Annotated in this window: 54 protein-coding genes, 1 tRNA gene and 1 riboswitch (1 of these 56 only partly in view); of the genes, 26 read left to right on the top strand and 29 right to left on the bottom strand. The window is 34.5% G+C overall.

Going from position 1 to position 57,671, the window contains the following annotated elements:
- The 7 genes from Q0838_RS00765 to Q0838_RS00735 form a co-directional block, all read right to left on the bottom strand.
- Positions 1 to 312 carry the 5' portion of a 2Fe-2S iron-sulfur cluster-binding protein gene (locus Q0838_RS00765; protein WP_298950202.1) on the bottom strand. Its footprint begins 12 nt before the window's first position, so the window shows 312 of its 324 coding nt (coding positions 1–312); it begins with the start codon at positions 310 to 312; the stop codon falls past the left edge of the window.
- Entirely contained in the window at positions 313 to 1,380 is a 1,068-nt protein-coding gene (locus tag Q0838_RS00760; RefSeq protein WP_298950224.1) for an NAD(P)/FAD-dependent oxidoreductase, read from the bottom strand.
- A gap of 147 nt (positions 1,381 to 1,527) precedes the next feature.
- A complete protein-coding gene (locus Q0838_RS00755) occupies positions 1,528 to 2,763 on the bottom strand; it encodes a GTP-binding protein (RefSeq protein WP_298950201.1) in 1,236 nt (411 codons plus the stop codon).
- An 11-nt stretch (positions 2,764 to 2,774) separates the two neighbouring features.
- Positions 2,775 to 3,674 (bottom strand): sulfate adenylyltransferase subunit CysD, encoded by a 900-nt coding sequence (gene cysD / locus Q0838_RS00750; RefSeq protein ID WP_298950222.1) that lies wholly within the window; start codon positions 3,672 to 3,674, stop codon positions 2,775 to 2,777.
- Complete coding sequence (locus tag Q0838_RS00745) at positions 3,670 to 4,296, bottom strand: phosphoadenosine phosphosulfate reductase family protein (protein ID WP_298950200.1); 627 nt, start codon at positions 4,294 to 4,296, stop codon at positions 3,670 to 3,672. The genes cysD and Q0838_RS00745 overlap by 5 nt, the downstream gene beginning before the upstream one ends.
- Positions 4,259 to 4,558: a DUF2061 domain-containing protein gene (locus Q0838_RS00740; RefSeq protein WP_298950199.1), complete on the bottom strand. Its 300-nt coding sequence runs from the start codon at positions 4,556 to 4,558 to the stop codon at positions 4,259 to 4,261. Before Q0838_RS00740 ends, Q0838_RS00745 begins: the two co-directional genes overlap by 38 nt.
- 399 nt (positions 4,559 to 4,957) lie before the next feature.
- Positions 4,958 to 5,365 carry an Rrf2 family transcriptional regulator gene (locus Q0838_RS00735; RefSeq protein ID WP_298950198.1) on the bottom strand — a complete coding sequence of 136 codons (408 nt, stop codon included), beginning with the start codon at positions 5,363 to 5,365 and terminating at the stop codon, positions 4,958 to 4,960.
- 103 nt (positions 5,366 to 5,468) lie between these two features.
- On the opposite strand from Q0838_RS00735, the gene Q0838_RS00730 reads away from it, so the two are divergent.
- Positions 5,469 to 6,704 carry a tail fiber domain-containing protein gene (locus Q0838_RS00730; protein WP_298950196.1) on the top strand — a complete coding sequence of 412 codons (1,236 nt, stop codon included), beginning with the start codon at positions 5,469 to 5,471 and terminating at the stop codon, positions 6,702 to 6,704.
- Positions 6,705 to 7,099: 395 nt separating this feature from the next.
- Positions 7,100 to 8,305, top strand: coding sequence for a GAF domain-containing sensor histidine kinase (locus Q0838_RS00725; protein ID WP_298950194.1), 1,206 nt, complete (start codon positions 7,100 to 7,102; stop codon positions 8,303 to 8,305).
- A gap of 261 nt (positions 8,306 to 8,566) precedes the next feature.
- On the opposite strand, the gene Q0838_RS00720 is transcribed toward Q0838_RS00725, so the two are convergent.
- The 5 genes from Q0838_RS00720 to Q0838_RS00700 all read right to left on the bottom strand — a co-directional run bounded on the left by Q0838_RS00720 (position 8,567) and on the right by Q0838_RS00700 (position 16,704).
- Positions 8,567 to 11,311, bottom strand: a complete 2,745-nt coding sequence (locus tag Q0838_RS00720) for a T9SS type B sorting domain-containing protein (RefSeq protein ID WP_298950193.1) — start codon at positions 11,309 to 11,311, stop codon at positions 8,567 to 8,569.
- 87 nt (positions 11,312 to 11,398) lie between these two features.
- Positions 11,399 to 12,484, bottom strand: a complete 1,086-nt coding sequence (locus Q0838_RS00715) for an aspartate kinase (protein ID WP_298950192.1) — start codon at positions 12,482 to 12,484, stop codon at positions 11,399 to 11,401.
- 21 nt (positions 12,485 to 12,505) lie between these two features.
- Positions 12,506 to 13,516, bottom strand: coding sequence for an alpha/beta fold hydrolase (locus Q0838_RS00710; protein WP_298950191.1), 1,011 nt, complete (start codon positions 13,514 to 13,516; stop codon positions 12,506 to 12,508).
- Positions 13,517 to 14,806, bottom strand: a complete 1,290-nt coding sequence (locus tag Q0838_RS00705; protein WP_298950190.1) for an O-acetylhomoserine aminocarboxypropyltransferase/cysteine synthase family protein — start codon at positions 14,804 to 14,806, stop codon at positions 13,517 to 13,519. It lies immediately after the preceding gene.
- Positions 14,807 to 14,935: 129 nt separating this feature from the next.
- A riboswitch (SAM riboswitch) is annotated at positions 14,936 to 15,056 on the bottom strand.
- Positions 15,057 to 15,147: 91 nt separating this feature from the next.
- Positions 15,148 to 16,704, bottom strand: a complete 1,557-nt coding sequence (locus Q0838_RS00700; protein WP_298950188.1) for a hypothetical protein — start codon at positions 16,702 to 16,704, stop codon at positions 15,148 to 15,150.
- Positions 16,705 to 16,923: 219 nt separating this feature from the next.
- Between Q0838_RS00700 and Q0838_RS00695 the strand changes: the two genes are divergently transcribed.
- A complete protein-coding gene (locus Q0838_RS00695; protein WP_298950185.1) occupies positions 16,924 to 17,982 on the top strand; it encodes an isocitrate/isopropylmalate family dehydrogenase in 1,059 nt (352 codons plus the stop codon).
- Positions 17,983 to 18,229: 247 nt separating this feature from the next.
- Here Q0838_RS00695 and ilvA read toward each other — a convergent pair whose 3' ends face one another.
- The 5 genes from ilvA to ilvD form a co-directional block, all read right to left on the bottom strand.
- Positions 18,230 to 19,489 carry a threonine ammonia-lyase IlvA gene (ilvA, locus tag Q0838_RS00690; protein WP_298950183.1) on the bottom strand — a complete coding sequence of 420 codons (1,260 nt, stop codon included), beginning with the start codon at positions 19,487 to 19,489 and terminating at the stop codon, positions 18,230 to 18,232.
- Positions 19,490 to 19,663: 174 nt separating this feature from the next.
- Positions 19,664 to 21,133: a ketol-acid reductoisomerase gene (gene ilvC / locus Q0838_RS00685; RefSeq protein WP_298950180.1), complete on the bottom strand. Its 1,470-nt coding sequence runs from the start codon at positions 21,131 to 21,133 to the stop codon at positions 19,664 to 19,666.
- Positions 21,134 to 21,143: 10 nt separating this feature from the next.
- A complete protein-coding gene (ilvN, locus tag Q0838_RS00680) occupies positions 21,144 to 21,674 on the bottom strand; it encodes an acetolactate synthase small subunit (RefSeq protein ID WP_298950177.1) in 531 nt (176 codons plus the stop codon).
- Positions 21,675 to 21,847: 173 nt separating this feature from the next.
- Positions 21,848 to 23,581, bottom strand: coding sequence for a biosynthetic-type acetolactate synthase large subunit (ilvB, locus tag Q0838_RS00675; RefSeq protein WP_298950174.1), 1,734 nt, complete (start codon positions 23,579 to 23,581; stop codon positions 21,848 to 21,850).
- A gap of 66 nt (positions 23,582 to 23,647) precedes the next feature.
- The gene (gene ilvD / locus Q0838_RS00670) at positions 23,648 to 25,324 is read right to left on the bottom strand and encodes a dihydroxy-acid dehydratase (protein ID WP_298950172.1); all 1,677 of its coding nucleotides are present in this window, start codon (positions 25,322 to 25,324) and stop codon (positions 23,648 to 23,650) included.
- A gap of 543 nt (positions 25,325 to 25,867) precedes the next feature.
- Here ilvD and metK point away from each other — a divergent pair.
- Positions 25,868 to 27,124 carry a methionine adenosyltransferase gene (gene metK, locus Q0838_RS00665; protein WP_298950170.1) on the top strand — a complete coding sequence of 419 codons (1,257 nt, stop codon included), beginning with the start codon at positions 25,868 to 25,870 and terminating at the stop codon, positions 27,122 to 27,124.
- A 156-nt stretch (positions 27,125 to 27,280) separates the two neighbouring features.
- On the opposite strand, the gene Q0838_RS00660 is transcribed toward metK, so the two are convergent.
- From Q0838_RS00660 to Q0838_RS00640, 5 genes are all read right to left on the bottom strand, one after another.
- Positions 27,281 to 29,809, bottom strand: a complete 2,529-nt coding sequence (locus Q0838_RS00660) for a DUF5686 family protein (protein WP_298950168.1) — start codon at positions 29,807 to 29,809, stop codon at positions 27,281 to 27,283.
- Positions 29,810 to 30,015: 206 nt separating this feature from the next.
- Positions 30,016 to 32,676, bottom strand: coding sequence for a carboxypeptidase-like regulatory domain-containing protein (locus tag Q0838_RS00655; protein WP_298950166.1), 2,661 nt, complete (start codon positions 32,674 to 32,676; stop codon positions 30,016 to 30,018).
- Positions 32,677 to 32,681: 5 nt separating this feature from the next.
- Positions 32,682 to 33,383, bottom strand: coding sequence for a GLPGLI family protein (locus tag Q0838_RS00650; RefSeq protein WP_298950164.1), 702 nt, complete (start codon positions 33,381 to 33,383; stop codon positions 32,682 to 32,684).
- 73 nt (positions 33,384 to 33,456) lie between these two features.
- A complete protein-coding gene (locus Q0838_RS00645) occupies positions 33,457 to 33,699 on the bottom strand; it encodes a hypothetical protein (RefSeq protein WP_298950163.1) in 243 nt (80 codons plus the stop codon).
- A 127-nt stretch (positions 33,700 to 33,826) separates the two neighbouring features.
- Positions 33,827 to 34,807, bottom strand: coding sequence for a pyruvate dehydrogenase complex E1 component subunit beta (locus Q0838_RS00640; RefSeq protein ID WP_298950161.1), 981 nt, complete (start codon positions 34,805 to 34,807; stop codon positions 33,827 to 33,829).
- Positions 34,808 to 35,100: 293 nt separating this feature from the next.
- Here Q0838_RS00640 and Q0838_RS00635 point away from each other — a divergent pair, with 293 nt between their 5' ends.
- The 11 genes from Q0838_RS00635 to Q0838_RS00585 all read left to right on the top strand — a co-directional run bounded on the left by Q0838_RS00635 (position 35,101) and on the right by Q0838_RS00585 (position 44,511).
- On the top strand, positions 35,101 to 35,847 hold the full coding sequence (locus Q0838_RS00635) for an electron transfer flavoprotein subunit beta/FixA family protein (protein ID WP_298950160.1): 747 nt from the start codon (positions 35,101 to 35,103) through the stop codon (positions 35,845 to 35,847).
- A gap of 138 nt (positions 35,848 to 35,985) precedes the next feature.
- Positions 35,986 to 36,954, top strand: a complete 969-nt coding sequence (locus Q0838_RS00630; RefSeq protein ID WP_298950158.1) for an electron transfer flavoprotein subunit alpha/FixB family protein — start codon at positions 35,986 to 35,988, stop codon at positions 36,952 to 36,954.
- A gap of 104 nt (positions 36,955 to 37,058) precedes the next feature.
- Positions 37,059 to 37,670, top strand: a complete 612-nt coding sequence (locus Q0838_RS00625) for a bifunctional nuclease family protein (protein WP_298950156.1) — start codon at positions 37,059 to 37,061, stop codon at positions 37,668 to 37,670.
- Between the two features lie 13 nt (positions 37,671 to 37,683).
- Positions 37,684 to 39,423, top strand: a complete 1,740-nt coding sequence (locus tag Q0838_RS00620; RefSeq protein WP_298950154.1) for a nucleoside transporter C-terminal domain-containing protein — start codon at positions 37,684 to 37,686, stop codon at positions 39,421 to 39,423.
- Between the two features lie 81 nt (positions 39,424 to 39,504).
- Positions 39,505 to 39,906: a thymidylate synthase gene (locus tag Q0838_RS00615; RefSeq protein WP_298950152.1), complete on the top strand. Its 402-nt coding sequence runs from the start codon at positions 39,505 to 39,507 to the stop codon at positions 39,904 to 39,906.
- A gap of 107 nt (positions 39,907 to 40,013) precedes the next feature.
- On the top strand, positions 40,014 to 40,838 hold the full coding sequence (locus Q0838_RS00610) for a thymidylate synthase (RefSeq protein WP_298950149.1): 825 nt from the start codon (positions 40,014 to 40,016) through the stop codon (positions 40,836 to 40,838).
- Positions 40,839 to 40,847: 9 nt separating this feature from the next.
- A complete protein-coding gene (locus Q0838_RS00605; RefSeq protein ID WP_298950146.1) occupies positions 40,848 to 41,507 on the top strand; it encodes a hypothetical protein in 660 nt (219 codons plus the stop codon).
- Between the two features lie 176 nt (positions 41,508 to 41,683).
- Positions 41,684 to 41,977 (top strand): hypothetical protein, encoded by a 294-nt coding sequence (locus Q0838_RS00600; RefSeq protein WP_298950144.1) that lies wholly within the window; start codon positions 41,684 to 41,686, stop codon positions 41,975 to 41,977.
- A gap of 125 nt (positions 41,978 to 42,102) precedes the next feature.
- On the top strand, positions 42,103 to 43,269 hold the full coding sequence (gene egtB, locus Q0838_RS00595; RefSeq protein ID WP_298950141.1) for an ergothioneine biosynthesis protein EgtB: 1,167 nt from the start codon (positions 42,103 to 42,105) through the stop codon (positions 43,267 to 43,269).
- Positions 43,266 to 44,228, top strand: a complete 963-nt coding sequence (locus tag Q0838_RS00590; protein ID WP_298950137.1) for an L-histidine N(alpha)-methyltransferase — start codon at positions 43,266 to 43,268, stop codon at positions 44,226 to 44,228. Before egtB ends, Q0838_RS00590 begins: the two co-directional genes overlap by 4 nt.
- Before the next feature lies 1 nt (position 44,229).
- Complete coding sequence (locus tag Q0838_RS00585) at positions 44,230 to 44,511, top strand: DUF427 domain-containing protein (protein ID WP_298950135.1); 282 nt, start codon at positions 44,230 to 44,232, stop codon at positions 44,509 to 44,511.
- 77 nt (positions 44,512 to 44,588) lie between these two features.
- On the opposite strand, the gene Q0838_RS00580 is transcribed toward Q0838_RS00585, so the two are convergent.
- A complete protein-coding gene (locus Q0838_RS00580; RefSeq protein ID WP_298950133.1) occupies positions 44,589 to 45,101 on the bottom strand; it encodes a hypothetical protein in 513 nt (170 codons plus the stop codon).
- Positions 45,102 to 45,404: 303 nt separating this feature from the next.
- Between Q0838_RS00580 and rplM the strand changes: the two genes are divergently transcribed.
- The 5 genes from rplM to Q0838_RS00555 all read left to right on the top strand — a co-directional run bounded on the left by rplM (position 45,405) and on the right by Q0838_RS00555 (position 49,286).
- Positions 45,405 to 45,860 carry a 50S ribosomal protein L13 gene (rplM, locus tag Q0838_RS00575; protein WP_104513857.1) on the top strand — a complete coding sequence of 152 codons (456 nt, stop codon included), beginning with the start codon at positions 45,405 to 45,407 and terminating at the stop codon, positions 45,858 to 45,860.
- A gap of 1 nt (position 45,861) precedes the next feature.
- On the top strand, positions 45,862 to 46,248 hold the full coding sequence (rpsI, locus tag Q0838_RS00570; protein WP_298950122.1) for a 30S ribosomal protein S9: 387 nt from the start codon (positions 45,862 to 45,864) through the stop codon (positions 46,246 to 46,248).
- A gap of 184 nt (positions 46,249 to 46,432) precedes the next feature.
- Positions 46,433 to 47,233, top strand: a complete 801-nt coding sequence (gene rpsB, locus Q0838_RS00565; RefSeq protein WP_298950120.1) for a 30S ribosomal protein S2 — start codon at positions 46,433 to 46,435, stop codon at positions 47,231 to 47,233.
- A 38-nt stretch (positions 47,234 to 47,271) separates the two neighbouring features.
- Entirely contained in the window at positions 47,272 to 48,237 is a 966-nt protein-coding gene (gene tsf / locus Q0838_RS00560; RefSeq protein WP_298950118.1) for a translation elongation factor Ts, read from the top strand.
- A 143-nt stretch (positions 48,238 to 48,380) separates the two neighbouring features.
- A complete protein-coding gene (locus tag Q0838_RS00555; RefSeq protein ID WP_298950117.1) occupies positions 48,381 to 49,286 on the top strand; it encodes a hypothetical protein in 906 nt (301 codons plus the stop codon).
- A gap of 3 nt (positions 49,287 to 49,289) precedes the next feature.
- Here the strand turns inward: Q0838_RS00555 and Q0838_RS00550 are convergent, their stop codons facing one another.
- Positions 49,290 to 49,799 carry a rhodanese-like domain-containing protein gene (locus tag Q0838_RS00550; protein WP_298950116.1) on the bottom strand — a complete coding sequence of 170 codons (510 nt, stop codon included), beginning with the start codon at positions 49,797 to 49,799 and terminating at the stop codon, positions 49,290 to 49,292.
- Positions 49,800 to 49,802: 3 nt separating this feature from the next.
- Complete coding sequence (gene ruvC / locus Q0838_RS00545) at positions 49,803 to 50,357, bottom strand: crossover junction endodeoxyribonuclease RuvC (protein WP_298950114.1); 555 nt, start codon at positions 50,355 to 50,357, stop codon at positions 49,803 to 49,805.
- A gap of 18 nt (positions 50,358 to 50,375) precedes the next feature.
- Here ruvC and Q0838_RS00540 point away from each other — a divergent pair, with 18 nt between their 5' ends.
- A complete protein-coding gene (locus Q0838_RS00540; protein WP_298950112.1) occupies positions 50,376 to 51,290 on the top strand; it encodes a lysylphosphatidylglycerol synthase domain-containing protein in 915 nt (304 codons plus the stop codon).
- Positions 51,287 to 52,429 (top strand): glycosyltransferase, encoded by a 1,143-nt coding sequence (locus Q0838_RS00535; protein WP_298950110.1) that lies wholly within the window; start codon positions 51,287 to 51,289, stop codon positions 52,427 to 52,429. Before Q0838_RS00540 ends, Q0838_RS00535 begins: the two co-directional genes overlap by 4 nt.
- Here Q0838_RS00535 and Q0838_RS00530 read toward each other — a convergent pair.
- The 3 genes from Q0838_RS00530 to Q0838_RS00520 form a co-directional block, all read right to left on the bottom strand.
- Positions 52,401 to 52,889 (bottom strand): hypothetical protein, encoded by a 489-nt coding sequence (locus Q0838_RS00530; protein ID WP_298950108.1) that lies wholly within the window; start codon positions 52,887 to 52,889, stop codon positions 52,401 to 52,403. The two genes, Q0838_RS00535 and Q0838_RS00530, sit on opposite strands and share 29 nt — an antisense overlap.
- A gap of 343 nt (positions 52,890 to 53,232) precedes the next feature.
- Positions 53,233 to 53,547, bottom strand: a complete 315-nt coding sequence (locus Q0838_RS00525; protein WP_298950106.1) for a hypothetical protein — start codon at positions 53,545 to 53,547, stop codon at positions 53,233 to 53,235.
- A 30-nt stretch (positions 53,548 to 53,577) separates the two neighbouring features.
- Complete coding sequence (locus tag Q0838_RS00520) at positions 53,578 to 53,850, bottom strand: hypothetical protein (RefSeq protein WP_298950104.1); 273 nt, start codon at positions 53,848 to 53,850, stop codon at positions 53,578 to 53,580.
- Positions 53,851 to 54,068: 218 nt separating this feature from the next.
- Between Q0838_RS00520 and Q0838_RS00515 the strand changes: the two genes are divergently transcribed.
- Positions 54,069 to 54,569 (top strand): dihydrolipoamide dehydrogenase, encoded by a 501-nt coding sequence (locus tag Q0838_RS00515; RefSeq protein ID WP_298950102.1) that lies wholly within the window; start codon positions 54,069 to 54,071, stop codon positions 54,567 to 54,569.
- Positions 54,570 to 54,624: 55 nt separating this feature from the next.
- Here Q0838_RS00515 and Q0838_RS00510 read toward each other — a convergent pair whose 3' ends face one another.
- Positions 54,625 to 55,428 carry a Cof-type HAD-IIB family hydrolase gene (locus tag Q0838_RS00510; protein ID WP_298950100.1) on the bottom strand — a complete coding sequence of 268 codons (804 nt, stop codon included), beginning with the start codon at positions 55,426 to 55,428 and terminating at the stop codon, positions 54,625 to 54,627.
- A gap of 276 nt (positions 55,429 to 55,704) precedes the next feature.
- Between Q0838_RS00510 and Q0838_RS00505 the strand changes: the two genes are divergently transcribed.
- The 3 genes from Q0838_RS00505 to Q0838_RS00495 all read left to right on the top strand — a co-directional run bounded on the left by Q0838_RS00505 (position 55,705) and on the right by Q0838_RS00495 (position 57,655).
- Positions 55,705 to 55,778: transfer RNA gene (locus tag Q0838_RS00505), tRNA-Asp, on the top strand.
- A 229-nt stretch (positions 55,779 to 56,007) separates the two neighbouring features.
- Positions 56,008 to 57,090 (top strand): heparan-alpha-glucosaminide N-acetyltransferase domain-containing protein, encoded by a 1,083-nt coding sequence (locus Q0838_RS00500; protein WP_298950099.1) that lies wholly within the window; start codon positions 56,008 to 56,010, stop codon positions 57,088 to 57,090.
- A 136-nt stretch (positions 57,091 to 57,226) separates the two neighbouring features.
- Positions 57,227 to 57,655: a hypothetical protein gene (locus Q0838_RS00495; protein WP_298950097.1), complete on the top strand. Its 429-nt coding sequence runs from the start codon at positions 57,227 to 57,229 to the stop codon at positions 57,653 to 57,655.
- The last annotated feature ends 16 nt before the right edge of the window (positions 57,656 to 57,671 follow it).

The following is a 57,671-nucleotide window of genomic DNA, read 5'->3' as shown; positions in this document are numbered from 1 at the left end:
TGGAGCTAGTTCTATGACTAATCCGTCTAGGGCATCGGTAATAGGAATCTGACAACCCAGTCGAGAGTTTTCTTTTACGTTCTCAGCCTCCCAAAGCATGGCTTGCTCATCATCATTACGTTCTCCTAGATCATGATCGCTTATCACATAACACTGACAGGTCGCACACATGGCCATACCGCCACAAACCGCCTGTACTGGTAGCTCATAAGATTTACATACTTCCATGAGATTCATGTTCATGTCTGTAGGTGCAAGAACTTTATGCTCCACACCTTCTCTATCTATAATGGTAATGTTTACGTCTTGCATTTATTTATTACCTATTTTTTTAACTACCGCTTTTTCTGCTTCTTTACGAGTACCATCAAATCCGTCTACACCACCTACAGTCGTGTATTTCATCACGTAACGTTTATCTGGAAAGATGCGCTGGTAAGCGCTTTGACACATTAATGTAGCCTCGTGAAAACCACAAAGAATAAGTTTTAACTTCCCTGGATATGTATTTACATCTCCTATGGCATAAATACCAGGTATGTTAGTTTGATAATCTAGTGTGTTATCTACTTTAATAGCATTTTTCTCAATCTCTAATCCCCAGTTTGCGATAGGTCCTAATTTAGGTGCAAGACCGAATAACGGTATAAAAGCGTCGCACTCAATAACCTCCATACGCTTTGCCTCGTCATTATGTTGTAATAAAACAGACTCTACTTTTTCCTCACCTTTAACATCAAGAATTTGTGCAGGAGTGACAAGTCTTATTTTTTTTGCATCTACGAGATCTTGAACTTTTTCTACACTATCCAGCGCCCCACGGAATTCTTCTCTTCTATGTACTAAAGTCACCTCAGAGGCTACGTCTGCTAGAAAAATAGACCAGTCTAGTGCTGAGTCTCCTCCACCAGCGATAACAACTTTTTTATCTCTATAAACTTCTGGATCTTTTATCATGTATGCTAGACCGTTGTCTTCATACTTTTCAATTCCTTCTATAGCAGGTTTGCGCGGTTCAAAAGAACCTAGTCCACCGGCTATGGCAACTACTTTTGTGTGGTGTTTTGTGCCTTTACTAGTAGTGACTATAAATGTGCCATCTTCTAGTTTTTCTATGTCTTCGGCTCTTTCTCCTAGGGTAAAACCAGGTTGAAAAGGCTCTATTTGTTTCATTAAATTATCTACAAGATCGCCGGCGAGAACCTCTGGAAAGCCAGGTATGTCGTAGATAGGTTTTTTAGGATATAGCTCTGAACACTGCCCACCTGGTTGTGCTAGTGCATCAATAAGGTGGCATTTTAGTTTTAATAAACCTGCTTCAAAAACGGTAAATAAACCTGTAGGTCCTGCACCTATTATTAAAATATCTGTAGTGATCATGTCTTGTTCCATAGCAACTTGTATGCCTATAATGTGGCTAGTGCAAAGGTCGTGATCAATCACGTGTTAAACAAATGATTAAGAAAAATCTAAACATAGGAATCGTTCAGATTTTTCTTAATAAAATAAATGAATGGATATTTTTTTTTATAAAATGAAACCAACACCTGCTGTGTTGTTTGTTTTTTCATCTATGATTATAAATCTGCCTAAATTTTTATCAGTTGCGTAAGAGGTTCCTATAATCTCCTTACTAGTTTTAATAGAGACTGTACCTATGTCATTTATTGCCAAAGCATCTGTTTCATTAAGGTGATGCTTCATTAATTTTTCACCGCTTACTTTTAATTTACATCGTACTCTAGAAGTACCTTGTTGTAGAAGGTAGGTAGATCTTTCTGATAGAGCGGTATGATCCATCCAGCATAATTGTGCTTCTATGCTTTTTTGTTTCACATATTTATCATTTCCTACTATTAAGAAATCACCTCTGGTTACATTAATATCATTTTCTAATTCTACGATCACTGCAGACCCTTCTTTGGCTTTTTTAAAAGAATCTCCTGCTAGATAAATACTTTTAATTTTTGATTTCTGACCTGATGCAACTACCTCTATAGAATCACCTACAGCAAGGTCGCCACCGCGCACTGTAGCGGCATAACCTCTAAAATCATGATATTGTTCTGTTTTAGGCCTGATAACGTTTTGAATATTTAAAGAAACTGTATTAAAGCTATTATTAACTTCTATACTTTCTAATATATTTAAAACAGGCTTTTCATTATACCATGAGGTATTTAATGAAGGTTCTATAATATTATCTCCCTTAAGTGCAGATATAGGAACAAAATGTATCGTTCTATTTGCATCAGGATATTCTATTGCAAGTTCTTCAATAGTTTTCTTTATCTCTAGGAATACTTCTTCACTATAATCAACTAAATCCATTTTATTTACCGCAACAACTATATGGTTAGTAAGTAATAAATGATTGATTAAAAAGTGTCTTTCTGTTTGTGGCAGCTTACCTTTTCTAGCATCTACCAGTATGATGGCTACATCGCTATTACTAGCACCTGTGATCATATTTCTAGTATATTCTTCATGACCAGGAGTGTCTGCAATAATATAACTACGCAAATTTGTAGAAAAATAAATATGCGCTACATCTATGGTTATACCTTGTTCTCTTTCGGCTATTAAACCGTCAGTTGCTAGAGAAAAATCCAAGTAATCATAGCCTTTATTCCTACTACTGGTCTCTATGGCTTTTAATTTATCTTCTTCTAGGGATTTAGTTTCATACAGCAGTCTACCTATTAAAGTACTTTTACCATCATCTACACTTCCTGCTGTTGCTATTTTAAGCACATTCTTCATAATTCTTTCTTTTAAAAATAGCCTTGTTGCTTGCGTTTTTCCATCGCACCTTCACTACGTTTATCATCTATTCTCGCGCCACGTTCAGAGATTTTACTATCTGTAATTTCTTCAATAACGGCATCGATTTCTGTCGCATGACTAAATACCGCTGCGGTACAACTCATGTCTCCTACCGTTCTAAATCGCACCCAACTTTTTTGAGTCACCTCATCTTCATCTTTATAAACATGTGGAGACACTGACCAGATCATACTATCCCTTATAAACACCTCGCGTTGATGAGCAAAATAAATACTAGGTATTTCTATGTGTTCTGATCTTATATAATTCCACACATCTAGTTCTGTCCAGTTAGATAAAGGAAATGCGCGCACATTCTGTCCATGATCTATAGTTCCATTAAGTAATTCAAAAACCTCTGGCCTTTGATTTTTCTCATCCCACTCACCAAATTCATTGCGTACAGAAAAAACACGCTCTTTTGCTCTTGCTTTTTCTTCATCTCTACGAGCACCACCTATACATGCATCAAACCCATGTTTTTCAATGGCATTAAGTAAGGTAGCCGTTTGTAATAAATTCCTACTGGCATAACGTCCAGATTCTTCTTTTGAAATACCTGCGTCTATGTCATCTTGTACGTGAGCAACGATTAATTTGAGACCTAATTTTTCTACTAATTCATCTCTGAAAGCGATAGTTTCAGGAAAGTTGTGACCTGTATCAATATGAAGTAATGGAAAAGGAATAGGTGCAGGATAAAAAGCTTTATGAGCAAGATGTACTAAGGTGATACTATCCTTGCCACCAGAGAACAATAAAACTGGCTTTTCAAACTGTCCTACTACTTCTCTTATTATATAAATAGCTTCAGATTCTAAAAGATTAGGTTCTAGTATATTGTTAATTGTGAATTCCACATTCTCTATTTTGGATAACTTTTGTGGGGTCATAATATTTGAGTTCGTTTTTTAAATTATTTTGTTCTAAGTAATTATCCAGTTGATTATCATCATAATCATAAAATGGAGATACTTTAAGTACATCACTTGATCCATAAGAAAGAACATCTATAGAGTCTCTAAATGCGGTCTGTCCTTTTCTTAAATTAGTAAACCAGACATCTGGACTCCATTCCTTCATTGCACGTTTAAAGGGCTCTAACTTAACCTGTTCACTAAAAAGGGCATGTAATGGATTATTTAAATCAGGAATACCCATAATTACGTCTCTATAAGCAACAGATTGCTTAGGCACATATATTTTGAGATTTAAATCAAGAAGCTCTCTTACGTACTCCACATGCTTATAGGTCTGAATGGTATTATAACCTGTATCACACCAAATGACTGGTATATCTTTTTTTAATTGTGTAACTAGATGAAGGATAGCTACTTCATAAGGTCTAAAATTAGTTGTTATAATAGGGTTCACCGCTTCTTCTAGTACCTGACTAACTCGATACAAAGGCTGCTCATTTTTGAGCGCCTCATTATACTTTTGTACGGACTGTTTGTTTATTTTTTTCATTATTCAGATTTGTAATTTTACTCCACAGACGTTCATGAATGAAGTAGAGAGCCATTTTACTAAAAACCTCTACACCACCTATAGTAAGCGCTATATCTATTTTAGATGTAAGGAACCATGATATCACTATAGTATCTATCGTACCTATTACACGCCAGCTTATTGTTTTCAATAATGCTATCTTCCAGTTAGGATCACTAGATTGTTGATTATCAAAAAAACCAGGTTTATAAATTCTATCTAAAATCAAAGGAACTTTCATTTAATGTGCAAATTAAAGAATAAAAGATTTACCCTATAGGGTTAGTAGAGTATTTATTTAAAGAAATACACAAGGGATTTTTAAACTGGTAAAGTAAATTTAAAAAGCGAGAAACCAGTTATAACAAAAAATCCATCTAAGAAGATGGAAAATAATTGTTTATAAACGGCCAGACACGAGTAGTTAAAATAAGAAAACAGCCCATCTTAATATAGTAAGCTACTCGCATTGTTTGACCTATCCAAAACTATTGTTAAAACTTAACGATGCAAATATATAACAATTTTCAAACCCTACAATTCTAATAGGATAATATCGTATTAATATTTATCTTATTAAATTTTAAAGAATTAATAATCCTATTACATGAAACTGATAATTCTAATAATTACATACTTATTAAATCAAATCTTTAAGTGTTTGATTTTCTAAAATAGCAAGTGTATTATCTCTTACCTGAATCATTAATTTATTAACTGAACAAGCATCTTCATCCACACAATCGTCACATTTTTCATAGAAATTAAGACTAACACATGGTAACATCGCAATAGGACCTTCTAGAATGCGATGTATGGTTGACATTCTTATCTTCTCAGGCAATTGCATTAAATGATAACCACCGCCTTTCCCTTTGCGACTACCTAAAATACTGTTCTTACGTAGTTCTAATAGAATGGCCTCAAGAAATTTGTGTGGGATTTTTTCTGACTCTGCAATAGTAGCAATAGAAGTGGGCGCCTGGTTTTCTTGTCTAGCAAGGTAAGTGAGGGCCTTAATACCGTATTTTGTTTTTCTAGATAACATATTCAAATTTAATACATTCTAAGATTCTTACCTGATAGATATAAACCTTTATTTTATTAAAACCACTTTCTATTAATCTACGTATATAAGAGAAACCATAATCATGAGACTAGCAATATTTTTATTACTTACCTGTACCTGTTCATCTATATTTGCACAAGTAGGTATAGGCACCAGCACACCAGCCTCTAGTGCTATACTAGACGTAACAACTACTCTAAATGATAAGGGAATTCTTATTCCTAGAGTTAATATTATAGATTTAAATACTCAAGACCCTATAACTGGTATTATGGAAGAGAGTCTTTTAGTTTATAACACTAACGTAGTATCTGGAAAAGGTTTCTATTATTGGGATGGCATTATGTGGCAACCATTTAATACATCTGATGACGGTAACGCAAACAATCCTGACCCTACTCTATTCTGGAATACTACCGGTAATAGTGGTACAGATGCAAATCAAAACTATCTCGGCACATCAGATAATACAGATTTTATTATCGCAACAAATACTCGAGAACGTATAAGAGTAAAAAACAATGGTAATATAGGTATTAATGAAATTAATCCTGACCAACTTTTACATATCAATACTTCTAGAAATGGTCAGGGTATAAAAATAGCTAGAGGTAATAACAATTCAGAAATAACACAAACTGGTAGAGATTTAAATTATAACTCTTCTAGTACAGCCGGTAGTTTTTCATATTCATTTTTTGATGATAAAAAAATAATTATAGACAACAATAGACTTTACCCAGCAGTTAACTCATTAGATAACACCAACACTACTGGATATGACCTCGGTATGTTTAATCAACACTTTAGAAGAATATATTCACAAGCCATACATACTAATGATAATGATGCAGATGGCGGCCTTAGAATAAATATAGGTAGCCAGGGTGGTACCGACGCAGATTATATCTTCAGTGATTTTGCACACTTTCCAGTTTTAGATGGAGCAAAAGATTTAGGTAGAAATGGAAATTCATGGAATAACCTTTATTTTCAAAATGCTTTTAGAACCTCTGACATACGCAAGAAAAAAAATATACAACCATTAAAAGACGGACTTACTAGCATTATCGCCTTAAACACATATCAATACAACTATAAAAACGATAATTCCAACAGATTACAATACGGTTTTATTGCACAAGAGTTACAAGAACAGATACCTTCTATTGTAGATGAAGGACTAGATTCTAATAAATCTCTTGCAGTTGATTACGGCCAGATGATTCCCATTTTAGTTAAAGCAATTCAAGAGCAGCAAGTAAAAATAGAAGCTCTTCAACAAGAAGTTCAACTTTTAAAAAACAACAAAAGTTAAATAAACACAATCCTATCAAAAAAAATAACCGATAAACGGTTTAGAAAACATTTAATTATTTAAACAGTTATTTATCTAAAAAAGGTGGAACAGGTAAATAACTGTATATTTTTTCCTACAAAAAAGGCTTTTAAAAATATCGTAAAACCGCTGATTCTTAAAACATTCTTTAAGCTTACAGCATAATTTAAAATGGAAATTAAAATAAGTTATAATTTTTTCTTACAAAAAATCATATCCGTTATTTGCCTAAATAACTGAATTTAAATTATTTCCAAAAACTCACATTATCGAAAACATACACTCACATAAACCCTACAACAATCGTAACGCTTAACTTTGATTGAGTTTTACATCCCGAATAGAACTGCAAAAAACCAACGAATTTCTCTTTTATGATTGCAGCACCCTTACCAGTTAATGAAAAAGCTAGAATAAAAGCTCTACAAAGCCTTAACATTCTAGACTCTTTACCAGAACAACAATATGATAATATTACTGAATTAGCTTCCTACGTATGTGGTACTCCTAATGCGGTAATATCTTTGGTAGACGAGAACAGACAGTGGTTTAAATCTAATCTAGGCATGGCAGTTTGTGAGACACCACGAGAGGTTAGTTTTTGTGCACATGCCATTCATAACCCTGATAAATTAATGGAAATTCCTAATGCTCTAGAAGATCCTAGATTTATGAATAATCCACTAGCGCATGATAAGGATAACCCTGTAATATTTTATGCAGGTGTACCGATTTTAGATCAAACTGGATTTGTATTAGGAACTCTTTGTGTCATAGATAACAAACCTAAAAAACTAAGCAATAAACAAAGAAAAGGATTACTTAATCTAGCACAACAAGTTCAAGAACTCTTAAAGTTACACGTACTCAACACAGAGCTTAAAGCATCTAAATCTCATTTAAAAAAACACAATGACCTTTTAAAAGATTTTGCAGGGACCGTATCCCATGATATGAAAATGCCTCTAGCAAATCTTATTGTCACATCTGATATTTTAAACAAAAAATACTCAAGTATTTTAGATACACCTGGTAGAGAATACCTGAGTTATCTCAAAAAATCATCTTTATCATTAAGTGATTATATTACTAATATCCTTGCTCATTACGAGAGTTCTTCATACAACATCGATGACCGTAAGAGATTTGATGTGAATGATTTACTAGAAAACATAATTGAATTAATTAACATTAAACACCACTGCGATATTCACCTACCAGAGGTTAATCATACCATTCACTGCAACCGCGTTGCTCTTGAGCAAATATTTTTAAATTTAATAGGCAATAGTATAAAGTACAACGACAAAGAGGAAACCGTTATAGATTTAAATATAGACATCGTAGACCATCATTACATCTTTAAAATTAAAGATAACGGTCGTGGCATACCTGAAGATAAATTAGAAACTATCTTTGATTTATTTTCTACTGTAGGAGAATATGATCGTGAGGGAAAAAAAGGACATGGAATAGGACTCTCCACCGTAAAACAACTGGTAGAGAAGTTAGGAGGAGAAATTTCAGTAGATTCCGTTTTAGGTAAAAATACCACCTTTACATTTAGTATTGCTCAATAGATTATGATATCTGTTTCGCTTTCGCGAAAGCGGAACAGATATCCAATAAAATCATAAGTACTTATAGAGTAACTAAAACCTCTTTACACGTCTTACTTACCTTTATAATATCTGACAGTAAACCTCTAGCTGTCAATTCTCTACCAGCACCAGCACCTTTTATCACCAGCGGATGTGACGCATAGCTTTCTGAATAAATTTCAAAGAGACTTATAAATTAATTGAACCATATTCAATTCTCTAAATAAAAAAATCTAATTCCTATCTCTTTAATGCAAAATGACCATGAAAAACAACGACGTTATTTTTTACCGTTTTAAACCAGTAATCACTACCAGGCATAGGACTACCATTAAACGTACCATCCCAACCTATCTCATCACTTTCAACTTGGCTTAAAAGTTTACCATACCTATCAAATATCGATGTCATGTAAACCTCATTAGACTTGCTTCCTAAAATATTCCAAGTATCATTAAAACCATCCTGATTAGGAGTAAAAAATCTAGGGTAACCTATTAGGTTAAAAGTCTTAGTAACTGTACCGCAGTCTGGTATTTCATGAACTGAAATCTCATACTCCCCATATTCTAAGTTTTGAAAAACATTTGAAGACTGACTGGCCACGTTAGGTATGGTATAAACAAAATCACCAATAGAAGCCATCTGCACAGTAACAGATTTATTTACTGAATCTATAATAATATCATCTATCACTGGCAGTGAAGTAGGAACTATTTCAAAATTAAAAGTAGAAGAACAAATTGCTCCACTAATTAATTTTTCTACTGTTAGACTGTGCATGCCATAAGAACTAAATTGTGATTGATAAGTTGTTGAACCATTAGACCAAGAATAAGAAAGATAAGAGTCATCTACTTCTAAGTTTAAAGTATCACCACTGCACAACTCGTAAACATCAGATAATTCTTCTACCGTTACTTCTATAGTATTTAATCTTATGAGAGGTACCGCTATTAAATCGCAATAAGTATCTGGGTGAATAATAGAGACAATAATGGATTGACTATTAGTAGAATTGAACTCATAAGCCGATGGTAAATTAATTGAATTTCTTTGTAAAATGGCATCTTGTCTATTTTCATAATAATTAAAAATAAAGTTATTTGTATTCGCATAATAATTAGCCACCTCAGACTCTATTACCGTTAAGTCAACAACAGATCCATTACTTCCTTGATCAACACATACGGTAATGTCTAAAATGAAATCATTAGGAATAGGACTGTATTCTTTTGTTATTAATGATAACTCAATAGTACTACTACATCCATATCGATTATCTACAACTAAAAATAAACTTTGTGAATATGGGGTTTGATTAAAAAAAGAAATATTAGTATTAATTTTATTTGTACCGTTCAAAGCATCTGTCTGGGTAGCGTAAAATGAAAGTTTCTCACCTTTATATAAACTAGAGATCAGTGGTGTCAATCTATTTAAATCAAATGATGCTATTCCATTACCATCATAATCACATCCCGTAAAAGGATCTATAGGACTACTAAGTAATGGTGGGTCAAATATTCTTATGTAACGTACAAATTCTTTTTGTAATCCATTTACGACAGCTGTTGCCACTACCCTGTACTTTCCAGCAGCTGTAAATTGATGATTAGGTGTTAAGGAAGTACTTGTATTATTTACACCACTTGCTGGATCATTAAAGTCCCATGACACTTGAGTAACATTTTCAGTAAGACTAAAATTTGTCAGACTCCCTAGACACTGATCACCTACTTCTATATATTCTACTATAGTATTTGTTATAAAATTAGCGCGGACAGGATGTGCATAACTAAAATAAGTATTAACATTTTGATAGTTATCAATAAAGTTAGAAGTTAAACCTAATAGATTAGGATTATCAACTCTAGCTAGCCATCTACCACCAGGTACATAAATACGACCATCAACTGCTAGAAATAAACTGTTATAGCGTGTGAAGTAATTATCTGGCCCAACATCATTAGATATTTGAGTTTCACTAGCTATTATCTGACTAATGTTAAAAAGTGATAAATCATATTGAAATACTTTACTCCTTAAATTAGTAATAGGTATACCATGTCCTGCATTATAAATTGCTTGAGACCGATCCTGGGTAAGAACATATAACTTAGAAGAATCTCCAGAAAAAGCAGCATTTGTGTATCGTTCATTATCAACTAATTCTCTACCTATATTTTGACTATTTGAAATTACACCTGTGGTTGAATCAAAATCATACAGATGCAATATCCCTTTATTAATAGCATTAACAATAGCTATCTTACTTCCATCTGGCGATACAACAGCTTTACCTGTTCCAAAGTATAAATCTTGAACAACATTAACTGTTGAAAAGGAGTTATACGCTACTGAACTGACCACTGGTGTTGGATTAAAACCATTAGAATCAATTTTATAACTTAGAAAATCAGTTGAATCATTACGCTGGATTATTATCCAATAAGAACCATCTTCTTTGTTGAAGTAACCCATCATATTTCTCGGAAAAACTTCTTGTTGAATTCTTCTTATACTACCATTTACTATTCCACCAGCTCCAGAATTTAACCTGAAATCAAATTCACAAATGATCAAATCATATATTGGAAAAGTTCCATAATTATTACCGATTAGGTAATACTTATAAATGGACTCAGGATGAGGAACAATTAAAAGACTCTGCGTATTGTGGGCACGAAAAGAAGTAGCGATTCCCTCTGTAAATAAATTTGCAATATTACGTTCCTTAAATGGGTCTATCAAATAAGGATTGGAATTATAAGTATAGGTAGAGGTTGTACCAGTAAGCAATGATCTACCATTTGCCATTGCATCAACTGTAGCAATCGCAGGAGGACTAACATGAGGGAGAAACTCTCCCTCACCTCGACTAAAATCCATCCTGCCACCTGATGTTGGCCATTGATCTGGATATCCTTGTGCATAACTCCAAAATGAAATAATACTAAGAAATAAAAAAAGATGTAGTTTCATTTTATCTTATAGTTTTAACTAATAAAGATGTAAATATACATGTTAGTTTGTTAATTTTTTGAGATAAAACAATTTTCTTATTCTTACTTATCCAGCCACTAAAACCTCTTTACACGTCTTACTTACCTTTATAATATCTGACAGTAAACCTCTAGCTGTTACTTCTCTACCAGCACCAGCACCTTTTATCACCAGCGGATGTGACGCATAGCTTTCTGAATAAATCTCAAAGAACCCATCACTACCTTTTAACTGTCCTGCGGGACTACTTTTAGGTACAGCTTTAAGCGATACTTTAAGTACACTATTAACCACATCTAGTTCTCCTAGATGTCGCAATACTTGATCGCTAGAGAGAGCATCTTTCTTCTCCTGCAACACCTCATCTAACAAAGTTACTTGATCTAGAAACTGATTAAGCGAGGCTGTTCTTAAAGAAGGAATAACTAGATTATCGATTTCTATATCGTCAAATTCTAGTTTCAATCCTGCTTCTCGAGCAAGTACTAATAGTTTTCTGGCCACATCATTACCTGATAGATCTTCTCTAGGATCTGGCTCTGTATAGCCACCTTTTAATGCATTAATTACTATTTCAGAAAACGGCTTGTTTTCTTCACTGAAACGGTTAAAAATGTAACTTAAGGATCCAGAAAAAACACCATTAATGGCAAACAATTGCTCACCACTATTATAAAGATCCCTTACCGCATTAATGATAGGTAAACCTGCTCCTACATTAGTCTCGTACTCAAATTGCAATCCTTTATTTTTAAGAGCTGTGCGTATGATATCATAAAAGGACTGTGATAAGGTATTTGCAATTTTATTTGCCGTGATAATATTAAAATCATGATCTAATAATTCAGGATAATATTGCGACACCTCTTTACTCGCGGTGGCATCTATTGCTATTTTAGGCGCTTCATGCAGGTTTTCAATTTTATAAAAACTATCACTTTCCCTAACTTGAGAAATAGAGCTGAAATCTTCTTTCCATTTTTGTGTTATCCCATTTGGGTCAATAAGTACTCTCTTTGAATTTGCAAGACCTATAATTTTAAGGTCTAAATTATGTGTGCTTTTAAAAAAGGAATGTGATTCCAGTACTTGATTAATCAACGTACTGCCTACATTCCCTATACCGAATATATATAAATGTATTTGTTTCATGTGTAAGTTTTAGATAGATCACTAAATTGTTTCAAGTAATCTGATTTTATTACAAATCGATTTTGATGTTTTAGGCAAACGATTTTCTATAATCTGACATAGAATTTCTTTTACCTGACCATGTTCTATTAAAAAAGCATCGTGCCCATGAATGGAAGTGATCTCGTGGTAATTAATATCTCGATCTCGTTTTAATAAACGGTACGTCTTTCTATCTTCATGGGCTATAAATAGTCCATCGCTATCTATTGCAACTAGCTCTATAGCTGTTTGAGAAGCTGCAATCGTGGGTGCTATCTGGTTATCTGTACTGGCTTGTGCACTAGATAATAATCTATTGAGCAGTCTATAGGCTGGTAAAGAAAATCTCTTTTTTAATTCTACTCCATGGTAGTCTAACCATTTTTGAACTTTAAAAGATTTTTCTTCCTTAGCATTACTAAATTTAGAATTTAACCCTAATGGCGTTCTATAGAATGTCATGGCATGCTGTCTTGCTAGCTCTACTGGTTTTGTAGAAGTCGCGAGTATATTTTCTTGTATATGGCAACATGCTATAATCCAGTCTGTCGCTTTCCAGTCTGCAGCGATAGGTACTATGGTGCCGAATAATTCTGGTTCTTGCGTCAGCATTTCCCATAATAATGCGCCACCTATACTACCTCCTATTCCTAAATCTATAAAGGAAATGTTTAATAGGTGTAACGCTTTCGCGAAAGCGGAACCCACATCATACAATGTCCAGTCTTGATAATTAAAGATTAAATGGTCGATGTTACCGTCATATCCATTACCAGGTATGTCCAAGGAGATAATGGTAAATTGAGTCGTATCAAGGACTCTGCTATCACCTGCCAGCTCTTTCCACCATTGCGTTACAGAAGAATTTCCTGTAAGTGCATGGTTAACCAGAATGATGGGCGCGGTATGTAAAGCACGCCCAAAAATCTGATAGGAAACACTAATATCTTGCACCTTTCCCGATCTTAATTTAAAATCAGGAAGCTCGATATATTTTAGCTTTTGAGCCATTTATGCAAGAACTTTTTGATCTATAGTAGCAAAGGCCTCTTCAAGATCTGCAGTTAAATCAGAGACATCTTCTAGACCTACAGAAAGTCTAATTAGATCTTTAGTAGCACCACTACTTATTTGATCTTCATCACTTAATTGCTGGTGTGTTGTACTTGCAGGATGAATTATAAGGGATTTACTATCGCCTATATTTGCCAGCAATGAGAAAATTTTTGTGTTATCCACTACTTTCTTAGCGCTTTGATAACCGCCTTTAAGACCGAATGTCACGACGCCACTTTGGCCTTTTGGCAAGTATTCTTTTGCTAGATCATGGTAATTACTAGTTTCTAGACCTGGATAATTAACCCATTCTACCTCTTCTCTGCTTTGTAACCAGGTTGCTAATTCTAGTGCGTTTTTAGAGTGCTTTTCTATTCTAAGTGGTAATGTTTCTAGGCCTTGAATAATTTGCCATGCATTAAAAGGTGAGATAGCGCCACCTAGGTCTCTTAAACCTTCTATACGTACCTTGGCAATAAAGGCTGCTGCTTCTAGTGCCTCGCTATAAACTAGACCGTGATAACCAGCACTAGGCTCTGTAAATTCTGGAAATTTACCGTTAGTCCAGTCAAAGGTACCTGCGTCTACTATAATCCCACCTAGAGCAGTACCGTTACCGTTTATATATTTAGTAAGTGAGTGAATTACAATGTTAGCCCCATGCTCAATAGGGTTGAGTAAATATGGGGTAGCTACCGTATTATCTACTATAAGCGGTACACGAGCCTCTCTAGATTGCGCGCTTATTTTTTTTAGGTCTAAAACATCTAGTTTAGGGTTGCCTAACGATTCTACAAATATGGCACGAGTATTTTCTTGTACTGCGTTAGTAAAAGCGTCTTTATCATTAGGGTTTACAAACGTGGTTGTTATGCCCAGACGAGGTAAGGTCACAGAAAGCAAGTTATAAGTACCTCCATAAAGTGAGTTACTTGCTACAATGTGATCTCCTGCTCTCAGTAAGGTAAGCAACGTTGTTGAAATAGCACTGGTTCCAGAAGCGGTTGCAACGGCTGCTATTCCACCTTCTAGTGCTGCTAGACGTTGTTCTAGAACGTCTACTGTTGGGTTATTTATTCTTGTGTAAATAAAACCTGGCTCTGCTAGTGAAAATAGGTTTGCGGCATGGTCACTGTTATTAAAAACAAAACTAGTAGATTGATATAAAGGTACTGCTCTTGTACCACCATTGTTTTTAAAATCATGACCTGCATGAAGTGCGTTTGTTGAAAATTTTTGAGACATATTTGTTTCTTTAAAAATTAAAAATTGAGTTATGCTCAAAACCAATTAGAAATATAGATTTGCTCTTTGAACTGGATCAAAAAGTAAAATCAAAAAAGAAACTTGTGGTAGTATAACCTACTATGCGTTTGATCATCTCGTCTCACAAAGTTGTGAGCAGAATGTAGCACCTTCTCTATTTATTGTCGACATAAATAAAGGGTTGCTAAGGAGTCGATGGGTCTGTTCCCTCGTCCTTTCTTGATAATTTCAGTATGGTTATGAACGTGAGTATAAAGATTCAAAAAACTATTTCATATTTCCAAATTTTTAATGGTTTTTTATCCTACTAATTTAATAGACTACATACTTTGAATTCTAGAATTAGTCAAATACTTATCTCTAACTATTTGATTTATAGGCTTTTTTAAAACCTTACTTTCTAACCAAGAAATAACATCTAGATATAAAAAAGCACGCCTTTCATAAGGATGTTTTTCATAATTATAGAGTTTAAGTAGCAAATCTTGAAATGCATTTTTCAAATCATGAGGGTAAATATCTTGTAAACCGCGTATAAATTTGATCATTTCTTTTTGTACCTCATAGAGATCGTTCATCTTAATTAAGAATTTATATACATTTCTTAAATAGGTTTCAAGATGTTCATCCTGACCAGCTTCATAATGAGCGATAAGACTTAAAATACGAGAAAAACATAATAAATCTTCTCGCATGGTGAGTGTTTTATTATTAATAATTTTATCCAAGTAAAAAATGGTTTCTGAGTAATTTCCAGCCCCAAAATGCATGCTGGCAAATTTGTAATAGAAGACCATTTGGTGATGCTCATCCAGACGGTCTTTAAAACCTAATAGATCTTTTTCTACTTTTTCTATTAATGGTAATCCGTCTTTAAAACTACCATCTATGAAATACTGACTTATTTTATTTAGGTTGATATATAAAAAACTAAGCGCTTCTAGATTCTCATTTTTAGGAAAATTCTTGCCTATTAAGGTTTTCTCTAATTGCTCTAAGGTAGATTGATATTTATCTTTTTCTTTTAAGAAAAAAAGTGATTCTAGCAAATAATGATTTCCTTTAATAAAAAACACGGGATTGAGAACTATCATTTTTTTATCCTGATAGAATAAATCTACCCATTTTGATGCATATTTGTAACAATTCAAAAAGTCTTGCATTAAAAAACTATACCACAAATGAGCTTTATATAACCATAGTTTTTCTCTAAAACCAAGGTTCTCAAATTCATAAGTAGGTAAACGATCATAAAAATAAGCCGTTACCTTTTCACTTTCTTCTTTGTCCTTTACACATCCTGTTTTAATAAACTCGGTATACATTTGTAAAGAAAGGTTGGATAGCTGACTTGCTATAATATTAGAGTTACTAAGATCTCTAGCCTGGGTGGTAAGTTGAGTTGTACGCGTACTTATACTTCTAGTAATGTATTGTGATTCTATAATTTTTTCTAATTCCACAATTTCATAGGCGAGATTCTTCTCTTCGTGAGCAACCGCTAGCTCTTTTGCTTTGTCCAGTATTTTTAAACTTTGTTTATATAATCCTTTGTGATATAGTATGGATGCAAAATCTAATTGTTCTCTTATTTGTGATCTTATGTTTTGATGTACCGGATTAGTCTTGAGACTTATTAAAATTTGCTTGTAAAGATGTGTTTTTACATTTGCTAATTGTCGTTTTTGAATATTTGTAGATTTCAAGATTTGCTTTTCATTATAACTAGCAGCTTTATCTAAATGCATAAACAGATTCAAGAATTTTGAATCGGCATTTACATCTAGTCTTCCTACATATAATTTAAACTGACGCTTTTCTGACTTAGTTAATGACTTAACCAGCACAAATAGCCCATCTTTTTGATCCTTTGCCATCGATAATTTATTAAAATAACTAACTTTAATTCAACACATTAAACAACAAGAATGACTGTTGGACATCATAATACATTCAATTAAACGATTAGTAAGAATAGTCCAAAATATAACTTAGTAATACAATAAAGAAATAATAGCAGCTTTAAAATATAAACAAATCTTAAAATCAATATTTTAACAAGGTAACAATCTATAAATTTTTAAAAAATAAAGAGGATGAGATTAAACATAGTAGTTATACCTAAGTCTGGGCTAGGTACAGAGATAACCACCCAATCGATCAAAGTACTAAAAGCCATCGCATTAGAATTTGATCACAAATTCATATTCAAAACTGTAGATACAAACAGTAGAAATCGTTCTTTAAATAAAGACATTGATTTATGTAGGAATAATGACGCCATTTTAACTAGTAATGAATCCTTTTTACAAAATAGAAATCTGCATTCAGAATTAAAAGTGCATGCTAGCTCTACTATTGTGAAGAGTTATAATTCTTTGACTATAAATTCTCCTCTTGAAAGAAAAGTTATATCTGGAACAAACATTTTATTTTTTAATGAATTAAATTTAACCAATGATGTTACTAAAAAATATTCTTCTAAGAATAACGACTACGCTTATGACATAAATGAGAATACTCGTCAAGAGATACAATGTGTTGCAAAAAAGGCATTTAAAGCGGCTCAAAGCAGAGGTAAAAAAGTAACTCTTATAATCACATCTGACATATCACAAGTTTCTTCTTTATGGACTGAAATAGCTAGTAAATTATCTTTACAATATCCTGAAATAAAGTTTAATGTCATTAATATAGAAAATGCTGTTACCCAACTCATATTATCTCCTAACCTATTTGATGTGATTCTAACAGAGCGTATAATCAGTAATATATTGATTAAACAGTCTAGCGTTTTAACTGGTTCTACTAGCTTGCAGTCTACTAGTTACTTAGGACAAAAGACATCTCTTTTTTTTCCCACAGTTCACAGTAATGTAGATGTTACTGATTGTAAAAACCCTAACCCATTAGCCTCTATACTTAGCGCTGCAATGTTATTAGAGCATTTTAGATTATACAGTGAATCAGAAATGATTAAAACGGCAATAAATCGTTCTCTAGAACTTAATATTACTACTCCTGATTTAAACCTTACTTATAATAATATTACTACTAATAAAGTAGGTGACTTCATTGCAGATTTTATTACAAATCCACATGACTCTAATGCAAACTTTAAAAATATTCATTTAGGTCAAAGCACGATTATCTAAAAATTAAAAAAGATATAGAGTAAGACCCTAGAAGTCTGTTTCTGTTCAATAAATGAATCAGAATTGCAGCTTAAAAGCCGTATGTTTTAATTTTACTATGCTTTAAAACTATCCTATTAAAAGGAAAATGATAGAGAAAGATGATTGAAAATAGACCTAGAAAAAGATTCAACTTTGATAATCCAGTCCAGGTAATGGATAAATTATTATTTTAAACTAGAAGTTGCGTTTATAGGTTAAATCTAGCTCATATTAAAAACTCAAAAAGTGTAGGATTATGATTTATATAATCCCCATAAAAATTAAGTGACTTCATACGTTGTACTAGAGAATCAAAATCTGCAGGGTTTTTCAATTCTATTCCCACCACCGCAGACCCTTTAATTCTATTTGTTTTCTTAGTGTATTCAAAGTGAGTAATATCATCATTAGGTCCTATAACCTTCTCTACAAATTCTTTAAGCGCACCTGCTCTTTGAGGAAATCTAACTATAAAGTAATGTTTTAACTGCGACTCTAGTAAGGCCCGTTCTTTAATCTCTGCAGTTCTAGTAATGTCATTATTACTGCCACTTACAACACAAACTACGTTTTTACCTTTTATCTCTTCTTTTATAGTTTCTAGCGCCGTAATAGACATAGCTCCTGCAGGTTCTACCACTATCGCCTGACTATTATATAAATCTAGAATAGTCTGACATATGGCACCTTCACTTACATTAATAGTCTCGGTAAGATTCTGTTTACATATTTCAAAGTTGCGCTCTCCTACTCTTTTAACCGCAGCACCATCAACAAAACTATCTATATGATCTAGCGTCGTATTTTTCCTGTTAAAAATAGAAACTGCCATAGAAGTTGCTCCTTTGGGCTCTACTCCTATAATTTTAGTATGAGGAGATAGGTACTTTAACACGCTAGAAACCCCAGCGCTTAAACCGCCACCGCCTACGGGCATGATTACATAATCTATAGGGATTTTAGATTGTTCCATAATCTCTAGTCCTACAGTAGCCTGACCTTCTATCACCTTTTCATCATCAAAAGGATGGATAAATATTTTCCCTAATTTTTTATTCTCCTCCATGGCAGCATGGTAAGAGTCGTCATAGGTATCCCCATGCATAACTACAGTTACATACCTACCACCGAACATTTTTACCTGCTGGATTTTTTGCGCCGGTGTAGGTGTAGGCATATAAATAGTACCGTGTGTTTTGAGCAATTTACAAGACATAGCCACGCCTTGTGCGTGGTTTCCAGCACTGGCGCAAACGACTCCGTTTAACAAATCTTCTTTACTCAACGTAGAGATCTTATTATATGCACCACGTATTTTATAAGAACGCACGGGCTGCAAGTCTTCTCTCTTAAAATAGATAGAACTTTGATACCTGTTAGAGTAAAATACATTTAACTCTAAAGGTGTTAAACAGGCCACGTCTCGTAAACGATTTGCCGCCTGTTTTACATCTTCTAATCTTGGATAATAAGTCACTGTTTTCATATCTTTTATGGTCCAGCCGTCGCATAACAGCTTTGCTTTTCATTAAAGAAAAGTCCTATAGACTCACATTTTTAATCTTTTTTCACTTAGTAATGATTCACGGCTGCGTACTAATAGACAGAATTTTGTTGTTCAAAATTTCTAGCATCACCAGCATCTACCCTAACTTATTATCTAGATGGTTTTCATTGCAATCATAGAATCTCTCAACACTGCTCCTACCTTTTCTATGGGGTGATTTCTAATAGCTTTATTGACTGCTATTAGTTCTAGGTTGTCTGTTTTGTATTCCGCTTTCGCGAAAGCGTTACCAATAACAGTCGCATCGAGACCATCTACAAATGAAGAAACTAAAGGCTTACATGCATGGTCAAATAGATAACAACCATACTCTGCCGTGTCAGAAATAATGCGATTCATTTCAAATAATTTCTTTCTAGCTACCGTGTTTGCAATTAATGGCAACTCGTGAAGCGACTCATAATAAGCACTTTCTTCCACAATACCTGACGCTACCATAGTCTCAAATGCTAGTTCTACACCAGATTTAATAAAGGCAACCATCGCTACACCATGATCAAAATATTCTTGATCTTCTATTTTTTCTATAGACGCAGTAGATTTTTCAAAAGCCGTGTTCTCCGTCTCGGCTCTCCATTTTAATAGATTTACATCGTCGTTTGCCCAGTCTGCCATCATGGTTTGTGAGAAATGACCAGACATAATATCATCCATGTGTTTTTCAAAAAGTGGTTTTAAAATCGCTTTTAACTCTTCAGACAGTTGGTGCGCTTTAATCTTTGACGCATTATCTAGCCTGTCCATCATATTAGTAATACCACCATGTTTTAAAGCCTCTGTGGTACGTTCCCAACCGTATTGAATAAGATTAGATGCGTATTCTGAGTCTGCGCCCTGTGCGATCATTTTATCAAACAATAGTATAGAAGCCGTTTGTAACACACCACATAAAATAGTCTGCTCTCCCATTAAATCACTCTTCACCTCAGCAACAAAAGAAGATTCTAGAACTCCTGCTTTGTGTCCACCTGTTGCTACGGCATATGCTTTGGCCTGCTCCCATCCTTTATTCTCAGGATCATTTTCTGGATGCACGGCTATTAAAGTAGGGACTCCAAAACCTCTTTTATATTCTTCTCTCACCTCAGAGCCTGGACATTTAGGAGCCACCATTATAACAGTGATATCTTCTCTTATCCTCTGTCCTTCTTCTACTATATTAAATCCATGAGAATAAGAAAGGGTCGCCCCTTTTTTCATGTGCGGCATGATCGCCTCTACAACAGCTGCGTGCTGTTTATCTGGTGTTAGGTTTAAAACTAGATCTGAATTAGGGATTAATTCTTCATAAGTCCCTACGGTAAAACCATTTTCACTAGCGTTTTTAAACGACTGTCTTTTTTGATCTATAGCAGCCTGTCTTAATGCATAAGAGATATCTAATCCAGAATCTCTCATGTTAAGACCTTGATTTAATCCTTGTGCACCACAACCTACTATCGTGATTTTCTTTCCTTTTAAAGCGTTAACACCATCTTCAAATTCTGCTTGTTGCATGAATCTGCATTTAGATAATTGTTCTAGTTTTTGTGAAAGTGATAGGGTATTAAAATAATTTGACATGGTACTTATTTTATGAGTTTAATGCTTCTAGCATTTTTGAAATTTCCATTGGCTCTTTAGTAACAGCTATACGTCCAGATCTATTGAACTGTAATATGCCGTGGGCACTTAATTCACGGTATAATAAATCGACCTCGCTCCTTCTTCCAGATTTTTCTAGAACAAAAAACTCTTTATTAACCGTTACTATACGTGCGTTACTTTCTTTAATTATATTTTGGATCTGAGGTTCTTCAAAAAGAAGATCTGACTCAATTTTAAACAGACAGGATTCTTGATAAATCGTTTCATCGTCAGAGTGGTAGTAAGCTTTTATTACCTCTACTTGTTTTTCTATCTGACCGATTATCTTCTTCATATTTTCTTCGGTTATATTTACTAGAATGGTCCATTTTGACACCTCTTCTATCTCTGATGCAGAACCGTTTATGCTTTCTATATTCACATGACGACGCTGGAATATTGCCGAAATCCTATTCAACAACCCTATGTTGTTTTCTGTATAAATGGATATAGTAAAAAGTTGTTCTTGGTTTTCCATAATTTTTTATTTCGATAAGCTGTCTAGGAACAGCTTTGCTTTATTTTTCTCGGTATCGCTGTCTTCCACAAGTTCCAGACGCATGCGATGCCTCTCTGATTGGAACGCATGCGATGCCTCTCTGCTTGGGACGCATGCGATGCCTCTCTGATTGGGACGCATGCGATGCGTCACTACTGGAGACGCACCTCTGAAACTGATGCTCCTGTCGGGATCATTGGGAAAACGTTCCCTTCTTTTTGCACTCTAACTTCAAGAAAATATGCCTCGTCACTATTCATCATTTCTTCTACCGCACCAGCGAGATCATTACGATCTGTGACTTGTTTTGCTTTGATATGATATCCTTCGGCTATTTTTATAAAATCAGGATTTGTCATTTCTGTACTGGCATAGCGTTTATCAAAAAACAGCTGTTGCCACTGACGTACCATTCCTAAAAACTCGTTATTAAGCACCACAATTTTTACAGGCACTTTAGTCTGAAAAATAGTTCCCAACTCTTGTATAGTCATCTGATAGCCTCCATCTCCTATAACCGCAACTACGTCTCTATTGGGTACTGCCATTTTTGCTCCTATCGCTGCAGGAAGTGCAAATCCCATAGTACCTAAACCACCAGAGGTAATATTGCTACGTGTCTGTTTATAGCTAGCATAACGACAGGCTATCATTTGATGCTGTCCTACATCACTTACTATTGCAGCTTTACTATCAGACCGTAGATTAATTTGTTGAATAACTTCGGCCATGGTAATACCATCTACAGACGGTGCCATGTCTTCTTTTATGACTTTCTCTACCTCTATTTCATACAGAGCATTAAACTGTGCTAACCATTCTGGATGTTTTTTTTCTTCTAGATAAGGTAGTAGTAATCCTAATGTGTTTTTTGCATCTCCTAGGACAGCTATGTCTGCTTTTACATTCTTATTCACCTCAGATGGATCTATTTCAAAATGTATCACTTTGGCTTGCGTCGCATATCTAGATAAATCACCGGTAACACGGTCGTCAAAACGCATTCCTATCGCAATTAGAACATCACATTCGTTAGTTAATAAATTAGGAGCATAATTACCATGCATACCTACCATACCGACATTAAGCAAATGAGAAGTAGGAATAGCGCTTGCACCTAGAATGGTCCATGCAGCTGGAATTCCTGCTTTTTCTATCATTAATTGCAATTCTTTTTCGGCCTCACTTAGCACCACTCCTTGACCCCAAATAACCATAGGTTTCTGAGCTTTATTAATTAAGTGAGCAGCGTCTTTTACTGTTTGTAAATCTGTATCAGGAACTGGCACATAACTTCTTATGGATTTGCACTTCTCATATGCAAAGTAAAACTCTTCAAACTGTGCATCTTTTGTGATATCAATTAATACCGGGCCTGGACGACCACTTTGAGCGATGTAAAAAGCTTTGGCTAGAACTTTAGGGATGTCTGCTGCCTTAGTCACCTGAGCATTCCATTTAGTTACCGGTGTGGATATACCTATGATATCTGTTTCCTGAAAAGCATCTGTACCCAATAAATGAGAAGCTACCTGACCAGTGATACATACCATAGGTGTAGAGTCTATCATCGCGTCTGCCAGCCCAGTAATAAGATTAGTTGCTCCAGGGCCAGAAGTTGCTATACAAACTCCTACTTTATTTGATATACGTGCATAACCTTGTGCTGCATGTGTTGCACCTTGTTCATGCCTAGTAAGTACATGTTTCAACTCTTTTTGATAGCCATAAAGCTTATCATACAAAGGCATGATCGCACCACCTGGATAACCGAATACTGTATCTACATCTTCTGCAAGGAAGCATTTTATGATAGCCTCAGCACCAGATATTTTTTCTGTTACTGTGCTTAACGTAGGTGTGTCCCTTATAGCGTGTTCTTTCATAATCATCGATTTTGATTATTGTTTTTTTTATTCTAATTATTGATTAAGTGTTAGAGTTTATAGTTTTTAAAACTCGTCTGTAACACAACCTTTTGAAGCGTTAGAAACCGTTCTTGCATATTTATAAAGAACACCTCTTTTAAACTTTAATTCTGGCGCTTGCCATTGTTCTTTACGTTTAGTTAATTCTTTATCTGAGATTTCTAATTGTATCGTATTAGCCTCTGCATCGATAGTAATGACATCTCCATCATTAACTAGAGCAATGACCCCACCTTCTTGAGCTTCTGGTGTTATATGACCTACGACAAAGCCATGCGTACCTCCAGAAAAACGACCGTCTGTAATAAGTGCCACGTCTTTACCTAGTCCCGCACCCATAATAGCTGCTGTAGGTTTTAACATTTCTGGCATTCCTGGACCTCCTTTAGGCCCTTCATATCGTATGACAACTACGTCACCGTTTTCTACCAGTCCATCTCGTATGCCATCATTTGCTTCATACTCACCGTTAAAAACCTTAGCTTTTCCTGAGAATTGCAAACCTTCTTTACCTGTAATTTTTGCAACACTACCTTCACTAGCAAGATTACCATAAAGCATTCTCAAGTGCCCAGAAACCTTAATAGGGTTCTCTACAGTTCTTATAACATCTTGTTCTTCAGAAAGATCTTTTACGTTTTCCAGATTTTCAGCTACTGTTTTACCAGTTACCGTAAGACAGTCTCCATGAATTAATCCTTTGGACAGCAAGTACTTCATAACAGCAGGGATACCACCTATGCGATGAATATCTTCCATAAGGTACTTACCACTAGGTTTTAAATCTGCTAGAAAAGGTGTGTTATCACTTATATCTTGAAAATCTTTAAGTGTAAAATCGATTTGTGCTGCTCTTGCTATCGCTAGAAAATGTAAAACCGCATTTGTAGAACCGCCCAGAATAGTAACTAGTCGTACTGCGTTCTCTAACGATTTGCGTGTTATAATATCAGACGGTTTGATATCTTTTTCTAATAATTCTAACATTACCTGTCCTGCTCTGACAGACTCTTCTCTCTTATCGTCACTTAATGCAGGGTTAGAAGAATTAAACGGTAAAGACATACCTAATGCTTCTATCGCACTTGCCATGGTATTTGCTGTATACATACCACCGCAAGCACCAGCGCCAGGACATGCTTTTTCTACTATATTCTGATATTCTTCTTCTTCTATAGTACCTGCCACTTTACTACCCCAAGCTTCAAAAGCAGAGACTACATCTAGTTTTTTACCCTTATGGCAGCCAGAATCTATCGTACCTCCATAGACCAGTATAGAAGGACGGTCCAGTCTTATCATTGCTATTAACGCACCAGGCATGTTTTTATCACAGCCTACTACCGTCACTAGTGCATCATAACTCATAGCTTGCACCACAGTCTCCATAGAGTCTGCTATGATATCTCTAGATGGTAAAGAATACCGCATACCTGGTGTTCCCATAGAGATACCATCACTCACCCCTATGGTATTAAAGATTAATCCTACTAGGTTAGAGTCTAAAGTCCCTTCCTTAACCAGTTTTGCAAGATCATTAAGATGCATGTTACATGGATTACCTTCATAACCTGTGCTCGCAATACCCACAAATGGTTTGAGCAAATCCTGCTTAGAAAGACCTATAGCATGCAACATGGCTTGTGCTGCCGGTTGTGTAGGGTCTTGAGTAACTGTTTTACTATATTTAGTGAGCGGCATATTTATATTTTAAATCTTAAGAACAAGCTGCAACATACTTAATTCTAATTATTCTGTTATTTGAAAAGATAAGATATCGTGTCAAAATTAAAGTTTGCAATTAGGTCCCTCACTAGACAATTCATATAGCCACTGTTACCCAAACGGCGTTAATCACACTTAACCATCTGTAAATCATAAATTAAACAATAATTTATATATGACATCCAGTGTTATTTATCTGTGTTCTCAAATTATCATATATGAACGTGTACATTATTTACCCTACTTAATCTGTAGGAAATTAAAAAATAGCCATAAGGTCTTATTATGGTACATGTTAATAATCTTATAAGTGATGTGCTAATAAAGAATTACATTTATTAGATTTGCAATTCAATTAAGAGGAGAGATTTGGCTGCTTGCGACCTCGTTTTCTAAAAAAGAAAACATAAACGCTAAAACAGTGTACTGCGCAAAACAATACAGCCACTTTTATTTTCTTAGATTATTAATCACGCGAGATTTGTATTTATTACGCTTTCGCGAAAGCGCACATATAAAATGCCCTACTTATTTACATCAGAGTCCGTTAGTGAAGGACATCCAGACAAAGTTGCTGACCAGATCAGTGATGCTTTATTAGATAATTTTCTTGCTTTTGATCCTGAATCAAAGGTTGCCTGTGAAACGCTTGTAACTACTGGACAGGTGGTTCTTGCGGGAGAGGTAAAATCAAACACTTACATAGATGCAGCTCAAATCGCACGTAATGTTATCAATAAAATAGGATATACAGAAGGTGCTTACCAGTTTTCTGGTGATTCTTGTGGTGTAATTTCTTTAATTCACGAGCAGTCGCAAGATATTAATCAAGGTGTGGACCGTGCAACTAAAGAAGAGCAAGGTGCTGGAGATCAAGGTATGATGTTCGGTTATGCAACTAACGAGACAGAGAACTACATGCCTCTTGCTCTAGATATATCCCACAAATTACTAGTGGAGCTTGCTGCATTGCGTCGTGAGAATAAGGAGATTACTTATTTAAGACCAGATGCTAAATCACAAGTAACCATAGAGTATAGTGATGATAACGTGCCGCAACGTATTGACGCTATTGTTATCTCTACACAGCACGATCCTTTTAATGAAAACGATGCTGCAATGCTGGCACAGATTAAAAAAGATCTTGTTGAAATATTAATCCCTCGTGTTACTGCATTATTACCTGCTTATGCTCAAGATTTATTTAATGATGACATTACATATCACATTAACCCTACTGGTAAATTTGTAATAGGTGGACCACATGGCGATACAGGATTAACTGGTCGTAAGATTATAGTAGACACCTATGGTGGTAAAGGTGCTCACGGTGGTGGTGCTTTTTCTGGTAAAGACCCTTCTAAGGTAGATAGAAGTGCTGCATATGCGGCACGTCACGTTGCAAAGAATCTAGTAGCTGCTGGACTTGCTAGCGAGGTTCTTGTGCAGGTATCATATGCCATAGGTGTGGTAGAGCCTACTTCTATTAATGTAGAAACTTATGGTACCTCTACATTAAACCTAACTGACGGTGAGATTTCTAAGAAGGTTGCACAGATATTTGACATGCGTCCTGCTGCAATAGAATCTAGATTAAAATTAAGAAACCCTATCTACTCAGAAACGGCTGCTTATGGTCACATGGGGAGAACACCTCGTACTGAAAAGCTTGTTTTTGAATCTCCATACAATGGAAAGGTAGAAAAAGAAGTAGAGTTATTTACTTGGGAAAAATTAGACTTTGTAGAAGAGGTGAAGAAAGCATTTGAATTATAAATAATAAAAAGCTTATATATTTTAAAACCTCCAATTCAACTGGTTGAATCGGAGGTTTTTTTTATTCTTAATCTAAGTATAACTCTATGCAAGTTTAAAAATAGAAATCAAATTTATGATTAAGTAAATGTTTTTTTATACTTATCTTATAGGTTATTAGAAGAAGAAACCAAAACTACCAGTAATAGCAATCTGTCTAGCGTCTGGCAAGTAATTATAACCACCTCTAAAACTCACATCTAGACGTAATACCTTAAAAATATTACCTACACCAGCACTGTATTCCCAGTAAATATCTTCTGGAGCTAGATAATTAAGACCGCTAGCATTTAAGGCTACGTTTTCATCACTTATTCTACCATAAGCAGCTTTTACACCTACTAACTCACGTAGATTCAAATCTCTCAAACCAGGAATGCGAGAAAAAATACGTCCATTAAAATTATGATCAAGATTCACCATTACATACTCGTCGGTTACAAATTCATAAAAATCCATTGTGTTAAATGATCCTAACACATTAAAATAAGTCTGGTTACCAGGTATAACATCTAGTAATGCTAGTGGCACTTCCCCAAAGGTTTTACCAGCTTCTAAACGCGCAGTTAATCTACCGAAAGCTCCTATCTGAATAGGGTGACTGTAATAAAATTGAAATTTATCATAATCAAAATCACTACTGAAAAGGTCTTTAAAACCCTTAGAATAATTAAGGAACAAAATAGGATAAGCTCCTTCATTGATAACTGTACGATCTACACCATAATTAGTAGTTTTACGACCTGGTTTATAGGTCATAGAAAAGTCTACTTCGGCCTGGTTAGTTTCTGACTGTATGCCACCTGGCGAGTCTGCATCAAAATAATCTAGACTAAAGAAACCAGGATTAGCCGTTGTTATCTTTCTATAACTCGTGCCTAATCTAAATTCTAAGTTATATAATGGTTCAAAACTAATAGCAGCAAGACCTAGTTTAATATTAGATAACCTACCATTATTACCAGCACTTACTATAGCACTAGACGCAAGGCTGCGACCTAAAACATCATTAGTTTTAGTAAGACTGGCAGCTAGTTGCTCTACATCTTTTCTATAACCACCACTTAATATCAGACGACTTTTTTTATCTAACAACCATTTACCACCTATACCAAACTTAAATTTTTGATCTCTAAAACCATAAGCACCATAACCTTCTATTCTCCATGGATCATTTGCACCAAAATACGTTCTACCACCAGCACGCAGTCGCACACCTTCTACATCATTAAAACCAAAGGTGGAAAATATAGGGCCGAAATCAAAACCATCAAATTCATAATAACCAGACGCTAGTACAGTACCTAAATTATAAAGACGTTTAAACTTCTTATTCTTTTTAAGTGTATCCAGCATAGTATACACTTGTTTCTCATCTTTATTAAGTTTTTCTAATCGATTTTCATCCCAATAAGCCTCATCGCGATTATAGATTTCTGGATCATAGTCATTAACTCTACGTCTGTAAAAATCTGGCTCTTTTTCTATATCAAATTTATAGTCATTGAATAAAGTGGTACGCTTTCCATAAATACCTTTGGACTTCTCTTTCTTGTTAAGCGCAAAATCGCTTAAAAAATAATCACGTGTAATTAAGAAAAGACTGTCATTAAGAACGTCATATTCCTGCTCTATATAAATCTCTTTTACCCAGTTTATGTTTGCACTTTTAGTGGCTTGCATATTAATTTCCTTGATCGCATAGGACTTTGTCGCTACCCAAAAATCACCCTTAAAAGTAAGCTCACCTCTACGACGCGGATAGTAAACTATATTATAAGCCTCTACCCCATCTACTATAGCCGTATCTCTTAATACATAATTATAAGTATCAATACCACTTTTACCTACTGGACTCGTAAAACTTTTATCAAAGAACTTTAAATAACGGTCATACACATCTATGTCGTTATAAAGATCTTTTACAAATGCGATTAAAGTCTGGTTGTTTGAAAAACCAGAATTCTTGTTTGCCTTAACATCATCTAGTTCTTTATTTATCTCGTTATCTCCATAAACAGTAGAAAGAGATTCATTAATAAAAATAGGTAAATAGGTTTTACCAGTAATTCTACTCGTGTCTGCATAATCGAATACGAATTCCATACCACGGAAAAGCTTTGAGTTGATCAAAGAGCTATCTATGGTATTCATGTCAAATTCTAGCTTCTCATATTTATCATACTGGTATTGCTTAAATTGGGCAAGACCATTTTTACGTCTATTTTGCCACACTTTACGTAGTATGTCGATAGCAGGGTTATTCTTTTTAGACGTTTTACCAGCATACACTACCACGGCATCTAACTCTGCAGTGTCAGTTTGTAAAGTCACCTTCATTTCTAGATTTACTTTATTATCTAGATTTATGGTTTGGGTTTTATATCCTACAAAAGAGAATTCTACTTTGTCATAAGTGTTCTCTGACTGTAAATAAAACCGTCCGTTATCATTAGAGATAGTACCTTCACTAGAGCCTGGAAACACTACGTTTGCAAACGGGACGGTATCACCAAAATCGTCGTAAATAACCCCACCTACTTTAGTCTGTGCGGTGCTGATAAATACACATAAAAATATACCAAGTAAAAGGATTGATTTTGAAATCGCTTTCGCGAAAGCGGAATTAAAAAAAACTTTCTTCATAAAATGTCAAAAATCAAAAGTAGGATTACTCAAGCTAATAATGTAATTTTTAAGAGGTAAAAAATAACATTAAGTTATCACAAACAAAAATAAAAGGTCAAAACCTTATTTCCTGTACATCACTTTCTTTACTATTAAAGGCATATTTACTTCTAGGTAGTCCGGTTATACCATAAGATTCTCTTATCATTACTTTTCTCTCAGAATTAATAATTCAATGCTACAGTAAACATATAAATTGAAGGAAGTATAAAGGTCGTAGATGTTGTCAAAATATTAGAGGAAAATCTATTTTCTATAACGCTACTGTTGTTAAAGATATTTGCTGCGTTTAAAGAATATACCAACGCAGACTCTTTCGGAGCATAAGATATTTTAAAATTCCCATTCCAGAAATTAGTGCGTTTATTTGAAAAATCTAAAATACTAGTGAAATCAATTTTTTGCGACAGAGATAATTGATTTGAGATTTTAAAATCAACATCAAAATTAATTATTTGAGAGTTATACGAGTTGGTAATATCTTCTTGAACTATTCCATATTTAAATTTATAACCAGCAATTAAATTCAAATTTTTAAAATGACGTGATTTAACATTTAGATCAAATTCGGTGTCCAATGTTCCTATATCAAAAATTTCTTCATTTATAATCTGACTATACTTAGTAAAGTCAATATTAACAGAAGTATCGATATCAATTTTTTTATCATTAAAACCTAAGTCAATAAACACACCTATTTCTTGCAGTTGATCGGGCTGATAAATAATATTACTCACCGTTACTATTCCATTCTGTCCTATTGCATTGCTGAATTGAGGATCTCTAATAGAAATATAAGTACCTGCGTCTAAAAAAAGCCTTTCATTACTATAATTAGAATAGTCTAAATTTAAAGTTTGAATACTTTCATTTAACAAGTTAGGATTTCCATTATAAATTGAATTAAAACTATTAAAAATAGAGTTCTCTAAATATGTCCTTGGAGCACCAAAACGATTTTGATATCTATACTTCAATTCAAGATCTGAATCTTTATTGATTTTATAGGTTGTCTTCATTACTGGTTCGATAAAGTTCAAATCTCGAACACTTTTATTGGTTTGATTTAAAATAAATTGATAGTTATGTAAACTTACATTGAAGTCAAACAATAGTTTTTTCCATTGAAATTTAGAGCCTAAAGCGATGCCATAATCTTGTAGGTTAAATTCTAAATTATTAAAATTATCCCCTAGAACAGAGTTAAAACTTTGTAGATCACCATTATCTAACAATTGTAAATCAATATTACCATACCTACTTTTATTACTAGTATAAAAGGCAGAGGTATTGAAGTGAATAAAATTAAACGCACGCCAATAATCTTTAATTATAATTTGAACTTCTTGATCCTCAGTTTCAACTCTAGAATTTATACCGTAAGAATCTTGTTCAACAAAATTGTAAAATTCATTTAAAAAAATTGTTTCACTAGAGATTATTCTATTTCTTTTAAGGTTTTTAATAGAGGATTTTATTGACGCTCCGAAATCGTGATTTTCACCTAGTTTACTTATAAATTCAATATTTTGATTAAAGGAATTAAAACTTTGTCCATTTAAATCCTCAAATTCATCAATAGTTTCAGCTGAACTTTTTAGGTTCTTATCGACACTTGTACTTCCTAAAATAAGCGTATTGGCAAAAGTTATGCTATATTTTTTTTCAGGCTTGTATGAAATTAAAATATTTCCTGTTAGACTTTCAACATCTCTGGAAGCGTTAGTATTTCTAGATTCTATTAAACTTACTTGATCTGTTGCAAACTCGTTTATAATTTGATTCAATGAGGTGTTTTGATTGCTTGCCAACAATAAGTATGTGTCAATTTTAAAAAAATTATTCAATTCCCAACCTGAATTAACACCTATAAAGTTATTTCTAGTGGTTAAATTATTCTGATTATTTAAAAGTAATGGTAGAAGATCATTTTTAACAGGGTTATTATTTAATAAACTTCCTGCACTGGCGCCAGTAAAGCGTAACAAATCTTGTGTAGTTAGTATTGCTTTACCATAATTATTAAAATCATTGATGACATTAAATTTGCGGTTTTTCTTAAATTTAAAATAAGTTATGCCTAGATTGTAAAAGCCATTAGGATCTAAACCTACTTCAATATCACCAAAATTAAATGATTTGTACTCTTCTTTTAATTCAATATTAAGTGCAATGTCATCTTTAGGTTTGAGATCTTTTTCTAAGGGGTTTTCTTGATAATTACTTATGACCTGAATGTTTTTAAAGACTCTTGCCGGAATATTATCAAGAGCTATACTAGAAGAGCCACCGAAAAACAATTCTCCGTCCACAAGAAGTTTATTAATCAGTTTTCCATTTACAAAAATTTGATTTTCCTTTATTTTGAGACCTGGTAGTTTTTCTAAAACATTTTTTAAATATCTTTCATTTCCATTGCGATAAGCGTCCGTATTATAGACAATTGTATCATTTTTCTTTTCAATAGATTTGTATCTATAGTTAATAGTTATTTCAGATAAATCTTCAAGATTTTTATTTAAACTAAATGTTTTACTAAAGTCTATTTCTCCAGTATTGATGTTACTTATTAGGGTTTTGTAACCTATATGAGACAATTCTAAAGAGTATGCACTACTAGGAGATAATTTGATTTTAAAAAGTCCATTGATATCGGTGATAATATATTTAACCGATTCTATGTTGTTCACCTCTTTAAAAATGAGAGTAACAGAAGATAGATTTTGATTGTTATCATCTAATATTTTTCCCGAAAAATTAATAGTTTGCCCTTGACATAAACAAAGTGAAACAAAATAAAAAATAAAAAAACAGCGGGACAGCACTAGGATTAATTTTGTTTTTCAAATTCAATTGCCAAACTATCCAACTGTTTTTCTGTAATTATTTTCAATTTCTTTAACTCAGGCATCTTTTTATCTGATTTAGAATTAGAAAAAGATAATTTTTCAACTCCATATATCGCATAATTAGTTTCTAGTTCCATAATTAAACCAGGTAATTTACCAAATCCTATAGGCCCAAAGCTATAGGGTATTTGTGGAGTGTACCATGCCGTTATAAATTTATTAAATACTTTCTTGTCTGGAGTAATAACATCATAACTATATATTGCTTTGAAACAAGTGTACGAATCTATTGTTTTAACTTCTTGAGTGAGAACCCATTCTGGATAAAAACCCTTAATGAGAAACTGACCAAACTCTTCCTCTAACTCTTCTTCGATAAAATGAGTTTTAAATTGCTGAAAACGACCTGTATAACCTACTCTATTCATAACGGTAGATGCAGCATCAATGTCACTATAAAGCTTATTTCTTACTTGAAAAACACTAGTGTTCTCATTGATAAATAAATCAAATTGTAACTCCTTATGAATAGTTTCATAACTGTCAAACATATCAGAGTACAACCTATCTAATTTACTTTGTTTATCTATTTTATGAATAACCTTATATGTTACATGCAAGTCAACATCGTGTGAATTGAAATTTAAAAAAAGAATTATTAAAACAGAAACAATAGATTTCATAAACAGGTGCAAAAGTTAAATATCCACAAAACATTTTTTTTTGTGGATATAATAAATTAGTAAAATTAAATTGTTATTGTGATATCACAGCTGTTTTATTACAGTTTCTTCTAGCACCACGTCTAGCACGTCTAGCGTCTCTGTTTGTTGCCCCTTCACTAATAGCAAGATCATAAGCTAGTTGACCTACTTTGTCGCAACCGTCACTAACCTCTACGAGTAAATTTACTTTTTCATTTGACTCGACCTCAACAGTAGTTGCTGCATTTACTGAAAAGCCAAGAACGAATGTTCCTAAAATTAAAAACTTTTTCATTTTAATAAAATTTATTGATTAACATGGCGTAAAGTAAAGTAAAGTAAAGTAAAGTAAAAATACAAGCTTTAAATCAAAAAACCCACCTCTAACGAGATGGGCTTCAATTATAATTGGTCTTAGAAAATTACTTTCTATACATCACTTTTTTAACACCTTCTATTACATCAGTATAATCTGGTAACCACTCTGCCAGTAAACCTGGAGAGTACGGTGCTGGTGTATCTTGTGTATTTATTTTATAAACTGGAGCGTCTAGGTAATCAAATGCCTCAGCCTGTACCATGTGAGAAATCTCTGTAGAGACGTTACCAAATGGCCACGCTTCTTCAAGAATAACTAGACGATTTGTTTTCTTTACAGATTTTAAAATCGCCTCTTTATCATAAGGACGCACAGTTCTTAGGTCGATAATCTCACAAGAGATACCTTCTTTCTCTAACTCGTCTGCAGCTTTATAAGCTTCTTTGATAATTTTACCAAAAGAAACGATAGTCACATCATTACCTTCTCTTTTTAACTCTGCAACACCTATAGGTAAAACATACTCACCTTCTGGCACCTCACCTTTATCACCATACATTTGCTCCGACTCCATAAAAATTACTGGATCGTCATCACGTATAGCTGCCTTAAGAAGACCTTTTGCATCATAAGGGTTAGATGGCACGATTACTTTAAGACCTGGAGTGTTTGCAAACCAGTTTTCAAAAGCTTGTGAGTGAGTAGCTGCTAGCTGTCCTGCACTTGCAGTAGGACCTCTAAAAACGATAGGGCATTTAAACTGCCCACCAGACATCTGGCGTATTTTTGCCGCATTGTTAATTATCTGATCGATACCTACCAGAGAAAAGTTAAACGTCATATACTCCACGATAGGTCTATTACCAGTCATGGTAGAACCTATGGCTATACCAGCAAAACCTAACTCGGCAATAGGTGTATCAATCACACGCTTTGCACCAAACTCGTCCAGCATACCTTTAGAAGCTTTATAAGCTCCATTATATTCTGCAACTTCTTCACCCATAAGGTAAATAGACTCATCGCGTCTCATTTCTTCACTCATCGCCTCGCAAATTGCCTCGCGGAATTGTATTGTCTTCATATATTAAGATATGATGTTATTCAGTTTTTCAAGAAAACAAAAATAACTTACATGAACTTAGTATACTAGATTTTTAGGCTAAAAAAAATACCTTTTACCTACTATTATCATACAAAACATTCATGAAACCTTGAAACAACAGAATAAACAAGTGTTATACTCTAGATTGAAAAACTTTGAAATGCAATACGTGAGAAAATATTAAACAAAAATTTATTATGCACGCATAGTTTATTCCTCGTTTTTTTCTTAAATTCGCAAACGATTGAAAAAGACTTTAAAGACTATAAAATATGAAGATATTAGTATGTATTAGCCACGTGCCAGATACCACTTCAAAAATCAATTTTACAGATAACAATACCCAATTTGACACTAACGGTGTACAATTTGTCATCAACCCAAATGATGAATTTGGTCTTACACGTGCTATGTGGTTTAAAGAAAAACAAGGTGCTAGTGTAGATGTAGTTACTGTAGGTGGTGCAGAGGTTGAACCGACTTTAAGAAAAGCACTAGCAATAGGTGCAGACACAGCAATAAGAGTAGACACACCAGCAACTGACGGTTACCAGGTTTCAAAACAATTAACTGCAGTTATTAAAGACGGTGGTTATGATCTAGTTATCGCAGGTCGTGAATCTATCGATTATAACGGTGGTATGGTGCCAGGTATGGTAGCTGCTATGACCGGAGCTAGTTTTGTAAACACATGCATCTCCCTAGATGTAGACGGGACTAACGCAACCGCTGTACGTGAAATAGATGGTGGTAAAGAAACGGTTACCGCTAGCCTACCACTAGTAATAGGTGGACAAAAAGGTCTTGTAGAAGAAAGTGACCTAAGGATTCCTAATATGCGTGGAATTATGATGGCTCGTAAAAAACCTCTTAAAGTCGTACCAGCAACAGATGCTAGTACAGAGACTAACAGCGTTTCTTTTGAAAAGCCAGAACCTAAAGGTCAGGTTACTCTTGTAGATGCTGGAGATCTTGATAAATTAATCGACTTACTTCACAACGAGGCAAAAGCGATTTAATCTTTAAAGGTTAAAAGTTCAAGGTACTAAATCTTGTAAGTTAAAATTATTAAGAGTTTCGCTTTCGCGAAAGCGAGACCCACAACAAATCAGGTAATCGTCCTTATTACAAGGATGCTTATTTAAAAATAAAAATATATGTCAGTACTCGTATATACAGAATCAGAAAACGGTGGTTTTAAAAAAACCGCTTATGAAGTAGCTAGTTATGCAAAAGGTGTTGCAGATATGATGGGAACAACTGTTACCGCTATATCTTTTAATGCAAATGACGCTGGTGAGCTAGGTACATATGGTGTAAATAAATTACACAACGTAGCAAATTCAAAATTAGAAAAATTTAATGCCGCTGCCTATGCTAGCGCGATTGCACAAGCTGCAAAAGCTGAAGGAGCAACCGTAGTAGTTATAAGTTCTAGTGCAGACTCTAAATACTTGGGATCCTTAGTAAGTGTACAACTAGAAGCCGGTTATGTATCTAACGTTACAGCACTACCTAGTTCTACAGAGCCGTTTACAGTTAAAAGAACTGTTTTTACTAACAAAGCTTTTTCTAACACTGCCATTACTACAAATGTAAAACTGGTAGGACTTTCTAAAAATGCTTACGGTCTTAAAGAAAATGCAACAGATTGTGCTGTACAAGAATTTACACCGTCTTTAAACGATGCAGATTTTAATGTAACTGTACAATCTGTAGATAAAGCTACCGACAAAGTAACTATCGCAGATGCTGAAATAGTAGTAAGCGCAGGTCGTGGATTAAAAGGTCCAGAAAACTGGGGTATGGTAGAAGAACTAGCAGACGTTCTAGGCGCTGCAACAGCATGTTCTAAACCAGTAAGTGATCTAGGATGGCGACCACACAGTGAACACGTAGGGCAAACTGGTAAGCCAGTTGCATCTAACTTATATATCGCTATCGGTATATCTGGAGCGATACAACACCTTGCAGGAATTAACTCTTCAAAGGTTAAAGTTGTTATTAATACAGACCCAGAAGCACCTTTCTTTAAAGCTGCAGACTATGGTGTTGTGGGTGATGCTTTTGAGGTAGTACCTGCTCTAATTGAAAAATTAAAAGCTTTTAAAGCTGCAAATGCTTAAAATTCTTAATAATTAGTTAAGAATTTATTAGATTTAAGGCTGTGCAATAGGAGAAAAACCTCATTTTTGCACAGCTTTTTTTTTATTTATAGCAATCAAAAACAATGAGTCTAAAACGACTTAACATACGAGGCATCTCTTATAGCCAAACGCAGAATGGTGCATACGCCCTTGTGCTCAAAGAAGTAGACGGATCAAGACAACTACCTATTGTAATAGGAGCTTTTGAAGCTCAAAGTATAGCTATTGCACTAGAGAAAGAATTGAGCCCACCGCGACCTCTTACCCACGATTTGTTTAAAACATTTGCCCAGCGATTTTCTATCGTGGTAAAACAAGTGATTATTCATAAACTAGTCGACGGTGTATTTTACAGCAGTCTTATTTGTGAAAGAGACAAAATTGAAGAAATTATAGACGCTCGCACAAGTGACGCCATAGCACTAGCCGTAAGATTTAAGGCGCCTGTTTTTACCTATGAAAACATTCTTGAAGAAGCAGGTATACAACAGCATATAGAACCAGACAAAAAACTGGAAGCCGAAGAACTAGATGGTGAAGAAATAATAGAAGAGTTAATCAACGCGGCAGCGCAGGAAATGGACGACTACAGCAAATTCTCCATACCAGAACTTAACAAAATGCTCAACGAGGCAGTTTCTAACGAAGACTATGAACTGGCAGCACAAATTAGAGACGAAATATCTAAACGATAATCATTACCATTCTATGAAATCCTTTATAGCCAGAATTTTTACTGCTTTAGCATTACTTTGCTTTTCATTTATAGGAAATGCACAAGAGAACACACCATTAGAAGGCACATGGATATTTGATGATGCAACAATAGTGGATCACTCACGAGCAAACGCTCACATACTAGACAGTATAAGTTTTTCAAAACAAAATTATAAGTTTTACACAGGAATAGATAGCCTTAATGTTAACGGCAGGTTTATAATCCAAAATGATTTTATCGCCTTATACCCTAACCCTAGCTCGAGCAACTCACAGTTCGAGCAATTTGATTTAAAAAAGATAAATAACGACAGTTTATCAATTAAAAATAAAGAGGTCACTTATCATTTTTTAATTAAAAAAGAAGAAACAACTGCAACCCCAACTCCAGCCTCAAATAATCTTCAAATATCAAACGACCTAGGTTTTAGCTTTAAAAGTTTCTACCGTGGTATAATAGGTATGTTTTTTATACTTGGTTTTTGCTATCTATTAAGTAATAACAAAAAGAAAATAGACTGGAGACTAGTAATAGTAGGTATTACATTACAGGTAGTTTTTGCTATATCGGTACTTAAATTTGAAAGTGTAGCCTACATCTTTGACGGTATATCTACTGGAGTAGTAAAATTTCTAGCTGTTAGTGAAGCCGGTGCAGAGTTTGTATTCGGTAAATTCATTGACCCTAGTGAGAACTGGGGCTATGTATTTGCATTTAAGGTACTTCCTACTATTGTGTTTTTCTCTGCCTTTACATCTTTACTTTATTACCTAGGCATACTACAGAAAGTGGTTTATGTACTCGCGTGGGTAATGAGTAAAACTATGAGGTTAAGCGGTGCAGAATCCCTTGCAGCGGCAGCAAACATATTTATAGGACAGACAGAAGCACCTCTAGTGGTAAAACCATATTTAGAAAAAATGACGAAGTCAGAAATGCTATGCCTTATGGTAGGTGGTATGGCAACTATAGCAGGTGGAGTACTAGCTGCATTTATAGGCTTTTTAGGTGGAGAAAGTGAAGCTCAACAAATATTATTTACTAAACATTTACTTACCGCCTCTATAATGAGCGCTCCTGCAGCTATTGTAATCGCAAAAATGCTTTACCCAGAAGATCAAAATAATAAAATAGACCGCTCTCTTAAAGTATCAAAAGATAAAATAGGGACTAACATATTAGACGCTATTTCTAGAGGTACGACAGACGGTTTAAAACTAGCGGTAAACGTAGGCGCTATGCTATTAGTATTTACAGCATTAATAGCAGTAGTAAACTTTGGACTTAAAGATCTTATAGGAGAGTATTCTGGACTTAATTCTATTATCGTGTCTTCTAGCGATGGCAGGTATGATGGCCTTTCTATGCAATACATATTAGGTAACCTGTTTGCACCTATTGCATGGGTGATAGGTGTACATTCTGAAGATATAGTTCTAGTAGGACAGTTGCTAGGTGAAAAAACTATTCTTAATGAATTCATAGCCTATGGATCTCTAAAAGAATTAAAAGAAGCAGGCAAAATACTCCACCCTAAATCTATCATTATCGCAACCTACGCCCTTTGTGGTTTTGCAAACTTTGCCTCTATCGGTATTCAAATAGGTGGCATAGGAGTTCTAGCACCTGGCCAGCGTAAAACCCTAGCAGCCTTTGGTGTAAAAGCTTTGATAGGAGGTACATGTGCAGCATTACTTACAGCCACTATAGCAGGAATGCTTTTTGGATAAAATCGATTCCTTTTTCATAAACCCAATTTTATGTTAAAGAAATGTTGTAGATTTGATACAAATTATAACACTTAATAAGAATTGGACTTTAAAGACTACAATAACGTTTTCACTTATAGCTTTGGTAAGATCTATTGCTATAACAACTATGTAGTTAGTCACCTACATACCGATGTAGTCGTAAACAATGAGATAGCAACTAGCATTCTTCGTGACCTTAAAGAGTTTTACGGCAAGGATAAAATCGTTTTTATTTCAAATCGTGAGTTCGGACATGGAGTAGACCCTAAAGTATACAAACTAGTTAATCCCAAAATGATAGTAGGCATTGCTATTATAGGCACTTCAAAAGAACAGAAAATGCAAGCTGCAAGTGAACAGTCCCTATACAACGGTTCTTTTGGTTACTTTAACAATGTAGCCAGTGCTATAGAATGGGCAAGTTCTTTTGCTCCAGAAAACACAGACTCTATATCAAGTTAATAATTGTGTAAACTTAGTTGTTTTACTATTATCTCAACTAAAATTTTAAGTTATTTGTATATTGTATTCGCTTTCGCGAAAGCGAAACTATCATTTACCAGATTCTTATGAAACAATACTTAGACCTCTTACAAGACATAATTGATAAAGGAACTGATAAAGGTGATCGCACCGGTACAGGTACTCGCAGCATTTTCGGTCATCAAATGCGTTTTGATCTACAAGAAGGATTCCCTCTAGTAACTACTAAAAAAGTACATCTTAAGTCCATTATCCATGAACTATTATGGCTATTATCAGGTGATACTAACATTCAATATTTAAAGGATCATAATGTCAGAATATGGAATGAATGGGCAGACGAAAATGGAGATCTAGGACCTGTTTATGGTCACCAATGGCGCAACTGGGACAGTCAGGGAATAGACCAAATCAAAGAGGTCATAAATACATTAAAGACTAATCCTAACAGCCGCAGGATGATGGTAACCGCGTGGAATCCTAGCGTAATGCCAGATACCAGCAAGAGCTTTTCTGAAAACGTAGCTAATGGAAAGGCCGCATTACCACCATGTCATGCATTTTTTCAATTCTATGTTTCTGATAACAAATTAAGTTGTCAGTTATATCAGCGCAGTGCAGACGTATTTCTGGGTGTGCCTTTTAATATAGCGAGCTATGCACTGCTAACTATGATGGTAGCACAGGTATGCGATCTAGAATATGGAGATTTCATACACAGTTTTGGTGACGTTCACATTTACAACAACTTAAGAGAACAGGTAGATTTACAATTAACTAGAGAGCCAAAAGATTTACCAAGAATGAAGTTAAATCCAGATGTGAAGGACATTTTTGACTTTACATATGAGGATTTTACTCTAGAAAACTACGATCCACATCCTGGTATAAAAGGAATAGTAGCTGTTTAAATTACACTTATGAGGTTACCTACTTTATTTTTATTCATAATATTTTGCAACGTTTTAAATGCAAATGAAGATCCCTATAAAAATTACCGCACTATAGATACCACACAGTATAAGACCACTGGCACGCTATATCTATACGACCTTACTATAAAAGAATCTCATAACGCAGGGAAAGTAATTTTAGAATGGAAAAACCAAAAGAACATCACCTATCACATGATAGAGATGCGCGATCCAGATACTAATGAAGTTATTTACAGACAGAAGCATTATACCAACATCGCAGAGTTTCCTAAAAATGGATTATTCACTATATACCCATTACATTATAAACAGCAGGGAGAACCCATATCCATAAATCTAACAGATGCCAAAGCTAGAAATTACAAACCTATAAGTCCTAACAGTTACTATCGCGCAGTTAAGAAAGAAGAACAAGCAAAACAACGCGATAAAAAACGAATAGAGCAAGAATATCTTAATGAACAGCTGCGTATACAGGCTGCAGACGAGCGGGCAAACCGTATCACACCCAAAGCAATAATTCTAATTATGATAGTACTATTTATAGCTACATTACTAGTTTTAACAATTTGGCTCGTAAGTTATATCAGGAAAGATAGAACATCCCAAATAAATTACCGCAAGAATAATCAAGGCTGGAACTAATACACCTCCTAGCCTAATACACTATAAAATCATCTTCTTAAAGCAATAAAAAGCTAGAGAACATGAGATCTAAAATTGATCTTTATGTTTTAATTTTGTGATATCTTATTTTTTAATTAGCAACAAGCAATGGGAAAAAACGCCCATTTTTCACAAATCCTTTTAAAAAATAAATCATGCATAATTTACAACCTCAAGTCTACCGTACACAAAAAGAGCTTTTGTATTTAGTAAAATTTAACTCTACAGATGTCTTAAAAGATACAAATGAACAAAAATTAAGATTTCATCAACTATATCGAGGCATGCAATTAGGAAATCTTTACAAAAACAAAGTTTTAATAACCTTTAAAGATTCATTAAACAACCTTTTAATGATTAACACCACTATATGGGGACTAACTCAAAAATCGATTATTCTTAAAAGAGGAGTAACTATTCCCATAAGCAGCATCCTTAAAGTTGAATAATAAACTGATATTTGTCTAACATATATGAACGCTTTCGCGAAAGCGAATTCTCAAAAAACACAACAATTTCATAAAAATCTACGAGAACAATAAACTTAAAGAAAAAACATCATAACTTTGAGAAGATGATTCCTAAAAACAAACTTCTTTATCTTTTCAAAGAAACGAGATCTGATTCTGAACACATATGTAAACCGTTACAAACGGAAGATTATGTCGTGCAACCTGTAGTAGACGTATCTCCACCTAAATGGCATCTAGGTCATACTACATGGTTTTTTGAAGAATTTTTATTAAGTCCCTATTTACCTAATTACAGAAAGCATCACGATAGCTATTCTTATGTATTTAACAGCTATTATGAAAGTGTAGGTAAAAGAGTCATACGCACCGATCGCGGTAACCTTTCTAGACCTAGTGTCAAAGAAGTTTATGAGTACAGAGACCACGTTACATCTCATATAATAGACTTGATTGAAAACCATTTCAATGAAGAATTTGCTCCTATTTTAGAAATAGGAATACATCATGAAAAGCAGCATCAAGAACTGCTACTTACAGACATTAAATACATCTTAGGTAATAATCCATTACAACCTAAATATAAAGATTTCTCAAACGAGGAATTGATTGAAGAGGGAAATAAAAAATTCATTCATATCAAAGAAGGAATTTACTCTATAGGACATGACTCTGAAGAGTTTTGTTATGATAATGAATTACCTAGACATCGAGTGTTTTTGGAACCATTTGCTATTTGTAATACATTAGTAACTAATAGAGAGTGGATAGAATTTATTAATAACGGTGGTTATTCTAATGTAATGCTATGGCATACAGAAGGATGGGATTGGGTAAAAAAAAACGCAATAACATCACCCATGTACTGGCACAATGTTAATGGAAAATGGTACAGCTATTTATTAAAGGGAAATACAGCTATAAACCCTGATGCAGCCGTAACACATATTTCTTATTTTGAAGCATTTGCCTTTGCTCAATGGAAAAACATGAGGCTTCCCACAGAATTTGAATGGGAAGTCGCACAATCGCACTTTAATCACGGTAAGCGATGGGAATGGACAGAAAGCGCCTACCTACCTTATCCTAATTATAAAAAACCAGAAGGAGCTCTAGGTGAGTACAATGGTAAATTTATGGTTAATCAAAAGGTATTGCGTGGTGGCTCTATTGCTACCCCAGAAAACCATGCTAGACCTACATATAGAAACTTTTTTCACGCGCCACTTAGATGGCAATTTACAAGCTTGCGACTTGCCAAATCATTATGACAAAAAAAGAATCATTCCAACTGGAATTTGAACAACACGTAAACGAAGGACTAAAAGCTTTTCCTAAGTTTTTGAGCTCTAAGTATATTTATGACGATCGCGGTGATGAGCTGTTTCAGCAAATCATGGCTTTACCAGAATATTATTTGACTAATGCAGAGTATAATATCGTAGATCAATATAAAGCAGATTTGAGAAGGCTTTTTGAAAACGATAAAGGATTTGACCTTATTGAACTAGGTGCCGGTGATGGTAAAAAGACTAAAGTTCTTCTAAAGGAGCTACATGAAAATAATACCAACTTTACTTACATCCCTATAGATATAAGTCAACATGCCATAGATGATCTAGCAAATAGCATAAAGGAAAACTGGCCTGATATGGATGTGCAAGGTGAGCAAGGTACTTACTTTAACGTCCTTAAAGAATTAGCAAAATACAATCAAAGACCTAAAGTAATTATAGTTTTAGGATCTAATATAGGTAACCTATCGCATGACGAGGCTATCAATTTCTTAAAACAAATTCAAGAAATTATGTCTGATGAGGACGTATTATTTATGGGCTTTGATCAAAAAAAGAATCCGCTTACCATTCAAAACGCCTATGCTGACACAACTGGTGTGACCCAAGAATTTAATCGCAATTTATTATACCGATTAAACAAAGAAATGCAGGCAGATTTTAAGGTAGATCAGTTCGAACACTGGGAAGCTTATGATCCAGAAACAGGAACAGCAAAGAGCTACCTTCTAGCCACAGAAGCATGCGACGTTCATATTAAAAAGTTAGATCTCAAGGTGAGCTTTAATAAATGGGAAACCATTCATACTGAAATTTCTCAAAAATATGACGACCTCATAGTAGAATGGCTAGCAAATGAATCTGGATTAAAAATAACTCAGATATTTGAAGACAACAAAAAGTTGTTTAAAAATTATTTATTTAAAACAAACTAATATGAAAGCAATTTGGAACAATCAAATCATTGCAGAAAGCAATGAAACAAAAGTAATTGAGAATAACCATTACTTTCCTGCAAACAGTATAAAAAAAGAATTCTTTAAACCTAGCGACACACAATCTAACTGCCCATGGAAAGGCATTGCTAGTTATCACACCTTAGAAGTAAATGGCAGTGAGAACAAAGACGCCGCATGGTATTATCCTGAAACTAAACATGCAGCAAAAGAGATAGAAGGTTACGTAGCATTTTGGAAAGGTGTAACAGTGCAAGAGTAATTCACACATAAACCATCATTTAAAAGCCACAACTTCATCCTAAATGAAATTGTGGCTTTTTAAATGTATTGCCCTAATTAATTCTTAGTATAAACAGCCATTAAACTAGTAATACCAGCGGCAGGTGTAGAATTACGACCTCTTATATACTGATCCATTTCAGCGCCCGTAACTGTAAATTCAAAAGTATTAGTTGTAAAAATCACTTGTTTGCTGTCTGTAATAGTACCACCATCTTCGTTTGCTGTTACAGTAAGGACATTATTTTCGTCTAACAAGTAACTACCAGACTGTGAGCTTAGTGGACAACTCAAATTATTATTACTATCAAAAGTCGGCTCAGCAACAGTACTTACAAAGTCACCATTTATTAAAAATGATACGTCCATAGAAGAAAAACAAAAAGCCTCCAGCAACAGCTCTAAGTGAAAGATACCATCTCCATTTAAATCTACAGGAACATTAGAAATGAGAGAAGTGAGCATATAATCACCAGCTACAGTAGAGTGTAAAGAAGACCTACCATCATGATCGTTTTCACAACTACCTAACAACAAGGTGATTACACATAAAAAGAGAACGTTTTTCATTGTATAAAAATACACATAAATATAAAACAAAATTATCTAATCGCTATAAATCAAGTAGTTATTAAACCCTTTTACAAATCAAGTAAATGTCGGACATCTTTATTGAAACGAAAAAAAATGAAAAAGAATCGAATTAAAAACAACACATAACTAAAACAAAGTCATATTATTGCACAAAATATTCTTAGTTTAGAATTTTATAATAAAATTAAAAAAAGGCGCTTGGTAATCAGAATTAAAAGATTACATTTGCAGCCCGATTTTAGTTAGTAAAATCATACACAGAATTAAAACTATTTCAAGGTGAATACTTTAAGTTACAAAACGGTTTCAGCAAACAGCGCAACAGTAAACAAAGAATGGGTACTGATAGACGCTGCTGAACAGCCACTAGGTCGTATGTCTTCAATAGCTGCAAAGTTTTTGAGAGGAAAATACAAGACTAATTTTACTCCACACGTAGACTGTGGTGATAACGTAATCATAATAAACGCCGACAAGGTATCGCTAAGCGGTAACAAGTGGAGCGAGAAGACATATATTAGACACACTGGATATCCAGGTGGACAACGTAGTCTTACTGCAACTGAGCTTTTTGAAAAAGACCCAGCACGTGTGGTAGAACACGCAGTAAAAGGTATGTTACCTAAAAATAAATTAGGAAGCGCTATTTATCGCAACTTAAAAGTGTATTCAGGTTCTGAGCATGGACATGAAGCACAACAACCTAAAACCATTAATCTTAACGAGGTAAAGTAATATGGAAACATTACACAAAATTGGTAGAAGAAAAACTGCCGTTGCTCGTGTTTACCTTTCAGAAGGTAAAGGTGACGTAACAATCAACAGAAAAGAACTTTCTGATTATTTCACAACAGGAATGTTACAATACAAAGTAAAACAACCTTTTGCTTTAACTGAAACAACTGACACATACGACGTAAAAGCTACTGTAACTGGTGGCGGTATCACTGGACAGGCTGAAGCAATTCGTCTTGCAATTTCAAGAGCTCTTGTAGAGATAGATGAAGAAAATCGTCTAGCTTTGAAACCAGAAGGTCTTATGACACGTGATCCTAGAATGGTGGAGCGTAAGAAATTCGGTCAAAAGAAAGCGAGAAAGAAATTCCAATTCTCAAAGCGTTAATACATTATTATTACTCCCGTTTAATCTTAAAATTAAACGGGATTTGTTCTTTTTTTATTTATATTAATTTGCTGTCACGCCTGGTTGCCGCCAGAGCTCAGTTTAGCATCTAAATAATAAAGGCGATTAAGCTTTGCTTATGACCACTTTTTTATTGCTATCGACAGAACGTAAACTATTTATTATGGCAAATACTTCAGATGTCAAGTCCTTACTTGACGCAGGTGTCCATTTCGGTCACCTTACTCGTAAATGGGATCCTAACATGGCTCCTTACATCTATATGGAACGTAACGGGATCCATATTATCAATCTTTATAAAACTACTGCAAAGTTAAACGAAGCTACAGAAGCGCTACGTAAAATAGCTGCATCTGGTCGTAAGGTACTTTTTGTTGCTACTAAGAAGCAAGCAAAAGATATCGTTGCACAACATGCTGGTGACGCTAACATGCCATACATCACTGAAAGATGGCCTGGTGGAATGCTTACCAACTTTGTAACTATCCGTAAAGCTGTTAAGAAAATGGCTCTTGTAGACCGCATGAAGAAAGATGGTCGTTATGAAACTCTTTCTAAAAAAGAACGTCTTCAAGTAGATCGTATGCGTGCAAAGTTAGAAAAGAACTTAGGTTCTATTACTGACATGACTCGTATGCCAGCTGCACTTTTTGTTGTAGATACTGTACGTGAGCACATCGCAGTTAAAGAAGCTTTAAAATTAGGTATTCCTATTTTTGCAATGGTTGATACTAACGCAAATCCACGTGACATCGATTATGTAATTCCTTCTAACGATGATGCTTCAAAATCTATTGACATTATCATTAAAGAAGTTACTGGCGCAATCAAAGCTGGCCTTGAAGACCGCAAGTCTGAAAAAAACGCTGAAGATAAAGCTAAAGAAGCTGCAAAAGCAGAAAAGAAAGCTCCAAAAGCTGAAGAAGCTAAAGTTGCTGCTACTGCAAAGGACGAAGAAGAATAAACTTATAACACTAGTTAACTAGTATAAAACTTATCAAAATGGCTAAAATATCTGCTGCTGAAGTAGGAAAACTAAGAAAAACAACCGGAGCTGGAATGATGGACTGTAAAAAGGCCCTTGTTGAAGCTGAAGGTGATTTTGATCAAGCAATTGAGATCCTTAGAAAAAAAGGTCAAAAAGTAGCTGCAAAGCGTGCTGATCGCGATTCTTCTGAAGGAGTTGTTGTTGCAAATATCAATGAAGGTAACACTAGAGGTATTCTTTTATCTCTTAACTGTGAGACTGACTTTGTTGCAAAAAATGACACTTACGTAGAGTTAGCAAATAAGATTGCTGCTGTAGCTCATAACTGCAATTCAAAGGAAGAAGTTCTTGCTTCTAAATTTGATGACAGCATGACTGTAGAAGAAAAACTTATTGAGCAAACTGGTGTTATCGGTGAGAAAATTGAAATAGGTGGTTTTGAAGCTTTTGAAGCTCCTTTTGTAGGTGGTTATGTACATGGTAATAAAATCGGTGCTTTAACTGGTCTTTCTACTGGTAGTGATCACGCGGCAGAAGTTGCAAAATCTGTTTCTATGCAAGTTGCTTCTATGGGTGCTTCTACATTATCTTACAAAGATTTTGATGCAGAATATGTACAAGCAGAAACTGCTTCTCGTATCGCTGCTATCGAAAAAGATAATATCGAGCGTGGACGTTTAGGTAAAAACCTTTTAAACATTCCATTATTTATCTCTAGATCTCAGTTAACTGACGAAGCTCTTGCAAATGCAAAAGCTACTTATGAAGCTGAACTTAAAGCTGAAGGAAAACCAGAAGCTATTTGGGATAGAATCATACCTGGAAAATTAGAGCGTTTTGTAGCTGACAATACTTCTCTTGATAAAGAGCAAGCATTATTAGACCAAGACTTCATCATGGACGATAAACAAACTGTTGCTAAGTTTGTGGAATCTAAAGGTGCTGATGTTGTAGGTTTCAAAAGAGTATCTATCGCTTAATTAAGCTTTATTACTATAATAATTAATCCGATTTGGTTTTAAACTGAATCGGATTTTTTTTTAAATTCCGCTTTCGCGAAAGCGAAACAGTTAAAATACTTTTATTAATCGTTGCTTCAATTAACTTTTACGAACTTTATAGAATGAAACAACTGCTCCTGCTTATTTTAATAACAATATCAATTCACTCTTGCAAAACAACACAACAAGAGTCAAAGCAACACGATAAGCATCAAAGAATAACTACTAACCATATAACAGACCTCACCCCAATAATCACAGAAACATCTGGCCTAGAATATTATAAAAAGCAGATCATTACTCATAACGATAGCGGTGACTCGCCCACGTTATACTTTCTAGACACACTAGGAAATCTTCTCTATCACAAAACGTATAAAAACATGACAGCAATTGATTGGGAAGACGTGACCAAAGATAAAGAGTTTCTCTACATAGCAGACATAGGTAATAATTATGGTGACCGTAAAGACCTCAGTATTTTAAAAATTGCATTAACTGATTTACAAAATGAAGACGCCACAGTAACACGATTAAACATCAATTACCCTAATCAAAAATCATTTGAGAGAGGCGAGCAAAATCATCCTTATGACGCAGAGTCCATAGTAGCGATAGAAGAAAATATTTATCTGTTCTCCAAAGACTGGAAGGATCAAACGACCATTATCTATAAATTAGATAAAACTAAACAGCGTCAAATAGCACAAAAAATAACATCCTACCATATTAAAGGTCTAGTAACTGGAGCCACATACGATGGGACTAATACCGTAACCGTATGCGGCTATAATAACAACTTAACGCCTTTTATCTATAAAATAAATTATAGTAACGGTGAATTTGAATTCTTAAAAAAAGAAGAGCTTTTAATAGAAGGAGGCGCGCAAGTAGAAGGGATTATCTCCATCCATAATGATAGAAACAAAGAAACGTACTATCTATCTTCTGAAGCAGCTAACATAAAACTAGGAGAAGATGAAGCGCTTACCTCTAGTCAACTGTACAAGGTAATGCGGTTTAAATAATAATTAAAAAACCTGAACTCCTGACTTTAAAAACCTACCCCATACTTTACTGTACACATGCACGTTATCTGTAGGGATCTCGTTAACATCCATCACTTCATAACCAGCGTCTTTCCATGAGAATATACTACCGTAAAGATTCCTAACATCTGTATAACCATCTTTAAGCATCTTCTCACCAAAGATTTCAGAACGTATTCCTACACTACAATACACAACTATTTTCCTGTCTTTGGCTAGCTTGGGCATTCTTTTACTAGAATATTTCTCACCTACCCATAGGGCTCCAGGCAAGTGACTAACTTCAAATTCTTTCTTTTTGCGAGTATCTAAAATTACATACTGGTCATAATCCATTTTAAGATCTTGTACGCTTAAATATGGAACGCTCCTTTTATTATAAGTTTCTAATAGTGCAGGAATATCTTTTTGCACTTCTCCTACCTGTGCTGTAGAGATAGTAGAAAACGTTATAAAAAAGATGGGAATCCATAAAGTTAAAATGTGTCTCATAAATTATTTCTTAATTCGTTTTTCATTTTGTTTTACAAACGATGCCCAACCGCTGTAGCTTTTACCTACTTCTATACGGCCACTGTTATAAAAATGACACACTGCAGCGGCAAGTCCGTCGGTCATATCGAGATTTTTAGGCAACTCTTTAATAGCTAAAAGACTCTGCAACATCCTTGCCACTTGTTCTTTACTAGCACTACCCTTACCAGTAATAGCTTGTTTAATTTTAAGCGGTGCGTACTCAAAAACTGGTATGTCTCTGGATAAACCTGCAGCCATGGCCACACCTTGAGCACGACCTAATTTGAGCATGGATTGTACATTTTTACCAAAAAACGGTGCTTCCAGGGCTATTTCATCTGGATGATAGGTGTCTATTAACTCGACAGTACGCTCAAATATACGACGCAACTTCACGTATGGATCTTTTATTTTCCTCATATCCAGTTCATTCATCTGGATAAAACTCATGGAATTGCCTTTTACCTTTATGATACCAAAGCCCATTATTGCAGTACCAGGATCTACACCTAGAATAATTTTTTCTGTTGCCAATTGTTGTATTTTTCGCACATGTTTATCGCACATCACAAATCTAAGCAATTCCTCGCTCCATTGATCAAATTCATCATTGTTGTAATTTGCGCATATGCACTTTATTCACAATGGCAAGATCGCTCCATAAACACAGACATTATTTGGTCTACCATTAAAACTTTACCATTTTACACATTACCATTAATGATCGCAGTAAGCATGCTTAGCTGGATGGTAGAAAGTAAAAAATGGCAATACTTAATAAATGACCTTTATTTGTTACGCTTGCGCGACAGCGTGACTCAAAACCTCACCGCACAAGCAGCTAGTTTTATAACTCCTTTTAGAACAGGAGAATTTGCGATCAAGTCTCTATATTTCAAAAAGTCTCTACGCAAAAGCATATTATCAAGAATACTAGCTGGTAACACGTCGCAAATGATAATCACTACTATTTTAGGGATTACAGGGACGCTATTCTATTTACAAAAAAACCTCATCATAGAGTCGGCATTCTTACTTTTATTTACAGTTACAGTACTTTGCCTACTTGGTGTAATACTAACTATATGGATACTTAAGAAATGGGATTCAGGATCTATGGATAGCACAAAGTGGTGGTCTATATTATCTTATTCTTTATTAAGATATCTTATTTTTTCAAGCAATTGGTTAATTATACTAGCGCTTCTAGATAACGACTCTTCCCTTTTAATCATGACTAGAAACATCACCATCTTTTATCTCGTTGTTTCTATCATTCCCGTATTTCAATTGTTTGATATAGCTGTAAAATGGACGGTTGCCACATACGTTTTTAACGAATTTTTCCATGATTCAGAAACCATAATTATAATTACCACTCTTATCTGGTTTACTAATACCATCGTACCTACTGTTCTAGGCTGTTTATTATTACCTTTTCACAAACTAAAAACCGCTATAGAATGACCTGGCTGTTCTCCATAATAATGATAGGCTATGCACTGGTGATTATACTACTTTCTAAAGAAGCACTAACCTATCCAGAAACCAAATCGGTTACCGACTGCGATCCATTACCGTTCTCCATTATCATTAATTACCGCAATGAAGAAAACAACCTGCCTAGATTACTTGAATCTATAGTGAATCAAGAATATGACTACAGTCTATTACAGTGGATTTTTATCAACGACAGTTCTACAGATCAAAGCACTCATATTTTAAACTCTTTTAAAAACGACCATCCTAAACTAACTGTTATATTACTAGATAGAGAACCAAAATCTGCCAGCGCAAAAAAAGATGGAATTACTCAGGCAGTAAATCATATCACAAACGAATTGATTATAACAACTGACACAGATTGTATTTTACCATCTAGATGGATTTCTAGCTATAACACAAAGTATAAACAGCATAAAAACGCTCATTTTATCGCAGCGCCAGTTCAAATGCAACAAGAAAACAACTTATTAACTAGCCTACAACGACAAGAAATGATGGCCTTGCAATTAATTACCATAGGTGGTTTTGCTTACCATAAACCTTTTATGTGCAACGGTGCAAATATGAGTTTTACTAAAAATGCTTTTAATGAGGTAAATGGATATCATGGCAATGATCACATATCTAGTGGTGACGATATTTTTTTATTAGAAAAACTAGCCAGTAAAGATGTCACAAAATGTCATTATCTAAAATCTCAAAATGCTACTGTAATCACACAACCTAAAAACAATTTAATAGACATAATAGCGCAACGCGCACGCTGGGCTCAAAAAGGTAGCGAGACTAATAGTAGACTTAACAAACTAGTAAGTTTTCAGGTTTTAACCATGAGCTTATTATTTATTTCTAGCCCTATATTATGGCATTTTTCATTAATCACAGATAAGATGTTTCTAAGTCTGGTTCTTGTAAAAGTATTTACAGACTTCACTGTACTATCAATAGGAGATCAAATATTTAAAAATGTAAAATGGAAATTTGTCATAGTTAACTTTATCACATACCCATTTATAGTAATTTTAATTGCACTTAAAAGTCTATCAAAACCACAGTGGCAAGGTAGAAAAATTAATTCTCTAGAGAGTCTACAGGAATAAAAACAATAGGTAATCTATAAGTCGTAGATACTGGTATCGATCGTTTTACGGCACTCTTTATAACTGGAAAATCTGCTAATCGATCTTTTAGTATAGAATCGAGTCGATCCTTATCTATAGAACGAGCACATTTAAAAATACCATCATACTCTATCACACCCTTGTTATCAACGCTTATAGAGGCATATACGCTATCCTTTTGCTCTAGTTGTATAGCTATATAGTCTTTTCTCAATTTTTGATCTATAACATTGAATAAAGTCTTATAAAAACAATCTGACGTGGTGAGCATCTCGTCACAATTATCAAACACAGGGTAACGATCTACAGAATCCATATCGATACTTTGCATTTCTATTCTAGCCATATCATGCGCTCGCTCCTCCTTATAATCCTCAGATAAACAAGAAACACAAATACTCAAAAAAAGTACTATTGATAGAAAACACGCTTTATTCATAGAGCTAATTTACAACCTTTCTATTTTTTAGCAACTAGAAAGACCTCTTTACGCAAATCCTTCCTACGCACTTCTCAAGATTCCACAAAAAAATATTAGGATACAGACTCCTCGTAAAACTCTAACTTCTATGATTTATCTGCATAGAATTGATAAGCAGCTAGAACATATTGATAACCTATAAAATCGTTTTAAAACTTCTCTTTCTTAGCTGTTTTAGTAGCATAAAATGCGTTTTTATAATCTCCATTTTTCACATAAATAGTTACAAGTTGCAAAATACTTGATGTAATTCTACCGTTTTAAAAGCATTAGAGCTTTCTACATATTGCTGCGCTAGGTCTCATTTACCTAATTTAAGATAAGACCCAGACATATTAAAGTACACAAGAGAATTGCCATCTTGATAAATCTCTTTATGTATTATATAATTATCCACAGCTCTCTGCCACTGACTGTCATTAAGATAAGACCAGGCAAGATTCTTACGGTTATAATCGGTATCATGTCCTAATTTAAAAAAGCAACGCAAAATGCTCAACCACCATGACATATCCCTTACACCTAGATAAGCTTGAGCAATAAAGCTATTGAGTTTCAAATCGTTCTCATATAAAGCATGACGCTTTTTTGCATTAAGAATAGCATTATTAAACATCCTTTTTTTTAATAAGAATTTTTACTAACTCTATTCTAGCCGCTCTGTAAGAAGTATGTAATAATACCGCTTACGCAAAAGAGGACACAGCATCCTCCTCCCTGCCCAAATCATTATAAGTCGTACCATATAATAACGGTACGTAGCATTCTCAGGAAATTTAACTATTAATTTATCGAAAACATCAAAAGCAGTAGCAGGATCATTATTTCCCAAAGAAAGACGAGCATACTCAAATCGAGGTCGCAAACTCACACTATCCTTTTTAAAACCTTCTTGATAACTGGATAACGCGCTATGCACGTAACCTAACTGCCTGTAGACTCTAGCAAGTTTAAAATAACCGTCATCGCTAGTTGTATAAATATAGATAGCATTATCTTCTATCGATAGTTAACTATCTGCGACTGTTAGTTACCCCTGCATTTTAACACAGATTAATCATTAAATAACGAGTAAATAGTTTCTCATGTTCTAAATTTAGGCACACTTATTGAACACTAAAATTTAAACTACTTATTATGAAATATATCACACTACTTTTTGCTCTCGCTATTACATTAACCTCATGCAACAGTAACGACGATTTTATTGACACAGACACTGATACTATCGCACAGTCTTTTGAAACACGACCAGTTAACTTTACTGCTGCTAATAATTATGAAGTAGTGATCCAAACGCCTAATAGTATTGACCAGTTTGAAAATGATATGACACTCGTTTATCTATTACAAAATGAGCAACCAGACACCTGGGTACTATTACCACAAGTTTTCTATGCTGCTAATTTTGAGTATCAATACAATTATTCAGCTACCTCAACGAGCACCACGATACTTTTAGACTCTCCCGTTTTAAGTGATTTAGACTTTTTACCAAATCAGGAACTTTTAGGGAAGATCTTTAGAATCGTTAGAATTCCTGTCGCAGATTTTAGCTCAGACTTAGATATAAACAACTATGACGCAGTTATGAACGCTGTAGGATTAGATACACAAGACATTATGGTTATAGAATAATAATCTAATCATTCATGAAGAAGGCAGTTCCTAATTATTAGGGCTGCCTTTTTTTTTATGCGTTTTGTTCTAACCATAGAGCAACACCATCCTCTGCATGATGTACTGTAGAATATTTTGCCGCCTTTTTAACCACATCTCTTGCATTCTCTACTGCTACACCATAACCTACAGCACCTAGCATATCTTCGTCATTGTAATTATCACCAAAAGCGACAACATTTTCCATTCCTATATCAGAAAATCTAAAATCCAACAGCTTTCTTAGGGCTACTTCTTTAGATGTTCCACTAGGCGTGATTTCGATATAAGTACTTTTAGATCTATAAAGTCGTACACTAGGCCCTATTTTCTGTTCCGCTTTCGCGAAAGCGGAATCAATACCATCTCTATCGCCCATAAACATAATCTTGTGCGCACCACCTTTATCTTGGGTCTTTTCTAAATATTCCAAAGTAACAGAAACATCCTGCACCGTAGGCTGCACTCTAGTATTATGAATTTCTCTCTCAGACCACTTATCCATAGAAGGTACAAACCACTCCTCTTTTCTATAAAGAGAAACATGAAGCCCATTTTCTTGAGCTATTTGAGATAATGCTTTTATTTCATTAAACGGAATACTCAATTCATATAACACCTCTTCCTCATGTAGTACAAGAGCACCGTTATAACATATCATAGGAGAATTCACTATACACAAAGCCTCTTGAAGATAAACCATAGCCTGTGGCATTCTTGCCGAAATAAGGATTTTGGGCATGTCTAATTTCTCAAGAGAAGCAATTGTTCTATCTGACAGGTATCTTTTATCATTTAATAAAGTACCATCTATGTCTGTTGCAAAAAGTTTTATCATAATTCAAAGATAATTATTTACACCTTTATTTATTATCAATGTAACCAGACATAATTTGATTAAAAATTTCATCTTTTTAATCAAATTAAACAAAAAACTTCTTCTATTTGATTTTAAGTGATTTAACTAAGCATTAGGAAGACAATTTCATATATCCAGCACTGTTTTTTAATTATTTTTAAAATTATTTTTAAAAAAGTCTTGCCAGTTAATAAAACAGTCGTATATTTGCAACCGCTAACGCAGTAAACGAGTTAGCAACGTTCTTTAGAACACGGTCTGGTAGTTCAGCTGGTTAGAATACATGCCTGTCACGCATGGGGTCGCGGGTTCGAATCCCGTCCAGACCGCATTACTTTTTAAGTATGCAATTCAAGTTGTGTGTCCTCAGATACAATTGAGGACTTTGAAGGTAATCACAGATTACTTTTTGAGAAGCTTTTCCAAACGGAGAGGCTTTTTTGTTTTATAGAAACTGGAGATTTACAGCGCGCTGTGGATAATTCAAATATTATAATTTTTCCGCAAATTCATCTTATTAGAATAATACTGTAGTTTTGTTAAACTAATTAATCCCGCTTGAAAGCTAATCGTTTATTTTTCATTGATGCCGTTAGAGCATTTGCTATCATAATGATGCTGCAAGGTCATTTTATAGACACACTACTCGCTATAGAATACAGAGACGAAGACCATATAGTTTTTCAAATCTGGAAATACTTCAGAGGTATTACAGCGCCCACTTTCTTTACCATTTCTGGAATCATTTTTACTTACTTATTAATGAAGTCCAAAAAAAACGCAACGAGCAACACGCGCATTAAGAAAGGAGCTGTCAGGGGCGTCATGCTCATATCTATAGGGTATGCATTAAGAGCTCCAGTTTTTGAATGGGCTCAAGGTGTTTTTAAAGACTACTTTTTAATTGTAGACGTACTGCAGTGCATAGGACTATCCATATTACTTACCATACTTATATATATGGCTACTTTTAAGAAGTCTGCCATGTTTTCAATAATCATGATCAGCCTAGGTACAACGATATTTCTCTGCGAGCCATTGTACAGATCATTAGACGTTTCACAACTTCCATTATTTATCGCAAACTACCTCACTAAAACAAATGGCTCGGTATTCACAATAATTCCCTGGTTTGGGTACATGGCATATGGTGCTTTTATAGCGACCTTATTTTACGGATTCTTAGAAAAAGCTAAGTTTAAAACCATACTAGTCACCAGCTTATTAATAATAGGCGCCCTATTAATATGGTACTCTTCTCACTTTTTCAATTGGATATATTTACAATCAAACATCCTACTATTTAAGGAAGTTGCCTATTACAACTATCTATTTACTAGATTAGGTAACGTTCTTATTTTATTAGGAATATTTTATTATTGCGAACAATACATCAAACAGTCATTAATACTCAAAATAGGACAAAAAACCCTTTCTATATACGTCATACATTTCGTTATTATTTACGGAAGCCTAACGGGCGTAGGCCTACATCAGATTATAGGTAAAAACCTCAACCCATATCAAGCTGGAGTAGGTGCAATTATATTTGTTACCACGGTTTGCGCACTATCCCTATACAGAATTAAAACTAACCAATTTATATATACACAATTAAGAAAAGTAATAAGACGCAATTAACTAACAAATAATACCTTGTTTTTATGTATTTGGGCTGATTAATATGATTTTAAACGACTATTTACCTAATTGTAAGAACAAAATTTAAGAAGCTCCATAAATATGTAAATTTGTATAACATATAAAGAACATAACCATGAAAAAAGTATTTTTAGGAGCAGTAGCTTTAGGATTAATCTTAACAGTAAGCTGTAGAGAAGTAGAAAAAGGAATGGATGACGCAAAAGCTGGAATGGAAGAGGCAGGCGATTCTATGAAAGACGCAGCAGGAGATATGAAAGATGCTGCCGCTGACGGAATGAATTCAGTAAAAGAAGGCGTAAACGAGGCTGGAGAGGCTGTTAAAGGCGCTGCAAACGACGGTATCGATGCTGTTAAAGAAGGAGCTAACAACGGTATGGAAGCAGTAAAAGAAGGCGTTAATGAAGCTGGAGAAACTGTAAAAGGAGCTGCACAAGAAGGTATGGACAAAGCTGGAAAAGCGGTAGATGATGCTGCTGCCAAAGCTAAAGACGCAACTGACAAAGCTACTAACAGCTTAAAAGATAAGATGAACGGTAACTAAAAACCAGTCATTCATA

Source organism: uncultured Nonlabens sp. (assembly GCF_947495285.1).
In the GTDB taxonomy this organism is placed as follows: Bacteria; Bacteroidota; Bacteroidia; order Flavobacteriales; family Flavobacteriaceae; genus Nonlabens.
This window is presented reverse-complemented; position numbering and strand designations above follow the sequence as displayed.

Coding starts and splice junctions, on each gene's coding strand:
- Q0838_RS00580 (WP_298950133.1), bottom strand. CDS start 45,101: ATGAAAAACGTTCTCTTTTTATGTGTAATCACCTTGTTGTTAGGTAGT.
- rpsI (WP_298950122.1), top strand. CDS start 45,862: ATGGAAACATTACACAAAATTGGTAGAAGAAAAACTGCCGTTGCTCGT.
- Q0838_RS00635 (WP_298950160.1), top strand. CDS start 35,101: ATGAAGATATTAGTATGTATTAGCCACGTGCCAGATACCACTTCAAAA.
- Q0838_RS00710 (WP_298950191.1), bottom strand. CDS start 13,516: ATGGCTCAAAAGCTAAAATATATCGAGCTTCCTGATTTTAAATTAAGA.
- Q0838_RS00630 (WP_298950158.1), top strand. CDS start 35,986: ATGTCAGTACTCGTATATACAGAATCAGAAAACGGTGGTTTTAAAAAA.
- Q0838_RS00610 (WP_298950149.1), top strand. CDS start 40,014: ATGAAACAATACTTAGACCTCTTACAAGACATAATTGATAAAGGAACT.
- ilvA (WP_298950183.1), bottom strand. CDS start 19,489: ATGAAAACAGTGACTTATTATCCAAGATTAGAAGATGTAAAACAGGCG.
- Q0838_RS00725 (WP_298950194.1), top strand. CDS start 7,100: ATGATTGCAGCACCCTTACCAGTTAATGAAAAAGCTAGAATAAAAGCT.
- Q0838_RS00515 (WP_298950102.1), top strand. CDS start 54,069: ATGAAATATATCACACTACTTTTTGCTCTCGCTATTACATTAACCTCA.
- Q0838_RS00605 (WP_298950146.1), top strand. CDS start 40,848: ATGAGGTTACCTACTTTATTTTTATTCATAATATTTTGCAACGTTTTA.
- Q0838_RS00555 (WP_298950117.1), top strand. CDS start 48,381: ATGAAACAACTGCTCCTGCTTATTTTAATAACAATATCAATTCACTCT.
- rpsB (WP_298950120.1), top strand. CDS start 46,433: ATGGCAAATACTTCAGATGTCAAGTCCTTACTTGACGCAGGTGTCCAT.
- Q0838_RS00695 (WP_298950185.1), top strand. CDS start 16,924: ATGAGATTAAACATAGTAGTTATACCTAAGTCTGGGCTAGGTACAGAG.
- Q0838_RS00760 (WP_298950224.1), bottom strand. CDS start 1,380: ATGATCACTACAGATATTTTAATAATAGGTGCAGGACCTACAGGTTTA.
- Q0838_RS00530 (WP_298950108.1), bottom strand. CDS start 52,889: ATGAATAAAGCGTGTTTTCTATCAATAGTACTTTTTTTGAGTATTTGT.
- ilvB (WP_298950174.1), bottom strand. CDS start 23,581: ATGAAAGAACACGCTATAAGGGACACACCTACGTTAAGCACAGTAACA.
- Q0838_RS00590 (WP_298950137.1), top strand. CDS start 43,266: ATGACAAAAAAAGAATCATTCCAACTGGAATTTGAACAACACGTAAAC.
- Q0838_RS00495 (WP_298950097.1), top strand. CDS start 57,227: ATGAAAAAAGTATTTTTAGGAGCAGTAGCTTTAGGATTAATCTTAACA.
- ilvN (WP_298950177.1), bottom strand. CDS start 21,674: ATGGAAAACCAAGAACAACTTTTTACTATATCCATTTATACAGAAAAC.
- ilvC (WP_298950180.1), bottom strand. CDS start 21,133: ATGTCAAATTATTTTAATACCCTATCACTTTCACAAAAACTAGAACAA.
- metK (WP_298950170.1), top strand. CDS start 25,868: ATGCCCTACTTATTTACATCAGAGTCCGTTAGTGAAGGACATCCAGAC.
- Q0838_RS00645 (WP_298950163.1), bottom strand. CDS start 33,699: ATGAAAAAGTTTTTAATTTTAGGAACATTCGTTCTTGGCTTTTCAGTA.
- Q0838_RS00730 (WP_298950196.1), top strand. CDS start 5,469: ATGAGACTAGCAATATTTTTATTACTTACCTGTACCTGTTCATCTATA.
- Q0838_RS00715 (WP_298950192.1), bottom strand. CDS start 12,484: ATGAAACAAATACATTTATATATATTCGGTATAGGGAATGTAGGCAGT.
- Q0838_RS00745 (WP_298950200.1), bottom strand. CDS start 4,296: ATGAAAAAAATAAACAAACAGTCCGTACAAAAGTATAATGAGGCGCTC.
- Q0838_RS00620 (WP_298950154.1), top strand. CDS start 37,684: ATGAAATCCTTTATAGCCAGAATTTTTACTGCTTTAGCATTACTTTGC.
- Q0838_RS00525 (WP_298950106.1), bottom strand. CDS start 53,547: ATGTTTAATAATGCTATTCTTAATGCAAAAAAGCGTCATGCTTTATAT.
- Q0838_RS00660 (WP_298950168.1), bottom strand. CDS start 29,809: ATGAAGAAAGTTTTTTTTAATTCCGCTTTCGCGAAAGCGATTTCAAAA.
- Q0838_RS00600 (WP_298950144.1), top strand. CDS start 41,684: ATGCATAATTTACAACCTCAAGTCTACCGTACACAAAAAGAGCTTTTG.
- ilvD (WP_298950172.1), bottom strand. CDS start 25,324: ATGCCGCTCACTAAATATAGTAAAACAGTTACTCAAGACCCTACACAA.
- Q0838_RS00720 (WP_298950193.1), bottom strand. CDS start 11,311: ATGAAACTACATCTTTTTTTATTTCTTAGTATTATTTCATTTTGGAGT.
- Q0838_RS00740 (WP_298950199.1), bottom strand. CDS start 4,558: ATGAAAGTTCCTTTGATTTTAGATAGAATTTATAAACCTGGTTTTTTT.
- Q0838_RS00705 (WP_298950190.1), bottom strand. CDS start 14,806: ATGTCTCAAAAATTTTCAACAAACGCACTTCATGCAGGTCATGATTTT.
- Q0838_RS00585 (WP_298950135.1), top strand. CDS start 44,230: ATGAAAGCAATTTGGAACAATCAAATCATTGCAGAAAGCAATGAAACA.
- Q0838_RS00550 (WP_298950116.1), bottom strand. CDS start 49,799: ATGAGACACATTTTAACTTTATGGATTCCCATCTTTTTTATAACGTTT.
- Q0838_RS00625 (WP_298950156.1), top strand. CDS start 37,059: ATGAGTCTAAAACGACTTAACATACGAGGCATCTCTTATAGCCAAACG.
- Q0838_RS00650 (WP_298950164.1), bottom strand. CDS start 33,383: ATGAAATCTATTGTTTCTGTTTTAATAATTCTTTTTTTAAATTTCAAT.
- Q0838_RS00700 (WP_298950188.1), bottom strand. CDS start 16,704: ATGGCAAAGGATCAAAAAGATGGGCTATTTGTGCTGGTTAAGTCATTA.
- Q0838_RS00510 (WP_298950100.1), bottom strand. CDS start 55,428: ATGATAAAACTTTTTGCAACAGACATAGATGGTACTTTATTAAATGAT.
- Q0838_RS00540 (WP_298950112.1), top strand. CDS start 50,376: ATGTTTATCGCACATCACAAATCTAAGCAATTCCTCGCTCCATTGATC.
- tsf (WP_298950118.1), top strand. CDS start 47,272: ATGGCTAAAATATCTGCTGCTGAAGTAGGAAAACTAAGAAAAACAACC.
- Q0838_RS00735 (WP_298950198.1), bottom strand. CDS start 5,365: ATGTTATCTAGAAAAACAAAATACGGTATTAAGGCCCTCACTTACCTT.
- Q0838_RS00535 (WP_298950110.1), top strand. CDS start 51,287: ATGACCTGGCTGTTCTCCATAATAATGATAGGCTATGCACTGGTGATT.
- Q0838_RS00640 (WP_298950161.1), bottom strand. CDS start 34,807: ATGAAGACAATACAATTCCGCGAGGCAATTTGCGAGGCGATGAGTGAA.
- Q0838_RS00755 (WP_298950201.1), bottom strand. CDS start 2,763: ATGAAGAATGTGCTTAAAATAGCAACAGCAGGAAGTGTAGATGATGGT.
- egtB (WP_298950141.1), top strand. CDS start 42,103: ATGATTCCTAAAAACAAACTTCTTTATCTTTTCAAAGAAACGAGATCT.